The 57,671-nt window shown below is 42.4% G+C and carries 47 protein-coding genes, 1 other RNA gene and 2 pseudogenes (1 of these 50 only partly in view); 26 read left to right on the forward strand and 24 right to left on the reverse strand.

The window, feature by feature from the left end:
* From V7K15_RS04770 to V7K15_RS04785, 4 genes are all read right to left on the reverse strand, one after another.
* A protein-coding gene (locus tag V7K15_RS04770) for a bifunctional sterol desaturase/short chain dehydrogenase (RefSeq protein WP_334903471.1) crosses the window boundary here: on the reverse strand, positions 1–1,082 show its 5' portion. Its footprint begins 166 nt before the window's first position; only the first 1,082 of its 1,248 coding nucleotides appear in the window; its start codon is at positions 1,080–1,082; its stop codon lies beyond the left edge, outside the window.
* Between the two features lie 21 nt (positions 1,083–1,103).
* The gene (locus V7K15_RS04775; RefSeq protein ID WP_334903473.1) at positions 1,104–1,370 is read right to left on the reverse strand and encodes a hypothetical protein; all 267 of its coding nucleotides are present in this window, start codon (positions 1,368–1,370) and stop codon (positions 1,104–1,106) included.
* An 85-nt stretch (positions 1,371–1,455) separates the two neighbouring features.
* Positions 1,456–2,103: a Uma2 family endonuclease gene (locus V7K15_RS04780; RefSeq protein WP_334903475.1), complete on the reverse strand. Its 648-nt coding sequence runs from the start codon at positions 2,101–2,103 to the stop codon at positions 1,456–1,458.
* A gap of 154 nt (positions 2,104–2,257) precedes the next feature.
* Positions 2,258–9,391: an AAA family ATPase gene (locus tag V7K15_RS04785; protein WP_334903477.1), complete on the reverse strand. Its 7,134-nt coding sequence runs from the start codon at positions 9,389–9,391 to the stop codon at positions 2,258–2,260.
* A gap of 181 nt (positions 9,392–9,572) precedes the next feature.
* Here V7K15_RS04785 and V7K15_RS04790 point away from each other — a divergent pair, with 181 nt between their 5' ends.
* From V7K15_RS04790 to pstS, 3 genes are all read left to right on the forward strand, one after another.
* A complete protein-coding gene (locus tag V7K15_RS04790; protein ID WP_334903479.1) occupies positions 9,573–10,313 on the forward strand; it encodes a cytochrome c biogenesis protein CcdA in 741 nt (246 codons plus the stop codon).
* A gap of 29 nt (positions 10,314–10,342) precedes the next feature.
* Complete coding sequence (locus tag V7K15_RS04795; RefSeq protein WP_334903481.1) at positions 10,343–11,743, forward strand: cytochrome c biogenesis protein; 1,401 nt, start codon at positions 10,343–10,345, stop codon at positions 11,741–11,743.
* A gap of 245 nt (positions 11,744–11,988) precedes the next feature.
* Complete coding sequence (pstS, locus tag V7K15_RS04800) at positions 11,989–13,086, forward strand: phosphate ABC transporter substrate-binding protein PstS (RefSeq protein ID WP_334903483.1); 1,098 nt, start codon at positions 11,989–11,991, stop codon at positions 13,084–13,086.
* Positions 13,087–13,123: 37 nt separating this feature from the next.
* On the opposite strand, the gene queF is transcribed toward pstS, so the two are convergent.
* The 6 genes from queF to V7K15_RS04830 form a co-directional block, all read right to left on the reverse strand.
* Positions 13,124–13,537 carry a preQ(1) synthase gene (gene queF, locus V7K15_RS04805; RefSeq protein WP_334903485.1) on the reverse strand — a complete coding sequence of 138 codons (414 nt, stop codon included), beginning with the start codon at positions 13,535–13,537 and terminating at the stop codon, positions 13,124–13,126.
* A 90-nt stretch (positions 13,538–13,627) separates the two neighbouring features.
* Entirely contained in the window at positions 13,628–14,026 is a 399-nt protein-coding gene (locus V7K15_RS04810; protein WP_334903487.1) for a hypothetical protein, read from the reverse strand.
* 146 nt (positions 14,027–14,172) lie between these two features.
* Positions 14,173–14,556: a phasin family protein gene (locus V7K15_RS04815; protein WP_334903489.1), complete on the reverse strand. Its 384-nt coding sequence runs from the start codon at positions 14,554–14,556 to the stop codon at positions 14,173–14,175.
* A 25-nt stretch (positions 14,557–14,581) separates the two neighbouring features.
* Positions 14,582–14,678, reverse strand: an RNA gene (gene ffs / locus V7K15_RS04820) — signal recognition particle sRNA small type.
* A 37-nt stretch (positions 14,679–14,715) separates the two neighbouring features.
* Complete coding sequence (locus V7K15_RS04825; RefSeq protein ID WP_334903491.1) at positions 14,716–14,982, reverse strand: YciI family protein; 267 nt, start codon at positions 14,980–14,982, stop codon at positions 14,716–14,718.
* A gap of 150 nt (positions 14,983–15,132) precedes the next feature.
* Positions 15,133–15,327, reverse strand: coding sequence for a KGK domain-containing protein (locus tag V7K15_RS04830; protein WP_334903492.1), 195 nt, complete (start codon positions 15,325–15,327; stop codon positions 15,133–15,135).
* 180 nt (positions 15,328–15,507) lie between these two features.
* Between V7K15_RS04830 and V7K15_RS04835 the strand changes: the two genes are divergently transcribed.
* The 4 genes from V7K15_RS04835 to V7K15_RS04850 all read left to right on the forward strand — a co-directional run bounded on the left by V7K15_RS04835 (position 15,508) and on the right by V7K15_RS04850 (position 22,944).
* Positions 15,508–16,059, forward strand: a complete 552-nt coding sequence (locus V7K15_RS04835; protein WP_334903494.1) for a 2'-5' RNA ligase family protein — start codon at positions 15,508–15,510, stop codon at positions 16,057–16,059.
* A gap of 300 nt (positions 16,060–16,359) precedes the next feature.
* Positions 16,360–17,190: a peptidoglycan-binding domain-containing protein gene (locus V7K15_RS04840; protein ID WP_334903495.1), complete on the forward strand. Its 831-nt coding sequence runs from the start codon at positions 16,360–16,362 to the stop codon at positions 17,188–17,190.
* A 452-nt stretch (positions 17,191–17,642) separates the two neighbouring features.
* On the forward strand, positions 17,643–18,830 hold the full coding sequence (locus tag V7K15_RS04845; RefSeq protein ID WP_334903497.1) for a TRC40/GET3/ArsA family transport-energizing ATPase: 1,188 nt from the start codon (positions 17,643–17,645) through the stop codon (positions 18,828–18,830).
* Between the two features lie 256 nt (positions 18,831–19,086).
* Entirely contained in the window at positions 19,087–22,944 is a 3,858-nt protein-coding gene (locus V7K15_RS04850) for a GAF domain-containing protein (protein WP_334903499.1), read from the forward strand.
* Positions 22,945–23,192: 248 nt separating this feature from the next.
* On the opposite strand, the gene dnaN is transcribed toward V7K15_RS04850, so the two are convergent.
* The 3 genes from dnaN to V7K15_RS04865 form a co-directional block, all read right to left on the reverse strand.
* Positions 23,193–24,356, reverse strand: a complete 1,164-nt coding sequence (gene dnaN / locus V7K15_RS04855) for a DNA polymerase III subunit beta (protein ID WP_334903501.1) — start codon at positions 24,354–24,356, stop codon at positions 23,193–23,195.
* 138 nt (positions 24,357–24,494) lie between these two features.
* Positions 24,495–24,752, reverse strand: a complete 258-nt coding sequence (locus V7K15_RS04860) for a hypothetical protein (RefSeq protein ID WP_334903503.1) — start codon at positions 24,750–24,752, stop codon at positions 24,495–24,497.
* Positions 24,753–25,150: 398 nt separating this feature from the next.
* On the reverse strand, positions 25,151–25,882 hold the full coding sequence (locus V7K15_RS04865; protein ID WP_334903506.1) for a hypothetical protein: 732 nt from the start codon (positions 25,880–25,882) through the stop codon (positions 25,151–25,153).
* 198 nt (positions 25,883–26,080) lie between these two features.
* On the opposite strand from V7K15_RS04865, the gene V7K15_RS04870 reads away from it, so the two are divergent.
* From V7K15_RS04870 to ygfZ, 4 genes are all read left to right on the forward strand, one after another.
* Entirely contained in the window at positions 26,081–26,290 is a 210-nt protein-coding gene (locus tag V7K15_RS04870; RefSeq protein ID WP_334903508.1) for a hypothetical protein, read from the forward strand.
* Complete coding sequence (locus V7K15_RS04875; protein ID WP_334903509.1) at positions 26,287–26,430, forward strand: hypothetical protein; 144 nt, start codon at positions 26,287–26,289, stop codon at positions 26,428–26,430. Before V7K15_RS04870 ends, V7K15_RS04875 begins: the two co-directional genes overlap by 4 nt.
* Before the next feature lie 578 nt (positions 26,431–27,008).
* Positions 27,009–30,518 (forward strand): GAF domain-containing protein, encoded by a 3,510-nt coding sequence (locus V7K15_RS04880; RefSeq protein WP_334903511.1) that lies wholly within the window; start codon positions 27,009–27,011, stop codon positions 30,516–30,518.
* Positions 30,519–30,634: 116 nt separating this feature from the next.
* Positions 30,635–31,633 carry a CAF17-like 4Fe-4S cluster assembly/insertion protein YgfZ gene (ygfZ, locus tag V7K15_RS04885; RefSeq protein WP_334903513.1) on the forward strand — a complete coding sequence of 333 codons (999 nt, stop codon included), beginning with the start codon at positions 30,635–30,637 and terminating at the stop codon, positions 31,631–31,633.
* Positions 31,634–31,638: 5 nt separating this feature from the next.
* Here the strand turns inward: ygfZ and V7K15_RS04890 are convergent, their stop codons facing one another.
* The 6 genes and pseudogenes from V7K15_RS04890 to V7K15_RS04915 form a co-directional block, all read right to left on the reverse strand.
* On the reverse strand, positions 31,639–32,616 hold the full coding sequence (locus V7K15_RS04890; protein WP_334903515.1) for a DUF5331 domain-containing protein: 978 nt from the start codon (positions 32,614–32,616) through the stop codon (positions 31,639–31,641).
* Between the two features lie 181 nt (positions 32,617–32,797).
* On the reverse strand, positions 32,798–33,085 hold the full coding sequence (locus tag V7K15_RS04895) for a (2Fe-2S) ferredoxin domain-containing protein (protein ID WP_334903517.1): 288 nt from the start codon (positions 33,083–33,085) through the stop codon (positions 32,798–32,800).
* Between the two features lie 70 nt (positions 33,086–33,155).
* A complete protein-coding gene (locus V7K15_RS04900; RefSeq protein WP_334903519.1) occupies positions 33,156–34,130 on the reverse strand; it encodes a cysteine synthase A in 975 nt (324 codons plus the stop codon).
* A gap of 73 nt (positions 34,131–34,203) precedes the next feature.
* Positions 34,204–34,398: pseudogene (locus tag V7K15_RS04905) on the reverse strand (type II toxin-antitoxin system HicA family toxin); the annotation flags it as partial.
* Positions 34,399–34,411: 13 nt separating this feature from the next.
* Positions 34,412–34,642, reverse strand: coding sequence for a type II toxin-antitoxin system HicB family antitoxin (locus V7K15_RS04910; protein WP_334903521.1), 231 nt, complete (start codon positions 34,640–34,642; stop codon positions 34,412–34,414).
* A 6-nt stretch (positions 34,643–34,648) separates the two neighbouring features.
* Positions 34,649–35,215, reverse strand: coding sequence for a Uma2 family endonuclease (locus V7K15_RS04915; protein WP_442949646.1), 567 nt, complete (start codon positions 35,213–35,215; stop codon positions 34,649–34,651).
* 352 nt (positions 35,216–35,567) lie between these two features.
* Here V7K15_RS04915 and V7K15_RS04920 point away from each other — a divergent pair, with 352 nt between their 5' ends.
* The 5 genes and pseudogenes from V7K15_RS04920 to V7K15_RS04940 all read left to right on the forward strand — a co-directional run.
* A complete protein-coding gene (locus V7K15_RS04920) occupies positions 35,568–35,894 on the forward strand; it encodes a DUF3040 domain-containing protein (RefSeq protein WP_334903523.1) in 327 nt (108 codons plus the stop codon).
* A 16-nt stretch (positions 35,895–35,910) separates the two neighbouring features.
* Positions 35,911–37,992, forward strand: coding sequence for a dynamin family protein (locus V7K15_RS04925; protein WP_334903587.1), 2,082 nt, complete (start codon positions 35,911–35,913; stop codon positions 37,990–37,992).
* A 263-nt stretch (positions 37,993–38,255) separates the two neighbouring features.
* A complete protein-coding gene (locus V7K15_RS04930) occupies positions 38,256–40,502 on the forward strand; it encodes a dynamin family protein (RefSeq protein WP_334903524.1) in 2,247 nt (748 codons plus the stop codon).
* A 118-nt stretch (positions 40,503–40,620) separates the two neighbouring features.
* A complete protein-coding gene (locus V7K15_RS04935) occupies positions 40,621–41,316 on the forward strand; it encodes a DUF305 domain-containing protein (RefSeq protein ID WP_334903526.1) in 696 nt (231 codons plus the stop codon).
* Positions 41,317–41,483: 167 nt separating this feature from the next.
* Positions 41,484–41,705 (forward strand): annotated as a pseudogene (locus V7K15_RS04940) (efflux RND transporter periplasmic adaptor subunit); the annotation flags it as partial.
* A 331-nt stretch (positions 41,706–42,036) separates the two neighbouring features.
* On the opposite strand, the gene V7K15_RS04945 reads toward V7K15_RS04940, so the two are convergent.
* From V7K15_RS04945 to V7K15_RS04960, 4 genes are all read right to left on the reverse strand, one after another.
* Positions 42,037–42,234, reverse strand: a complete 198-nt coding sequence (locus V7K15_RS04945; protein WP_334903528.1) for a DUF3854 domain-containing protein — start codon at positions 42,232–42,234, stop codon at positions 42,037–42,039.
* A gap of 97 nt (positions 42,235–42,331) precedes the next feature.
* Entirely contained in the window at positions 42,332–42,490 is a 159-nt protein-coding gene (locus V7K15_RS04950; RefSeq protein ID WP_334903530.1) for a hypothetical protein, read from the reverse strand.
* Between the two features lie 162 nt (positions 42,491–42,652).
* Positions 42,653–43,294: a response regulator transcription factor gene (locus V7K15_RS04955; protein WP_334903532.1), complete on the reverse strand. Its 642-nt coding sequence runs from the start codon at positions 43,292–43,294 to the stop codon at positions 42,653–42,655.
* Positions 43,295–43,305: 11 nt separating this feature from the next.
* A complete protein-coding gene (locus V7K15_RS04960; protein WP_334903533.1) occupies positions 43,306–44,475 on the reverse strand; it encodes a sensor histidine kinase in 1,170 nt (389 codons plus the stop codon).
* Positions 44,476–45,176: 701 nt separating this feature from the next.
* On the opposite strand from V7K15_RS04960, the gene V7K15_RS04965 reads away from it, so the two are divergent.
* The 8 genes from V7K15_RS04965 to V7K15_RS05000 are packed head-to-tail and all read left to right on the forward strand — an operon-like array spanning position 45,177 to position 56,572.
* Complete coding sequence (locus V7K15_RS04965) at positions 45,177–46,832, forward strand: phage tail sheath family protein (RefSeq protein WP_334903535.1); 1,656 nt, start codon at positions 45,177–45,179, stop codon at positions 46,830–46,832.
* A gap of 10 nt (positions 46,833–46,842) precedes the next feature.
* The gene (locus V7K15_RS04970; protein ID WP_334903537.1) at positions 46,843–47,310 is read left to right on the forward strand and encodes a phage tail protein; all 468 of its coding nucleotides are present in this window, start codon (positions 46,843–46,845) and stop codon (positions 47,308–47,310) included.
* Between the two features lie 57 nt (positions 47,311–47,367).
* On the forward strand, positions 47,368–48,105 hold the full coding sequence (locus tag V7K15_RS04975) for a T4 family baseplate hub assembly chaperone (RefSeq protein WP_334903539.1): 738 nt from the start codon (positions 47,368–47,370) through the stop codon (positions 48,103–48,105).
* Positions 48,105–51,536: a hypothetical protein gene (locus V7K15_RS04980; RefSeq protein WP_334903540.1), complete on the forward strand. Its 3,432-nt coding sequence runs from the start codon at positions 48,105–48,107 to the stop codon at positions 51,534–51,536. Before V7K15_RS04975 ends, V7K15_RS04980 begins: the two co-directional genes overlap by 1 nt.
* Entirely contained in the window at positions 51,533–52,780 is a 1,248-nt protein-coding gene (locus tag V7K15_RS04985; protein ID WP_334903542.1) for a DUF4255 domain-containing protein, read from the forward strand. The genes V7K15_RS04980 and V7K15_RS04985 overlap by 4 nt, the downstream gene beginning before the upstream one ends.
* Positions 52,777–54,870, forward strand: coding sequence for an ATP-binding protein (locus V7K15_RS04990; RefSeq protein ID WP_334903543.1), 2,094 nt, complete (start codon positions 52,777–52,779; stop codon positions 54,868–54,870). Before V7K15_RS04985 ends, V7K15_RS04990 begins: the two co-directional genes overlap by 4 nt.
* Complete coding sequence (locus V7K15_RS04995) at positions 54,867–55,124, forward strand: hypothetical protein (protein ID WP_334903545.1); 258 nt, start codon at positions 54,867–54,869, stop codon at positions 55,122–55,124. Before V7K15_RS04990 ends, V7K15_RS04995 begins: the two co-directional genes overlap by 4 nt.
* Positions 55,121–56,572 carry an eCIS core domain-containing protein gene (locus V7K15_RS05000; RefSeq protein ID WP_334903547.1) on the forward strand — a complete coding sequence of 484 codons (1,452 nt, stop codon included), beginning with the start codon at positions 55,121–55,123 and terminating at the stop codon, positions 56,570–56,572. Before V7K15_RS04995 ends, V7K15_RS05000 begins: the two co-directional genes overlap by 4 nt.
* A 324-nt stretch (positions 56,573–56,896) precedes the next feature.
* Here V7K15_RS05000 and V7K15_RS05005 read toward each other — a convergent pair whose 3' ends face one another.
* Positions 56,897–57,040 (reverse strand): hypothetical protein, encoded by a 144-nt coding sequence (locus V7K15_RS05005; protein WP_334903549.1) that lies wholly within the window; start codon positions 57,038–57,040, stop codon positions 56,897–56,899.
* A 90-nt stretch (positions 57,041–57,130) separates the two neighbouring features.
* Here V7K15_RS05005 and V7K15_RS05010 point away from each other — a divergent pair, with 90 nt between their 5' ends.
* On the forward strand, positions 57,131–57,343 hold the full coding sequence (locus V7K15_RS05010; protein ID WP_334903551.1) for a type II toxin-antitoxin system HicB family antitoxin: 213 nt from the start codon (positions 57,131–57,133) through the stop codon (positions 57,341–57,343).
* Entirely contained in the window at positions 57,340–57,579 is a 240-nt protein-coding gene (locus V7K15_RS05015; protein WP_334903553.1) for a hypothetical protein, read from the forward strand. Before V7K15_RS05010 ends, V7K15_RS05015 begins: the two co-directional genes overlap by 4 nt.
* The last annotated feature ends 92 nt before the right edge of the window (positions 57,580–57,671 follow it).

Consider the following 57,671-nt stretch of genomic DNA (forward strand, 5'->3'; position numbering starts at 1 on the left):
CCATAGGGATTGAGTTGACTCTTAAAGGGGCCAAGAATTAACTTGCGAATTACACAATCCCCATCCAATCGCTTCAGGGTAACAATATCTCCTAGCGCTCGTTTGCTGAGTTCATAAAGCGGACTCAGCGCTGGAGAAACTTCCGCCTCAGAAGTATTTACCCAGATTTCCTTAGTTGCTTTTGCTTGTGGGCCGGTTACGGTTGTCAAAAATATATCCATCAACCGTAATGCTGAAAAGGTATTCACTTCATAGGAGGAGTTGATAGCTTCTGGTGTGCGGCTGGTGTAAACATTGACTCCGTGGTTGATAATTAAAATATCTACTTTCTCTAAACTATCCTTCAGATTAGCTTCATTACCTAGCTGCCAGGGAACCACCTTCACCCCAACTTGCTCGACTAATTTTTCTGGATTAGTGGTTAATGCCACGACTTTAGCATTATTCTTGACAAGTTCAGCCGCTAACGCTTGTCCCAACGCTCCTGATGCTCCAGTTAAAGCGACGGTTTTACCCTTGAGAGACAGTCCTGTACCAAGAATTTTATCCACCAGGGGAAAAACACCACTGTAGTAAGCGTTGACATCATCAAAATGATGTCGCCAATGATAAGACCGATTCACCCACCAAATGGATGGAATTGTCTCTAAAGGACCGGGTAGGTGGTTGTAGTCTGTATCAATTTTTCCCTGAAAATACCGCACAGACGCGCCATATAAGAAGGTGCAAGCATAAGCTACTCCCAACCATAACCCCATTTGCTGGACAATTAAGGCAATGACTACCAATACCAGCAGCAGTAGACTCGACTCTAAAATATCGTGATAGAGTTGGGATTCTTGATAAACTTTCAGGGAAACTATCGATAAATCGCGCCGATAGGCGCTATGGTGCTTGTTGTGCCATTTAGCAAGCCAATTGACTTGGTGACACAAAGCATGGTAGCTGTCTCTGAATATCTCAGCAAGTAAAAGTGAAATAAGTCCCCAAGTAGCAAACTGTAAGCTGGCATTTAGCCAAACCCAATTAATTTGTAATCTTGCTTCAATTCCCATCAAGTTTTCAGCTAGCATTTTTATCATGTTTGTCTATACTCGTTTTTCTTAATCATTAGACATAATTTTATGTAGGTTGGCGTGAACAGTTACGCGTGGATTTCCTTCTAAGGAACTTCCAACTAAATAAATTATCCAATCTTGTGGGGTGGGCAGCGTTCGACTGACTTGTACTGACTTGTACTGAGCGACGTCGAAGTAGCGTTGTCGTTGGCGCAGCCTAAGAAGAGAAGTAGCGCTCACGCCGTTCGCGTAGCGTCCCGCAGGGAAGTCTTGCCCGCCTTGGGCTACGGGTTCTCGTATCGCCCACCCCACAAGAAATTGTTGAGTATTTTTTTATTTGTCAGTCCCTAACTCCTGAATTCTGAATTCTGATGTAATTTTAATAGACAGCGTGAATCTAGCGGACCATACCAGCGCGAAAAATTTGTTCTGCGGTTAAATTCAATTCTGGGAAAGTTGGTGATTGGATACGGTCATTACCTCGGAATTTATTAATTAGATACTCACCTTCTTCCAAATAGCAAACCAAAATAGTAACTTGTTTTGGCTTACCAATGAATTCCCTACCGCCCAATGCGGCATAGTCCACAATCCAGTATTCAGGAATTCCCATTTGTACCCTTCGGGAAGGGCTTCGCCCAACATAGTCAGCGTATTTTTTGTGGTAATCATCACGCCAATTAGTACTCACTACCTCTACTACTAAAGGAATAGATGCAGCTTGGCTTACAGTAGATGCTTTTTTCCATAGAGGTTCGTTTACTAAATTAGGCTGATTTAGTATCAGGACATCTGGTGAATAAGCTGATTCATTTTCAAGTGGTTTAACGAATACTGTTTTTGGGATGAAATAAGGAAGATTTAAGCGACTATATTCTAAAGTGATTTTTGTAGCTAAAAATCCAACGACCTCTTCATGGTCGCCTACTGGTTGTGCCATCTCAACAATTACTCCATCATGTAGTTCATAACGTCGTTGTGGGTTGTCTGGGTATTGAGCAACAAATTCATCGAATGTAACTAGTTTGCGTAAGGCTTGAATCATGGCTTTATTCCTGAAAGCAAAACTGATATGAGAGTGAAGGAGGTAGGCGGGAGAAAAAAGACTTATTTTAAGCGTATTGCAATTCTGAGGCTTGTTGATCTTTTGAACTCAGTTAATGAGTCTTTGAAGTGGATTAATCCACTTTTGATCCTCGTCATAAGTCTAATAAGACGATCGCCTTGACTAATTCTTCTGGATCTACAGGCTTGGAAATATGCAGTTGAAATCCGACAGCGATCGCTTGCTGATGATCCATCTCGCCAGCATAGGCAGTTAAAGCGATCGCCGGAATTGTCCCGCCTTGTTCTGGTTCCAAACTCCTCACCTGTCGCATCAGCATATAACCATCCATTTCTGGCATCCCGATATCGCTAATGATCAGATTTGGCTGGGATTGACTCAGGGCAGTTAAAGCTTCAATGGCTGAGGCTGCAACGGTAACACTTGCACCATACTGTTCCAGCATGAAGGGCAAAAACTCTCGCATATCTGCATCATCATCGACTACGAGAATCTCTAAGCCAGACAAGGGCAAGAACTGAGTCGCCACAAGTGAGGAGTTATTTTTTTCATCCTTGATTCCTTTGCTTTCATCTTCTAAGCATGGAAGTTTGACGGTGAAAGTTGCTCCTTGTCCTTCGCCCAGGCTTTCTGCTTGAACAGTTCCCCCGTGAAGTTCTACAAGATGCCGCACGATCGCTAATCCTAAACCTAAACCGCCAAATTTTCGAGTTGTGGCACCATCTGCTTGACGGAAATAATCAAAGACATAAGGTAAGAACTCAGGTGCAATTCCCTTCCCTGTGTCAGTGACGCAGATTTGTACCTGTGAATCAACTTGCTCTAATTTAATTTTTACCTCTCCCCCGGTGGGAGTAAACTTAATCGCATTAGAAAGGATATTCCAAATGACTTGTTGCAATCGATTGGCATCGCCTAAAACTTCCCCAACACCAGATTTAAGAATTGTCTGAATCTGGATAGACTTGGCCTGTGCTGATAAACGCACAGTCTCGATCGCAGCTTCAATCACTGATACCAAATTAATCGGGTCGAAGTTAAGGTTAAGTTTACCCTGAAGGATGCGGGAAACATCAAGCAAATCTTCAATTAATTGGGTTTGTAACTTGGCGTTACGTTCAATGGTTTCTAGGGCGCGATCGCTTGTTGCTTGATCAAGTTTGCGGCTTCGCATCAGTTTTGCCCAACCCAGAATCGGGTTAAGCGGTGTTCTCAGTTCATGGGACAGCACAGCGAGAAATTCATCTTTGATGCGATTTGCGGATTCCGCCGCGTTTCGTGCCGTTCGTTCGGCTTCGTAGAGATGGGCGCGAGCGATCGCTTGGGCGCACTGTTGAGCAACAGCCAAGATAAACGCTTGATCTTCTCCACTAAGTTCTTGAAAGTGGGCAAATCCCAAACTTATAGCGCCAACTGCCCAACCTTCTACCATCAATGGAATAGAAATCCAGGCTTCAAAGTCATATTGGGCATACATTTGGGCTAAATGCGGGTAGCTCGCTACCCGCATTTCTGTTGGTTCAGCCCAAATAGGTTGCCCAGTCCGTACAACTTCTGCTAAGGGAAAGGGTGAATCTATGGGAAAATTACGCCAAGTATTCACCAAATCTTGGTTATAGCCAACCGCCCGCACAATTTCTAGTTCAGTTTTACTTTCATTCAGCAAGGCGACAAAGGCACAACTGGCTCCCAAGGCAGCCATGCTCTGCTCTACAATGACTTCAGATACTTGGGCTGGTGTCAGCAATTGTGAAAGAGCAGCCGTGATGGATTGGAGACGGGCAATACGCTCCAGGGCTATTTCTGCTGTTTTTTGTGCCTGCTGCGCTTCTTGATAAAGGCGGGCATTATCGATGGCGATCGCAGATCGATGGGCAACATCTTCTGCTAGTGACAAGTCAGCTGTGCTGTAACGACGTTCTGATTCAGCAGTCACAAAGGAAATAGCACCAAAGATCCGTCCGCGTGCCACCAAGGGCAATATTATACAAGACTTTAAACCAAGTTCACGCAGAATCCGCAGATATTCTGGATCTGCGATCGCTTCTGCTAGGGCTGCATCTGAAATTTCAGCTACCATTTCAGCAAGTCCTGTACGAATCACTTTCGGCACACCTTCAGGTGCATCCAACCTTCTAGGATAAAACTGATGAAGTTCCCAACCGAGTTTTACTTTCTCTGGATCTCGGTGAGCAACTGCTACCCGATTAATTGATTGGTTCTCTTGCAAAAGATCAACGCTGCACCAATCAGCGAAGTAAGGGACAACTAGGTTGGCCACGCTTGCTAGCGTACTTTCGTAATCTAGCGAAGAGGCGAGTGTTGCGCTGATTTTAACCAAAAACTCTGCTCGTTGCTGATCGGCTTCTGCTTCCTGTCGGGCAGTTTGCTCTTGAATTAGTTGGATACGTTCGGCTTCAGATTGTTTGCGAGCGGTGATATCCAGCACAATGCCACTCATGTGTGTGGCTTTCCCTGCTTCGTTGAAAAAGGCTTTTCCCCGGCAGGCTAAGTAACGGATAGTGCCGTCATCTCGAATAATTTGATATTCTAAATTATGCTCCACACCTTCGTTAATTGCTCGACTCAACGATTGAGCCAACAATCCTCGATCATCAGGATGCAGACGATTTAAAAGTGCTTCGGAAGTGCCGGCAAATGTTTGAGGTGTTAATCCAAATAGTTGATAAATCTGCTCATCCCAGTCGAAGTGATCATTGGGAATATCCCAACTCCAAACACCGATTTGAGCAGATTTTAACGCCAAGTTTAGTTGTGCTTGGCTGTCTTCTAGACCTTGATAAAGACGAGCATTTTCTAGCGAAATGGCAATTTGAACTGTCAAGATTTCCAGTACCGAAAGTTTGTCTTGTGTAAAGGCGCTGGAGATCAGATTGTTTTCTAAATATAAAATTCCAAGTAATTTAGACTGACGATTGATCGGCAAACAAAGTACAGATTTAGGTTGCTTTTGAATTACATACTCGTCTTTTGAAAACAGATTTTGCTCAGTGGCATTCTGCAAAATCACTGTTTCTTGAGTTCGCTGCACATAATTCAGCATTGATTGAGGAAGAACTTGTGAAATTTCACCCTTTGATCTTGGCCGAGAAACATTCAGCTTTTCTGCTTGGGGATTAACCTTAGCTTCTACTTCGATCACCAGATTTTCGTCGTGTTCAAGCAATAAATAACCGATTTCTGCTCCTGCTTGCTCAATGACAATTTGCATTAATGTTTTCAATAACCGTGAAAAAACAATTTCACGAGATATAGTTTGAGAGGCTTTAACTACTGACAAAAAGTCTAAATGCTCACCTGTAGTAATAAAGGTTCCATTAGAGATATGCTGTTGTTGTGGCAATAGCTGAGGATAACATTCTTCGAGGTGCTTGACTTTAGCGATCGCCTCCCAGCGCATATAGGCATTTTTCGCCGCTTGCAAGTAGGTTTTAGCAATTAATTCAAACTCCCGCTCTAAGTAAAACTTAGCGCCTAGCTCATTAGCCAAAGCTTCATATTGCACAAATCCCTGCTCACGGGCTGAAGCAATTGATTGCTCATACAGGCGCATTGCTTCCAAGTCTCTACCTTGAATCCGAGCTATTTCAGCAGCTACTAATTGAGACTTATGTAAAAAGTTTGCAGCGCAGTGGTTAGCCCAGTATTGCAATTGCTGCTGATGTAATTCTAAGGTTTGCAAAAACTGTTTTTGTTCTTGACAAGTTACTGTTGGATAAAGAGCCGTTAGAGTCAGTGAGTAATATAAAACATAATCTGTTTCAATTGGTAATGCCAGTGTTGTAACTGGAAAATTGGATAATTTTAAAGCAGAATTGAGTGCTTCTGTATACTGTCGATATGTAAAAAAGATAATTAATTTAATAATGTGATAAAAAATAATCCCACTGACAAAACCTGCATCTTTAATCACAGATAGTGCGTGTGATTCATCAAAATTATCATCACTTAGAGTCAGGTTTTGGTGAGTGAGTCCGCGCAGATTCATCAGTAGCATTTGCTGTAATCTGATTGTCTCATGTTTAGACTGGCGGGCGAATGCGGTGTATTTTTCTAGAGATTTGTATGTATCTGCAAGTGGAGAGCCTAACTGGATAATTTGCCAGGAAGCTTGATAGCCGTTGTAGTTTGCCATCGTCACATCGCCTGCTTCCACACAGCCAATAAATCCCCGCTCTAAAAAGGGAATATCGCTAGCAATATGGTTACGCCAAACGTTGATATGACTTCCATGAATGTGTAGAACAACTCCTCTAAGTTTCAAGTCATGCAACTTTTCATTTAATTGAATTGTCATCTCAGAAAATGCGTAGCCTGTAGGAATATCATGGAAGATGGAAACCAATAACATCGCGTACATACTGTAAGCAAAACAGGAATCTTCTGTATTCCCAAACTTCAGTGAGTAGTTAACTGCTTTGAGTACAACTAAGGGAAAGATATCAGGTTTACCGAGATAACTAGGTGGTCCCAAAGTCGTCAACAGACTAATTAGTGTCTTAATATTTGGATCTGGGATTACTGGAGCATTAATTAAATCAGAGACTTGTCTATCACCTAAATTTATTAATACTTGGTTTTTCTCAATAGCGATCAGCGCTTCGCTGCTGCGCTTCGCTATCGCACTTTGTACTTGCTCATTAGAATCAGGAAATGTTACCCCAAAAAGTTTTAAAGCTTCTAATCCCAATGTCAGCGCTTCTTCATACCTACCAGCAACTTGATAGAGTCTGATTTGCAGTATATAAATATTAGATTTGTCCACATGAGATTCTGCTTTTAGCAATAGTAGCTCAAATAATTCTTCCGCTTGCTCTAAATTTCCTGTTAAGAATTCGCACTCAGCCCGTTCTCTAAATAAAGTAAATGTTTGTTCATATTGTTCAATCCAGGCATTTTCAGCCAAAAGATTCATAGCAACGCTAAAAAACTTTTTAGCAGGAATGTAAGCGGTAGAAGCTTTTGCCTTCTTACCAGCGATTAAATTTAATCGTACCAATTCATCTTTTTCGATTTGTTCAATAATCAGATCCACCGCGAGATTAAGCTGATTAACTAAATCAAAAATTTGCTCATTCACTTGTTCCTGACTAGCATTATTCAGCAAAAGTCGCCCAATTTTCAGGTGAACAGCCGACTTTGATTCATCGGAAATTAAGGCATAAGCAGCTTGTTGAACTCGATCATGGTAGAAACGAAAACGATAGTTTTTCTGGGCAGTTTCATCTGACTCAATGGAGATAATTAATCCTCTTAAAATTGCTTCAAAAAGTGCATTTCTCGTTTCTTCAATAGATTGTTCCCCAACGAGCGCTAAAACTTCTAAATCAAAGCGATTCCCGATACACGAGGCTAATTTAAGCACCTGTTGAGTTGCCAGGGGCAGTTTTTGCATTCGCCCAATCATCAGACTGACAATATTATCTGTAATACCTTGGGCTTCAATCTCAGCTAGATTCCATTGCCAAACCCCTACCCTCCTCTGTCCCCCCTTAGTAAGGGGGGATTGAGGGGGGTAAAAATTCAGTAAATTTTCTTGATGCAGCGTTTTGAGAAATTCATTGATAAAAAAAGGATTACCGTCAGTTTTTTGGATAATTAATTGAGCAAGGGATTCTACTTGTTCTGCTGAACTATGTAAGGTATCAGCAATTAACTGATTTACATAGACAAGATTCAACGGCTTCAGAATAATTTCACTCGTTATTGCTCCAGACTGGCGAACCTTCTCTCTCATCAAATTGAAGGGATGTACAATATCTATTTCGTTATCTCGATACGCAAAAATAAAGCAGAGATACTTGATACTAGAGCCAGTAATTATAGTTTGAATTAAATTCAAAGTAGCGCTGTCTGCCCACTGCATATCGTCTAAAAAAACAGTGAGTGGATGCTCTTTTTGAGCAAAGACGTTGATAAAATTATGAAATACTAAATTAAATCGGTTTTGAGATTCAGCAGGCCCCAACTCTGGGATATAAGGCTGTTCTCCAACGATTAGTTCAACTTCTGGAATGACATCTGTGATTAGTCTACCATTGTTTCCTAATGCTGCTTGTATTCGCTTTTTCCAAGTAGCAAGTTGATCTTCAGGCTCAGTTAAAATTTGTCGCGCGAGTGTTTGAAAAGCTTGAACAATGGTGGAATAAGGAATATCTCGTTTATACTGATCAAACTTACCACAGATAAAAGCACCGCGTTCTCTAACAATGGGCTTGTGAATCTCCTTCACAATAGAAGATTTACCAACTCCAGCATAGCCAGAGACGAAAACTATTTCTGGTTTTCCTTGGCTAACAACTCGCTCAAATGCTTGGAGAAGCTTTGCAATCTCTTGTTCTCGCCCATACAATTTTTGAGGAATTTGAAAGCGATCTGAGATATCTTGTTCACCCAAAACAAAGGATTGAATTTGTCCGGTTGTCTGCAATTGCTTTAAACACCGTTCTAAATCAAATTGCAAACCTAAAGCGCTCTGATACCTATGTTCTGCCACCTTCGACAGCAATTTCATAATTATCTCACAGAGCATCTGGGGAATATCAGAGTTCAGCTTTCTAAGGGATAGCGGAGATTTGGCAATATGACAATGCACCCACTCTAAAGGGTCTTTGCCTTGAAATGGTAGCTGACCTGTGAGCATCTCATAAAAGGTGACTCCCAGAGAATATAAATCGCTGCGATGGTCAATTCCTCGATTCATCCGCCCGGTTTGCTCAGGTGACAAATAAGGTAAACTGCCTTCAATACGACTGGAACTGCTAACTATTTGCTGTTGGTATGGAATGAAGGCAGCAATTCCAAAATCGGCAATTTTAACCTGATTAGTTTCGAGGTTAACTAAGATATTTTGCGGCTTAATATCCTTGTGGACAATGTTATAAGCGTGGATTTGTGCGAGTTTACTGGTGATTTCAATGGCAATCTTTAGAAACGGAACAGGCTGTTGAAATTGGTCGAGCAAATGGTCGAGCGATCGCCCGCCAAAATCCTCCATAATTAAATAAGGGATTCCCTGGTACATCTCTAAGGCGTAAGCTTTGACTACTGCTGCGGTGTTCAACCTTTGAGCGATCGCATACTCATGTTTGAGTTGTTCAATATTATTCGGTGTACACTGTTCTGGACGTAGCCCTTTGATAATTACTGGACACTGATCTTTAACCTTAATTCCACGGTATATGACTGCTTTTACCCCTGCTTTTAACAAAGTGACAATTTCAAATCCGGGTAATGCAATCATCATGCCAAATACTCCAGGCGTGCTTCTTCAGGGATAATGTGAGATTAATTGTATTTTAGATACATTTCTTTGGACAGGTTAAATTTAGATGATATCAGGTTCAGATAATGAGTTCTACTGACTCTACAGCCAAAAATAAGCTACAATTCAAGCATAGTAAGCATTTCCCGCTCAGAAACTTTCCATGCTTGATAACCTGCAAACCCAAATTTACCAACTAGAACAATTTGCCAACAGCCTTGTTTCTAACCAACTGACACACTTGAGCGTGGCGAGTATTGGTATCATCTTTGCAGCTGGCTTGCTCACCAGTCTCACACCCTGTATGCTTTCTATGCTGCCAATTACCATTGGTTACATCGGTGGCTATGAAGCGAAAAGCCGCCTGCAAGCAGCTGCCCAATCAACTTGGTTTGCTTTCGGATTAGCAACTACATTGGCAGGGCTTGGTATTATAGCAGCTTTTGTGGGAAAAGTCTATGGTCAAATAGGAATTGGTTTGCCGATTATCGTCAGTATTATCGCCATTCTCATGGGGCTGAACTTATTAGAAGCACTACCTCTGCAATTTCCCTCCTTGGGTGAAACAAATTGGATTTCGCCAGATTTACCACCTGGATTGCGTTCCTATTTGCTGGGGCTGACTTTCGGCTTAGTTGCATCCCCTTGTAGCACACCTGTTTTAGCCAGCTTACTAGGTTGGATTGCTAATACACAAGACTTAATTTTAGGCGCTGTTTTGCTACTTTCTTACACAGCCGGTTATGTAGCACCCTTGATTTTGGCGGGTACATTTACAGCTTCAATTAAAAAGTTACTGGAATTGCGGCGCTGGTCTGGTTGGATTAACCCAGTTAGCGGGGCGCTGTTGGTAGGATTCGGTGTATTTTCCTTAATTTCTCGGATTCCTCTTGGCAGTTTTTAATATCAACACTTTTTTAGATTTTACACGTAATGACTTTAGAAGATTCAGCATCAAAAGAATTAAAATGGTGGGCGATACCTGGGCAGTTCTTACGACAAGAGCTTTTGCCTGTATTGACTAACTTACGACTAGCGATCGCACTACTGCTATTGATTGCAATCTTTAGCTCCACCGGTACTGTAATTGAACAAGGTCAGTCACCCGGATTCTACCAGGCTAACTACCCAGAACATCCAGCTTTATTTGGTTTCTTAACTTGGAAGGTAATTCAGGTAGTTGGGTTAGACCACGTATATCGTACTTGGTGGTTTCTGGCATTACTTATCTTATTTGGCACTAGCTTAACTGCTTGTTCATTTACCCGTCAGTTACCAGCCTTAAAAGCTGCCCAGCGCTGGAAATATTATGAAGAACCACGGCAATTTCAAAAGTTAGCTTTGAGTGCAGAACTAGATACTGGTTCTTTGAATTATCTCACTCAAATATTACAGAAACGCCGCTATAAAATTTTTCCAGATCAAGAAAAAGAAAATCTCCTCTACGCCCGCAAGGGAATAGTCGGACGCATCGGGCCAATTATCGTTCATATTGGCATCGTCGCTATTTTGCTAGGGGGAATTTGGGGGGCGATGACTGGATTTCTTGCTCAAGAAATGGTTGCCAGTGGTAATACATTTAAAGTGACAAATATTGTAGATGCAGGTCCCTTAGCAGCAGCCCAAGTCCCGAAAGATTGGTCTGTGCGAGTCAATCGTTTTTGGATTGACTATACTGCATCTGGAGGCATTGACCAATTTTATTCAGATTTATCTGTCTTAAATAATCAAGGAAAGGAAGTTGACCACAAAAAGATTTTTGTCAACGAGCCTTTGCGATATCATGGCGTAACTTTGTATCAAACTGATTGGGGAATTGCAGCTGTTCGCGTCCAATTTAACAACAGCCCAATTTTTCAGTTACCGATGGCAAAATTGAACACCAACGGTAACGGGCGCATTTGGGGAACCTGGGTTCCGACAAAACCGGATTTGAGTGAAGGTGTTTCCCTGTTAGCCAAAGACTTGCAAGGGATGGTATTAATTTATGATGCCACTGGCAAACTCGTTGATACTGTCCGCGCTGGGATGTTCACCGAAATCAATGGCGTGAAGCTGAAAATTATCGAAGTCATTGGCAGCACTGGCTTACAAATTAAAGCCGATCCAGGTATACCAATAGTTTACTCAGGGTTTGGTTTGCTAATGCTGGGTGTGGTGATGAGTTACTTCTCCCACTCACAAATATGGGCATTGCAAAAAGGCGATCGCTTGTATGTTGGTGGCAAAACTAATCGCGCCCAAGTTGCTTTTGAACAAGAGATTTTAGAGATTTTAGATCGCCTAAGTTCACAGCCAAAAGGTGAGCAAAAAGAAACAGCAATTAAAATTTAAACTCCATAGGAACGCATACCACTTCTCTACGAGACGCTCCGCGAACGTGGAAGCAAGCTACGCAAAGCGTCTCGCAGAGAAGTAATCCTCCGCGTTCCTCTGCGGTTTACTTTGCGCCCCTACCCTGCGGGAAGGCGTTCGCGTAGCGTCTCGTAGAGAAGCGCCTATGCGTTTAAAAGTTATTTACAATTAATCACACCCACACCGCTACAAATTTGAAAATCACAAGAGGTATTTATTAAACATTGGAACAAAAGATTTCTCTATCTGCTCAACTTCAATCCAAGCGACGCATTTACCTTCTACCCCTAATCGCTATCTTCTTAACTATCCTTTCTTGCACCGCCAATCAGAAAAACATAAAGCGTGTTTCCCTCATTGGTGCCGGGGCTAGTTTTCCCGCGCCTTTGTACGAGCGCTGGCTTTCAGATTACAACCACAAAAATCCCAATGTGGAAATTAACTATCAAGCAATAGGGAGCAGTGCAGGAGTGCAACAGCTCATCGAAGGTACTGTAGACTTTGCAGCTAGTGATGTGGGAATTACAAATGAACAAGCAGCCAAGATAAAACGCGGAGTCATTGCTTTACCCATAACTGCCGGTTCTATTGTGCTGGCTTATAACCTCACACCAGTTGTACACCAGTCGCCTCAAGTCAAAGTGCCAACTGCTCTCAGGCTACCACGCCAAGTTTACGTAGATATCTTCCTCGGAAAAATTACAAATTGGAATCATCCGAGAATAGCCGCAGCTAATCCAGGCGTAAGTTTGCCCGATTTACCGATTCAGCTTGTATACCGAACTGATGGTAGTGGAACTACGAGCGTGTTGACGCAACATTTAAGTGCTATAAGTCCACAATGGAAAAGCAAAGTTGGGGCTGGTAAATCTGTAGCATGGCAAGTGGGAATTGGTGGAAAGGGTAACGAAGGTGTTACCGCCCTGATTCAACAAATACCAGGAGCTATTGGCTATGTAGAGTATATTTACGCTAAACAAAATAAACTTCCTATGGCTGCTTTAGAAAATAAATCTGGTAATTATATTACGCCGACACCAGAATCTGTAGCTCAAACCTTAGAGGAAGTGAAATTACCCGCCGATAACTTGATTGCTTTTATCACCGATCCTAAAGGTGCCCAGTCTTATCCCATTGTCACTTACACCTGGCTTTTAACTTATCACCAATATCCAAAGCGAGTCAAGGCTAAAGTGCTGAAAAACTTTATTGATTGGGCTTTGATTGAGGGGCAAAAATCCAGTTTGGAACTTGGATATATTCCTTTATCTAAAAAAGTTGTAATTCAAGCGCAGACAGCTGCAAAGAAAATTGCTGAATAAAGCCGATTAATACCGTCTGCGCTGATTAGTGATGATATTACTTTTGGTGGCGCACTTCAACCACAGTATGCACATTGCCGCGAGGCGTGAAATCTGCTTTCACCGTGACTTCCAAGGGATCACAAGCAGCGACAAAATCATCCAAAATTTGATTAGCAGATTCTTCGTGAGAAATATAGCGATCGCGGTAACTATTAATATAAAGCTTAAGTGCCTTCAATTCTACTACCCGTTGATCAGGCACATAGGTAAGGTAAATTGTCGCAAAGTCAGGATAGCCGGAAAACGGACATTTACAAGTAAATTCTGGCAAACTAATGTTAATGTCATATCGCCTCCCCACACGCGGATTCGGAAAAGTAATTAGTTTACCTTCGGCAATGTCGCGTTCGCCATATTTCATTTCTGGGCTTTCCTGAGATCCGCTTTCAGGTAATTTATCAGTTGTCATTTGTCATTTGTCTTTTGTCTTTTGTTATTTTACTTGTCTTTACGTCCTTTTAGTAATTATTGTACAGACGCGATTAATCGCGTCTCCCCCTTAATACTCTTCCTTCTCCCAGTCTGGACAATTTTCATCTTCCCAACCGTGGGGATGCATGGCACAAACTAACAAATTACCACTATAAACTTGGCCGTGGTAGTGACTACAACCGATACAGGCGGGATTTTTTTCGGCTGTGGGTTCAACTGAATAAGGAAAACCCGGATCTACATCTGCTACAATCTCTTCTAGTTCCCAGTAAGCTTCCAACATTGGTTCAGCAAAATCCTGTAAATACTGATCAACTTCAGTGACAATGTTCGGGACTTGCTCGGTCATTTCTTCCGTTAGCTCAAAAAAAGCGTCTACCATTTCACTCATTCCGAGCAAGAAACGCTCTACTTCATCAGCTACTGTTTCGACCATTTCTACTAAATCTTTTTGCCACTGTTCCATAAACTTGACGCCCTTCCAGGCTATAAACAAGACGGTTTGTACTATCTGGCTTCAAGCACTAGAGTACATACTAGGCAATGTATCTTATCAAGTTTCTCTCTGAAGTGCCACTTATTACTGATATTTTGATCCAATAATGCTTTTTATTAATCGCGTTGCAATCGTTTTAACTCGTCTTGCAGCTTTAGCACTTCATCGCGTAATTTATCCACATTCTCATCAGCTGATTTCTCTTTCACCGTTGGTTCTTCATCTTCCTCTAAAATTTCAATGCGGCGAGGTTCAGAAGGGGGTGTTTTCTCAGAGGTTTCACCAGATGGTTGGGGCTGTTGGGCTTGCTTCATCATCTCGTCAACGAAGCGGCGGGCTTCTTCGGTGTTCATTTCGCCCTTTGCCACCATTTCATCTGCCAGTTTTTGGACTTGCGATCGCACTTCCGCTAATTTTCCCCCTGCTTTCTCACCTGCGTAAGAAGCTAATCCAACACCGAGGTAAAAAGCTTTTTGAACAATATCTCCAAAACCAGGCATGGTTGCTGAACGCTCCTAAAAATAGGGCGACCCGGAGACTACGCCTACCACAAGCCTCCCGTGTTGCTGCTACCTTCCGGTTCTGACAAGATTTGGGTGTTGCGATCGCATAGATCCAGGTCTTTTAAAAGCATAACATTAAAAGTCAGTAAGTGTAGATTATTCCATAACAATTCGCCATTCATAAAGCTGATAGTTGACGCAGCCGTGTTGCACCAAGGGGTCATCAGCTACAATCGCTTCTGCTTCATCCTTTGAAGCTGCCTCAAACAGCAACATCCCGCCTCTTTGCTGTGCCCAATACCCTGTTCGCGCTTTGTGTCCTTTAGCAATCAAGTCTTGAATGTAGGCTTTGTGGGCAGGTACATACTGGTCAAAGGTAGATTTATCGACTTTGCCTTCTTCAATCTTTACAAACCACGGCATTTGCTTCTTAACTCCAGTTACAACAGATATCCTGTTTAAGTTATTACTATTTTGAGTAGAGTTTGAGTAGCAATATACACGAACTACAGCGATTTCTTGATCATGGATATTTCGCCTACTGTCTGCGAGTCGGCAACGCATCTGTGACTATTAGATATCTAGGTGCGATCGCAGATCATCCAGTGGAGATGTCGAATTAGTAGGAATCAGTGGTTTTATTGGTGTCGGCTTGTCAGCAACAAATTCAAAGCGAATTCGGATTTTCCCTTTCTGCCAAGCGCCAACTCGATCCGCCTTCCCTAAGTTTTCCCAGCGATCGCTAATTACTAAGCAGGACTTACGCAAAATATCTCTGAAACTCTGATTTCTCCGTGTCCTCTGCGCCTCTGCGGTTAGTTATTCCGTAACTCACTTGTGCGTAAGTCCTATTTACTCTACGGGAAGCCTTCGTCTACATGAATTGCCCCTACCGCGCGTAGTTTTGCGTACTATTAGGGAATAAAAATAATTAATATAAATAGATAGATGAGCCGTTTTTTTGTCGCTCTTTTACCACCGCAAGACATTCAAGACTACGCCAACCAGATTAAGCAGGACTTTGCCGATCGCTATGCTAGTAGTGGGGCGCTAAAGTCTCCGCCTCATATTACCCTGCAACCGCCCTTTGAATGGGCAGATGATAACTTGCCACTGCTAGAGGCATCCTTGAAGGAGTTTGCTAGTAGACAACAGCCAGTAGCAATTACACTCAGGGGGTTTGATGCCTTTCTGCCTCGTGTCATATACATTAATGTCGTCATAAGTCAAGAGCTTTTAACTTTGCAAGCTGATTTAATGGCTTATATAGAAAGCAACTTGGGAATTGTTGACAAGGTTTCTAAAACCCGCCCTTTTGCGCCCCATATAACGGTTGCGTTTCGGGATTTAACAAAGCAAAACTTTAAAGCTGCTTGGCCAGAGTTTGAAAAGCGTCAGTTGGATTTTGAGTTTACTGCTGACAAATTAACGCTGCTGCTTCACGACGGTAATCGCTGGAATATTAAATCAGAGTTTGGTTTTTTGACTAGTGAGCAATGAGTTGGTGAAATAGTTAAAAGCGATGGCTCCAATTGTTCAGCAGAAGTCTGCGCTTGCTGATCGAGGTGGGCATTTTTCAGAGCGATCGCACAACTACGGAGAGCCGCTTCCAAGCTGGTGTAAAGTAAACATTGCGTAGTATCATCATCAATAGTTGAGAATAAGCGATCGCGATCGCCCACCAAGACTTAAAATCATCTTTCTTTTTCTCGGTGTGTAGTCGCTTACGCCGAAGGTCTCCTACAGAAGCAGCTTCTCGTCACACATCGCTTAACTTTTGAAACGCCTTATAAACAAGACATGTTAGATTTGTTTATTTCTACTTACTTAGTTTTTGTAAAACCAGATACATTAAATCGTAGTTTAGTTGCAAAGGAAGTAAAAAGCATGACCGTTTATAGCCCTGAAGTCATCCGTCATATACTGATCGGGCTGGGATATTTAGCTCCTGAGATAGATCCTAAGCCGGATCTCACTAAATTTGCTCCCTGGAAGCGGAATAACAACTCCTTAACAGATGATCCTACCGAAGAAGCGATTAAAAAGTTTCAGAAACAGTATTCACAAAAACTTCTAGTAGATGGTAACGCTAACTCTGAGACTCGAACTGTAATGGAAGATACAGTCCAAGGGCTTCAGAATAGATTGAAGTTTCACGGTTTTGCAACCAATGCCGAAATTCCTCCAGACAAGGCTTTTTATGGGCCAGCTACTTATTTAGCAGTCAAGAAATTTCAGAAATCTCAGGGTTTAACTGAAAATGGCATTGCCACTATTGAACAGCGTCAAATTCTACAGCAATCTAGTCTAACAAATAAGCCCCAGCCGCAGCCCCAGTCCCAACTCAAGCTGATAGATTTGTGGCTCCAATTCAAAAAGAATCCTCAAAATCCTTCTTACATCGCAGCCCTAAATAATTTACAACAAAATATACCCAAGGACGTTTTATACAAACTTACTAACAAATGGAGGGGGACAAATGATCAAAATCCTGAGATTGTCAAGTTGACGAATGTGTTCACTTATTATGATGACAACAATCAAAACAATCGTGATGCACTAACTTACTTACAAAGTCAGATGACTCCAGTCATCTCTCAAGCATTTTTAAGTCTCTGGAATAAAAAGTAAACTCATCTGACAATTCAGGTCATCTGGAAAACCTCTCTTCTTCATCTCTCTCCTAGAAGGCTACTGTGTAGACTCTACAACCCACAAATCAAAACCTCACCCTCGTTTTAAATCTTTCCCTCTCCTTAATAAGGAGAGGGACAGGTTTTGCGTAGCAGAACCAGGGTGAGGTTTTTCAAGATTTTTGGGTAATTCGATGACTTGTGTGTACACGGTAGCCTAGAAGGAGAGAGACTTTGAATTTTCACCCTTCCCGACACGGGAAGGGGGTTAGATTTTTCATGGGCTTTTCCAGATGACCTGAATTGTCAGGTAAACTCATTGGTGTCAACTTAACGGTTATATCAAGAATAGTCTTCACGCCTAAAAATGGTTAAACAGCATTTATTTTCCTTAAACAGTCGATAATGTAAATAAATGTAATAAAATCCTCAGGCAGGACAGAAGTATCTATGCGTGTAATTTTGATGACCGGGAAAGGCGGAGTGGGCAAAACTTCCGTTGCTGCTGCAACTGGACTGCGTTGTGCAGAACTAGGCTATCAGACATTAGTTTTAAGTACAGATCCCGCTCACTCCCTGGCAGACAGTTTTGACATCGAACTGGGACATGCACCCCAAAAAATTCGCCCAAATCTGTGGGGTGCAGAATTGGATGCGCTGCAAGAACTAGAGGGAAACTGGGGTGCTGTGAAACGTTACATTACCCAAGTTTTACAGGCAAGGGGTTTAGACGGCATACAGGCTCAAGAATTGGCAATTTTACCAGGCATGGATGAGATTTTTGGCTTGGTAAGGATGAAACGTCATTACGATGAAGGTGAGTTTGATGTTTTAATTATCGACTCAGCCCCCACCGGCACAGCACTCCGGTTGCTGAGTTTACCTGAAATCGGTGGCTGGTATATGCGCCGTTTTTACAAACCATTTCAAAACATCTCGGTAGCACTTCGGCCTCTGGTTGAACCTTTTTTTAGACCAATTGCTGGTTTTTCGCTACCTGATAAAGAAGTGATGGATGCACCTTATGAGTTTTATGAACAAATTGAAGCTCTGGAAAAAGTATTAACAGACAATACTAAAACCTCAGTGCGTCTGGTTACTAATCCCGAAAAGATGGTGATTAAAGAGTCTCTGCGTGCCCATGCTTATCTGAGTTTGTATAATGTTGCAACAGACTTAATAGTAGCTAATCGGATTATCCCTAGCGTTGTCCAAGATCCATTTTTCCAACGTTGGAAGGAAAGTCAGGAGCAATATCGCCAGGAAATTCATGATAATTTTCACCCTCTACCTGTAAAAGAAGTTCCCCTATTTTCTGAGGAAATGTGTGGATTGGCTGCATTAGAACGCCTGAAGGAAACCCTTTATAAAGATGAAGATCCGACTCAGGTTTATTACAAAGAAACGACTCTTAGAGTCGTGCAAGAGGGAAACCAATACAGCTTAGAACTTTACTTACCCGGTATTCCTAAAAACCAAGTTCAACTGAGTAAAACCGGAGACGAATTAAACATTACTATTGGCAACCACCGTCGTAACTTAGTTTTACCGCAAGCCTTAGCAGCACTACAACCAGCAGGGGCAAAGATGGAAGACGACTATCTGAAAATTAGCTTTGCTGAGAATACAAGAGTTTAAGTTTGTTGCTACGGCAATGTTTGACAAAAACTCAACACTAAAAAACCAGAATCTTTTATTGCAGCTAGTACAGACGCCATTCTTTTAGCGTCTGTTTTTGTGATATTTTGATGAAATTTGATAAAGGTTAAATAAATATTTTTATTAATGATTTGCCCGTAGTTTCACTGAAGACAAATTGAGGAAATAAATCTCAAAATGGCTTTAGATTTCATTATGCCATTTTGTTAATTATTAATTTATTTTGTTATCAGCAATGACCTCGAACCCAGAAGAAGATTTGCTCTTATGTCGCCATGAAGAAACTTTGCTACGCCGGATTACAAACCGGATTCGACGAAGCTTAGAGTTGGAAGAGATTATCACAGTCACAACAGCAGAGGTGCGATCGCTACTAAAAACTGACCGAGTGATGATCTACAAATTTCATGCCGATAGTAGTGGTGAAGTGATTGCTGAGTCAATTTACGAAAATCGTTTGCCGTCACTACTGGGGCTAAATTTCCCTGCTGATGATATTCCACTCACCGCCCGTGAACTATTTATTAAATCACGATTGCGTTCTGTTGTGAATGTTGATACTCAAGAGATTGGTCAAAGTCACCTCCATGACTTGGAAAATGGAGAAACTATATCAGAGGAGATGTGTTACCGCCCTGTAGACCCATGTCATGTTGAATATTTGACGGCAATGGGGGTAAAGTCCTCTGTGGTAGCGCCTATTCTCTATGAAGATCAACTTTGGGGACTACTGGTGTCTCATAATTCGGAAGCGCGTTTGATTTCAGAATATGAACTAGAAGCACTACAGATGGTAGTGGATCAACTGTCAGTAGCGATCGCTCAAAGTACCCTTCTGACTCAAGTCCGCAAAACAGCCGAACGGGAAGCGATTATTAACCGCGTTGCTACCCTACTACATTCATTACCGACAATTGTATTACAACCAGCCCTAGAAGCGGCTGTTGCTGCCTTTAATGGTGTTGGTGGCAGGCTTTGCATTAGAAATGCAGCTTTTGATTTCCACAATGGCAACGTCACTAGCTTAACAGAATGCTTAATACCAGGAAATAGTTGTATCAAGCTTTATATCTGTGGACAGCAACCTGTGATGCCAGAACAAACTATATATCCACTGATCGAGCAGTATAGTGTCTGGCAGGAACACTACAAGTCTGGTAACTACGATGTTTGGGCGATTTTAGATATATATAAAACTTCTAGCTTGCGAACTTTGCAAGTTGCTTTTCAACCAACTAAAATTCGCAGTATGTTGATTATCCCACTCCTGTATCATCAGCAGTTGCTGGGCTACTTAAGTATTTTCCGTGACGAAATAGATACAGAGACTCTCTGGGCGGGGCAGTATGACAGCGATCAAAGACAACTGTACCCCCGTTTGTCCTTTGAGGTTTGGCGCGAATCTAAAAAAGCACAAGCTCAAAAATGGACGGATGAAGAGATTGAACTGGCTAGAGACCTCGGTAAACACTTTGCTTCAGCAGTTCAGCAATATGAACTATACCAACAGGTACAAGTCTTCAATGAAAATTTAGAAAAACAAGTTAAAAGACGCACAATTGAGTTACAACGGACATCTGAACAACAACAGGCTGTGTTTAAAGTTATTGCCGAGATTCGGGAATCTTTGGAGACAGATACCATTTTTCAAACCACAACTAAAGAGGTTTGTCAATTAATCAAAGCCGATCGCGTTTCTGTTTATCGTTTTGATTCTGATTGGGGTGGGGCATTTGTCGGGGATTTCGAGGCTGCTAGTCCATACTGGTCGAATCAGTCCGAACTAGGTATTAATACAGTTTGGAATGACACCTACTTACAAAATACACAGGGAGGACGCTACCGCAACAATGAAACATTTGCAGTCGATGACATCTACAAGATGGGGTTTGCTCAGTGTCATATCGACAATCTAGAGCAGTTTCAAATTTATGCTTTTGTGCTTGCTCCGATTTTTGTTGGGCAAAAACTTTGGGGTTTGCTGGCAACTTATCAACACACTGCCCCTCGGCAATGGAAAGCTTCTGAAGTTAACTTTCTCAGTCAGATTGCTGCCCAAATGGGGGTAGCAGTCCAGCAAGCTGATTTACTAACTCAGACACGACAGCAAGCGTTAGATTTGGAACAAGCAGCAGAACAACAACAGGTATTGTTTGAAGTTGTTGCCAAAATTCGGGAATCTCTTGATCTAAAGACAATTTTTGCCGCAACTGTGTGTGAAGTCCGTCGCTCTTTGAATGCTGACAGAGTGATAGTATATCGCTTTGACCGGAATTCCGAACTCGATGAAGGTGAAATTGTTTCAGAGGATCTTTTGCCAGAGTTTACTTCTGCTTTAACATTAAAAATTCAAGACAATTGTTTTAAGAAGAAGTATGATGCCCTCTATCGTCAAGGACGTGTCCATGCGATCGCTGATATCCACAACTCTGGATTAAATGTTTGTTATGTCCAAATGCTAGAGCAACTGCAAGTTAAAGCCAATTTAGTTTTGCCACTGGCTAAAAGCAATGAACTCTGGGGTTTGTTGTGCATTCACCAGTGTTACCAACCACGTGAATGGCAATCCTCAGAAATCCAGTTCGCTACCCAAGTCGCTGCACAGCTTTCTGTAGCACTGGAACAAGCTGATTTACTTGAACAAACCAAGCATCAGGCTGTTGATTTGGAACAAGCAGCAGAACAACAACGGGTATTGTTTGAAGTTGTTGCCAAAGTTAGGGAATCTCTTAACCTAGATGCGATTTTTCAGACAACCACCCAAGAAATCTGTAAATCACTACAAGTCGATCGAGTTGCAGTCTACCGATTCCAGGCTGATTGGAGTGGTGAATATATCGCCGAATTTGTAGGTGAGAACTGGGTAAAGCTAGTCGGTTCGGATATTGAGACAGTTTGGGAAGATAGTTATTTGCAGCAAAACCAAGGTGGGCGATATCGTCACAATGAAACCTTTGTAGTCGATGACATCTATCAAGCTGGCCACGCTCAATGCCACGTTATGGCTCTAGAGCAAATTCAAGCAAGGGCTTATGCGATCGCACCCATATTTATTGGGCAACAGCTATGGGGCTTACTAGCAGTTTACCAGAATTCTGCACCCCGCCATTGGGAAGCCTCGGAAATTAAGTTCATCACTCAAATTGCCAATCAGCTAGGGGTTGCACTGCAACAAGCCCAATTGCATAATCAGGCCAAGGAGCAGACAGAAAAGTTAGCTCTAGCTCTGGATGATTTAAAGCAAACTCAAACCCAACTGATCCAAACTGAGAAAATGTCCTCACTCGGTCAATTGGTAGCTGGTGTTGCCCACGAAATTAATAACCCGGTAAACTTCATTTATGGCAACATCAATCATGTCAACGATTACGCCCAAGATTTACTCAGTATACTACACCTCTATTTGCAAAATACTCCCAACCCCAGCCCTGAAATTAGCGATCGCGCATTCGAGATCGACTTAGAATTTCTCATGGAAGATTTGCCTAAAACTTTATCTTCGATGAAAGTTGGGGTTGATCGCATCCGTCAGATTGTCTTGAGTTTACGGAATTTCTCTCGCCTAGACGAGGCGGAAATAAAGCTAGTTGATATTCACGAAGGTATTGATAGCACTTTGTTAATTTTGCAGCATCGCTTGAAAGCAAAACGGGAAAGTCTGGATATTAAATTAGTCAAAGAGTACGGCGACCTTCCCTTGGTAGAGTGCTATGCTGGTCCACTGAATCAGGTCTTTATGAATGTTTTAAGCAATGCGATCGATGCTCTAGAAGATTATACAGAATCTCAATCAAATCCTCATAGCAATCAAATCAGCATCCGTACTGCTCTTGGAGAGCTTGAAGGCAATGTTAAAAGCGTAATAATTCGCATTGCAGACAATGGCCCAGGAATACCGGAGCCTCTGAAGTCAAAAATCTGCGACCCATTTTTCACTACTAAGGCAGTGGGAAAAGGCACTGGCTTGGGGTTGTCAATTAGTTATCAGATTGTCGTAGATAAACACGGTGGTCTGTTTAAATATGATTCTCAGCCAGGGTTAGGTACAGAATTTTGGATTGAAATTCCGGTCAGCCAAATCACCAAATCTTAAATAATTCGTAATTCGTAATGACGCTCGTTCGCTCTTAGCGTCTCCCCTTGGGAGATGACTCGCTAACGTAATTCGTAATTAAAGACATTTACATAAGGGGATTTAAACCCCGACTGAAACTGATCCCAGGCGGAGTGGCTCCGACTCCGCGCTACGTGTAATAGTTGGGGTCTTAAACCCTTTTATTTACGATAAAAACGAAAAAAGAAACTTGTGTAACGACTGTCTTAAAAGTCGCTACATTTTTTTTAACTTCTAAGTTGCACGGGCATAGCTAAATAGGTCATTTTCAAACCGCCCAGTGGCGTAAAAATTACTGGAGTTAGGCTTTGATTTAAATGCATTTGAATTTCGGAAGATGGTAATTCTTTCAAGCCTTCCATCAAATATTTAATGTTAAAGGCAATCTCTATGTTTTCCCCAGAAATCTGTGCCGGCATTGACTCTCTACCACTGCCCACATCTTGAGCTTCACAAGATAAGGTAATTTCTTGGGCTTCACTGTCAATACTGACCTTGACAATATTATTTTTTTGATCGGCTAGCACAGCAATCCGTTCCAAAGTGCTGACAAATTGTCGCCGTTCAATTGTGACTTGTCGCTCAAATTGGCGCGGGATTAGTTGTCGATAAGCAGGATATTGCCCTTCTAATGTGCGACTAGTCAAGCGTTGATTTTGCCATGCAAACACAACTTGACCTTGATCAAAATATAAAGCTACAGGTTCATCTGATGAGGCGCTATGAGCTAGCATTCGTTGTAGTTCGCGTAATGCTCTAGCTGGTACTGTCACTTCTAGCTGACTAGTTCCGCCTAGAGGACGCTCGTTGCTAGTTTCTACTACTGCTAGGCGATGTCCGTCGGTAGCTGCAAATTCTAGGGTATCTTGTTTAACTGTTAAATGCACTCCGGTAAGTACTTGCTTGGTTTCATCACTACTCGTAGCAAATAATGAACCGCGTAAGCCCTCAATTAATGAGGCGGTGGTGAGATGGATTACTTCGGTATTTTCAATTACAGGTAGTTCGGGAAATTCTTCAGGCCCCATTGCTCGTACTTGGTAATGTCCACTCTTGGGTGTGAGTGTGACAATTAAACCTTCGCCAGTAGATGTTGCACCTGTGAGGGCTGATTCATCGTCTAAAGTGATTTCACCCTCTGGAAGACGAGAGGTGATGTCTACAAGTAATTTAGCAGGAAGTGCGATCGCGCCTCCTTGCCATACCTCTGCGTTAAAGCTGGTGCGGATTCCCAAGCTGAGATCAAAGGCTGTTAAGCTGACTTGGTTAGTTTCAGCATCCGCTTGTAGCAGCACATTGGCAAGTACTGGATGAGTTGGTCGTGAAGGTACTGCACGACTGACGAGTGAGAGATTTGTACTGAGATCGCTTTGGGAGCAAACTAATTTCATAAGTCAGATTCAGCTGGTGAAAGATATCGTAACATCCTTATTGTTGATAGGCGATCGCTGTTTTCTGGTTAGTGCTCCGGTGTAGCCCACCGTAGGCATCGCTGACGAAGGTATCTACCAAAATCGTAGGATAATAGGTCATGATTTCTGTTGGTGGCTCTGCTGTATCCGCGATGCAATAACTGCTCTGCGAACGTCTCGGTCTGACAAATTACCAACACAGAGCAAATGCTGGGGAATTCCTCCCATGCGATCTAGAATGCTTTTCTCACCATGAGATGTGGAATTTTTCTGATCCTGTCTACCTTTTATAAATAGCAAGAAGTCCAACACTTCTTCCACTAGAGAATCTGAAACCTGCTCAATTTCCTGAATAAGTTGCTCTCTGGCTGTCATAAATTATCTGCCTTAATACCAACAGGACTTCATTTATCACGTTAACAGGCTTGGAGGGGCATACAGTTCGCTTCAGTTTAGACTTACGCACAAGTCTACGAAATAACGTAGACGCTTCGGCTTGCCGCAGGCTACCACAGAGGCGCAGAGAAGCCAGTGCGTTGCGGGGGTTCCAAGAGTTGTAGCAACTGGCGCGACACACAAGAGAAGTCGGAGCGGCGGCTTGGGCCGTTAGCGTCACGCTTTCTCGTGTCCCTTGAGCGTCTCTGAACTTCTCCCAACGCGAAGGAGCGTCTCCAAGAGTTGGGGAGACGCTGCGCGAACGCTAACGGCGAACTACAAGATTTTATCGCTCTGTGTCCAGATGCGCGTGAGGTTAGGAAAGCGTAGACTTAATATTAGTTTTTAGATATATAGATTTTCAGTTGAATGCTTTCTTTCAAGCTGCTAAGGTAAGCTAGCAGCGCATAAATAAAAATCACAATTCCGACCATTTCCAAAAACTCTTCAAAAAATATGCCAATTAAGGTTATTAGGGTACGTCGCCCAAAATCTACTCTCAAAAGTCCACCCACCATTTCCATACCTAAGCCTCCACCCACATAAACAACTGCGGCAATCAGAAATAAATAGCGAGTCTTTGGAGGGAGATGGAGCAAAAATTTTAGATATTTAAATGCAAAAACTACCACTAAAACAGCACCAGGGATAACCCAGGTTTGGAAAAATACAGGATTGAGATGAAGCGATTGTCGCACTGACGGAACGATCAAAATCTCGTGAAAACTAAATGCTTCATCCAAACTCAAATAGAAAAATATCAAATATAGAGTTTTCCAGTAAACAAAATAGCGGTCTTTCGTCTTAATAGCGCTAATTACTTTAAGTAATCCCGAACAAAATAATAGAGAGAATGAAGAATACCAGGCAGGAATATTCAATTCTCCATCTAGGCTAAATAGTTCGTAAAACCATTTGGTAGCTGGGAAGGGAAATTTCGAGAGCCAGAAATAGCCACTTAGAACGCCTGCTAAGGTGAGGCACATAACTGTAACACTTAAACGTCGAGCAATTGTTTTAGCACTGAGATGGATTGGGAACTCCACACTATGGATTGATAGTTGCTGCATACAAATATTAAGCTAATTTTCTCTATTTATATCTAACTCACTTTTAGTATCATGCATATTGATTGTAGCATTTTTGAGTAGTATCTAGCCCTCTTTTACCCTTTGTGATTTTCTTCTGATTGTAGTGCTTGGATATTATATAGAAGATTAAATAAGACGAGTGGTAGTATTAGGTAAAACGGAGCTATTGAAGGATATATGCCAGAAATGAACTTAGATGAAATTAAACTTAAAGAACTGTTGAAAACAGCAATTTTTGAAGTCCTTCAAGAGCAGAAAGAAGTACTTGAACATTTATTCGCACAAATTATGGAAGATATCGCCTTAGAAAGGGCTATTAAAGAAGGTGAAAATACTGAAACTGTCAGCCGCGAAGTTATTTTCCAAATTTTGGACAGTAAAGGATGAATATAGAGTTCAGAAAAAGCTTTGAGAAAGATTTAAATAATATTCGGAACGAAGCTTTACTTCAAAAGATTAAGGCGGTTATTGAAGAAGTAGAAAACGCCGAAAATCTAGCAAATATAAGTAATATTAAAAAACTCTAAGCAGATGGTAAGCTGTTCTACATTTAACTTGGATAATTAAGGCGGGCAAGATGCCCACCCCACAAGAGTTTGATTTAATTCGATTCTGTAGTTTAGATGTTTTATTAGCTTAACTATTATCGCATGAAAATTGGAGGCTACAGAGTTGGAATTGCACTATCAGAGGGGGCAGTGCTTTTTGTAAGAGTATTACACAGGAAAGATGTTTACAGGTACTTTCGGTAATGTAAGCGATCGCCTAAAGCATAACTCTTTTCACTGCCGATACGGTTAGGCTTGCTCAAAATGGTTTTATTTCCTTCTTTTTAAGGGGGAGCTTTAAGGACTATGCACCTTAACCAAATCGGATTCGGCTAACTTGTTCTAAAATTTGCTCCGGCGTAGCCAAACTTAGGCATCGCCCGGTTTTTTCGATACTTTCCAGGTTCAGAACTTAAGTGCATTAGTAAAAGTAAGAAAAGAATATGCGGAGGAGCTTTGTTTTTGGCTGCGATATATCCCCGTATTTTTACTACTACTCTATACAGTAATTAATTACCAGAATAGAAAGTATACAAATCATAAAAATACTCAAAGATATGGGATCGTTGACAAAGCAAGAGCAAGTAAGTCAAACTCAAGAAATTTTATTACATCGCATTGCGAGTCGTATTCGGCAATCTTTAGAACTGCAAGAAATTTTATCGGCGACGGTTGTAGAAGTACGCTCCTTTCTAGACACTGATCGCGTCAAAATTTATCAGTTTCAACCCGATGGTCATGGATTAGTCATTGCTGAATCGATTCAGCCAGGTCGGTTGCCACCTCTTGTGGGGTTAAATTTCCCCGCAGATGACATCCCACCCTATGCGCGTGAACTATTTGTCCGAGCCCGCCAGCGAAGTATTGTTGATTTGATAACACACGAAATTGGGATCAGTCCTCTCAATTGCTCAGAAACAGGCAAACTCTTAGACCAGCAAGATATTCGCTATCGTCCCGTCGATCCCTGCCATATAGAATATTTAACAGCAATGGGCGTAAAGTCTTCAGTAGTAGTACCAATTGTTTTAAAAAGCAAGGAAACAGGGAAAGATTCATTACCTTCTCTGGAGCAATCATCTCAATTATGGGGACTATTGGTATCTCACCATTCAGAAGCGCGAGTGGTGACTGAACAGGAATTGTTATTAATTCAGTTGGTTGTCGATCAGCTGGCGATCGCCATATCGCAATCGATTTTACTCAGTCAAGTGCGAGAGCAAGCCCGTCAAGAAGCAATTATTAATCAAGTTACTGAGCAACTGCATACTACGCCTATTGTCCAACTGCAAGCTGCCCTTGAAGAAACAGTAGCTGCTTTTCAAGGCTCTGGAGGACGAGTCTACTTGCTGCCAGACGGCGAACAAACAACAGAAATCTATACTTGTGGGATACAGCCTAATCAACTTGATATCGGACAAGATAGACCGATTGAGGAGCATCGATTGTGGCAGAAATATCTCCATTCCGCCACTATCTCATCCCCCGATTATCCAGAAAAGCAAAAGAACAAAACATGGTCAGTGAATTGGATAAGAGCAGTTTACGCTTTAACTCCTCCACCTAACGAACTCAGTTGTGACTTAAATTTGTGGGCAATTGGCGATCTTTATAAAGAACCCTTATTGCGATCGCTCGCCCCCAGTTTCCAAACAACCCAAATCCGGGCTTTGTTGATTATACCGCTACAGCATGGTGCCACCGTCGTTGGCTGTTTAACCATCTTCCGAGATGAGGTGGATATTGAAACTATTTGGGCAGGCTGTGCTGATACCGATTCTCGCCAACTGATGCCGCGTCAGTCCTTTGCAGCATGGCGCGAACTCAAAACCGGACAAACCCAGCAGTGGGCAGAATCGGAAGTGAAGTTGGCGCAAGCATTAGGCGAACGCTTTGCAACGGCAGTAAAGCAGTATCGACTTTACCAACAAGTGCAAGCCTTGAATACAAACCTAGAGCAACAAGTGCGCGATCGCACCGCCGAACTGCAACAAACTAATACCGATTTGCAATGCTCGACTATTGAGCTACAGCGCTCGATGGAACGGCAGCAAGCTCTGGCTCGGATCATTGCTAAGATGCGACAGTCGCTAGACGTTACTACTATTTTCCGAACCACGACTGAGGAAGTTTGCCAATTACTGAAGAGCGATCGCTTAAGTGTCTATCGTTTTAATGCCAACTGGGGAGGTGAATTTGTCAGTGATTATGAATCTACAAATCCCCAATGGCAGAGAAATGGTAAGCTGGGAGTAGGTGTCGTGTGGGATGACACATACTTACAGGAAACCCAAGGTGGACGCTACCGCAATAATGAAACTTCTGTAGTTGATGATATCTATAGCGTCGGATTTACCCAGTGCCACCTTGAGATACTTGAACAATTTCATGTTAAAGCCTTCATGATTGCGCCGATTTTTGTGGGGCAAGAACTATGGGGTTTATTGGGAGCCTATCAACATTCAAGCTCCCGGCATTGGGAAGCTTTAGAAGTCGAGTTTTTCACGCAAATAGCAACTCAGCTGGGAGTGGCGTTGCAACAAGCTGAGTATTTAGAACAAGTGCGATCGCAAACCAGACAATTGGCGCTTGTGGCAGAGCAACAGCAAACTTTAGCTAGTGTGATTACCAAACTTCGGGAATCACTGGACTTGAACGCGATTTTTGAAACCACGACTCAAGAACTTCGACGAGTACTCAATGCCGATCGGGTTGTGGTCTTTCGCTTGTATTCTGAATCTAACCATAACGGCGGCGAAGTTATTGCAGAAGATGTTGCATCGCGTTTCCCATCGATCTTAACGGCGAAGGTGTACGATCACTGCTTAGGTGAGCAGTATACTAAGAAATTCTCCCAAGGCCACATTCATGCAACCACCGATATTTATAACAGCGAGTTAGACGATTGTTATATTTCAATGCTGTCTCGCTTCCAAGTCAGGGCAAACTTAGTAATTCCCATGATCAAGCAAGGGCAGCTATGGGGTTTACTGTGTATTCATCAATGCCAAAAACCCCGTGAGTGGCAAGAGTCTGAAATTGAATTTGTGAGCCAAATTGCCTCTCAGTTAGGAGTTGCTTTACAACACGCAGTACTGCTCAACCACACACAGCAGCAAGCCAGCCAACTTTCCGAAGCACTTGAACATTTGCAACAAACTCAAGCTCATCTACTTCAGACTGAAAAGATGTCGAGTCTGGGATTACTAGTAGCAGGGGTTGCCCATGAAATTAATAATCCAGTCACTTTTATCTCCGGCAATCTCATTCATCTTCATGAATATACGCAAAACTTGATTGAGATGCTTAATGTTTATCAACAGGTATATCCTGAACCTAATCTGGAAATTCAACGACAAGCAAAATTAGCAGATTTGGAATTCATCGCTGAAGATTTGCCTAAACTGTTTTCTTCGCTGACACTAGGTGCTGAACGAATTAGTGAAATTGTTCTTTCCTTGCGAAATTTTTCTCGTCTCGACCAAGCCGAGGTAAAACCTGTTGATATTCGTGAGGGACTCGATAACACTCTATTAATATTGCAGCATCGTCTTAAGGGTAATTCATTACATTCAGGCGTTGAGATTGTCAAACAGTACGGCGATTTACCGCTTGTAGAGTGTTTTGCTGGACAACTTAACCAAGTGTTTATGAACCTGTTAGCAAATGCAATCGATGCGCTGGAGGATTTATGCGGTCAGTCTGCGAAATCAGGTGCAAATAAACACCATCCTCTGATCACTATAAAAACACAGCTTATAGCAGATGATTGGGTGCAAATCTCCATTAAGGATAATGGAGTCGGAATGACAAAAGAGGTACAGGCTAGGCTATTCGATCCATTTTTCACAACAAAGCCTGTCGGTCAAGGTACAGGTTTAGGACTCTCAATTAGTTACCAAATTGTAGAAAAGCACGGAGGCAAATTAGAGTGTCTGTCCCAACCTGGTGAGGGGGCTGAGTTTGTAATTGAAATTCCAATTAAACAATCTGAGGTCAAAGTAGTAAACCTCCGAGGCGATACAGAAGGAATCTACAAAGCTGATTGGTACGTCAGTTCTAATTAAATATATCAGAGTTGATTATACGCTAGAAGAAAACCGGAGGTGCATTGAAGCCACAAACGCTTATTTGTTAAGATTTCCAGTGCGACAACATTGAAACAGGGCAACTTCTGATCACCATGCCAACATCATCTACACTTGACGATAAAGACACAGCAGCTATCCAAGCCGCCAGAGTTGGGGTTGCTATATGCGATCGCACCGCCTGGGGACGCATCAAAGTTTCTGGCGACGATCGCCTCAATTTCTTGCACAACCAAAGTACTAACAATTTCCAAATACTCAAGCCAGGACAAGGTTGTGATACAGTTTTTGTCACTTCCACAGCCAGAACAATTGATTTAGCAACCGCCTACATTAAAGAAGATGCAGTAATCTTGCTAGTTTCACCCAACCGCCGCCAGTTTCTCATGGAATGGCTGGATAAATATATTTTCTTTGCTGACAAGGTGGAATTATCTGATATCACAGAAGACACCAACACCTTCAGCCTCATGGGCCCAGGAAGCGACGCTGTTTTAGAAAAGTTGGGTATTGGCGAACTGATCGGCCAACCTTATGGTAGTCACAAAGTATACACGATTCCTCCCGCCGAGGGAGTGCAAATTGCTGTGGGTAGTGGGTTAGCTGCTCCCGGATACACCTTAACTTTCCCCTACACTGATAAAGCAACAGTGTGGAACAAATTGTTAGAAGCTGGGGCGGTAGAGATGAGCGATCGCGCTTGGGATGCCTTGCGAATCTTACAAGGCCGCCCCGCCCCAGATGCTGAACTTACAGATGATTACAATCCTCTGGAGGTCGGTTTGTGGCAAACAATTTCTTTTAATAAAGGTTGCTATATTGGGCAAGAAACCATTGCTCGGTTAAATACATATAAAGGTGTAAAACAACACCTTTTGGGTATACGGCTCAGTGCCCCTGCGTCAGTTGGCAGTGCGATCGCAGTTGGAGATGAAAAGGTTGGCAAACTTACCAGTTACACAGAAACCTCTGATGGTTATTTTGGACTAGGTTACATTCGCAGCAAAGCTGGTGGCGTGGGCTTAAAAGTTCAAGTGGGAGAAACCGAAGGTGAAGTAGTAGAAATCCCCTTTGTTTCTCACGAGTACCCATAAGCAATTCAAAGAAAAATATTTTCCTTTTTATCCCTAGCGCCATAACAAAATTCATCTACCCAAGAAGCTAGACTACGGGCATTAGTGGTTGGTAAATTCACTTTGCTTTTAACCTCTTGTGGTTGGATATTCGGATGTTTGCTGTTATTCTTAACCTCGGTAGTAATTGCTAGCGATCGCACTGGTTTGCCGTTACTAGAAATCTCAGTGGTAATTGCCACTAATGCGCCCACAGGCATTCGGACAGATGGCGATGTCTCACGAGAAGCTGCAAAGCCGCTACGCACTGTTTTGCTATTGCTAGAAATCTTGGTAGCTAATGCCACAGATGGCATAGTTTTGGCTTTGCTGTTAGCCTCAGTGGTCATTGTCAGCAATGTTCCTGAAGGGAGTTGTTGAAGAGACGATGATTGTGGTGGTTGATATTCACTTACAAAACCGGAAGATGGCGTTTCTACAGGAGTATCTGGAGCAATTTTAGTGTCAAATAGAACTACCCACTCCGGTTCGCGTGTGCAAACTACTTCAGCAATATCTGTAAATGATCGCACAAGTTCATCAGCGCGTGGCAAGTTGGAGTCTAGAGTCTTAGCAGGAGAATAAGGCGCAATCTTGCAGCCAGCTACAACCGAGGACATATCTTTATTCTCAGAATGGTTTTGATATGGCGACTCGCTTTCAACTTGGCTTGTAGGCATAGAATGTGCTGATTTTATTAAACGTAACTCTTCATCAGGATTGAAATTAAGACCTAAAGCGGCGACTATTTTATCTGGATCATTATTCAGATCCAGCATAAAAGAAAGTATTTCATCAAACTGAGGTTCTAAAACAGCCAGTGTTGCCAAAATAAAACCGGACAAAGGACGCCGCAGACCATCGTAAGTACTCCAAATTCGCATTTTGACCAGCCAGGGAATATTTTGCTGGTAGTAAATCAGCCAGTTTTGTTTTAAAGATTGACGCAGATGCTGGATATTCATTGGATGCCTCATTTCAGTCAACAAGATTGTAGACCTATATATTGTTAACTAATTAGACATCTGGTGAAATTAAATATGCGTTATCCAGAACCCTTGTAGAGACGTAGCACTGTTACGTCTCTACATTCATTTTCACTCCTAGTCTATTTGATTTCTGAGGATGAAACCGATAATAAAGCATCTATTTGACACCGAGCAAATACTCTTCTACTAGTAAAGATACCTGATCGGGTTGAACGCGGCTATACCAGACCATATCGGGTAATATCAGCACCATCGGTCCATTCCCACATTCTCCTAAACAGCTGCTAGCCGTTACTGTTACATCAGGGATTGACAAAGCTGCAAAAGCTGCTATTATCTTGAGCGCACCTTGCTTTTTGCAAGTACGATTTTGACAAACCCGCACACATCTAGGAGAAGGTTGGTCTATTACCCTGAAGTTTGATGGTTGAGTTATATTGGTCATCTGTCCTTTATCCTTTGTTCTTTATCATTTGTCAAAAGTCAGAAGCTTGCTAATGACCAAGGACTAATGTCTAATCTATTGAAAGTCCTTTTGAGGCTAGCCATTCCGGGTTGAATATCCGCGACTGATACCGGGAACCACTATCACACAAGATGGTGACAATGGTATGTCCTGGGCCTAACTGCTTCGCTAGAGTCACAGCTGCGCCAACATTAATACCCGTTGAACCGCCCATTAACAGCCCATCTTTCCTCAATAGTTGGTAAACTACCCGTAAAGCTTCTTTGTCATCGATTTGGATAGCATCATCAGCAGGTGCGCCTTCCATATTGGCTGTGACACGACCGTTACCGATGCCTTCGGTGATGGAATTTCCTTCTATCTTGATTTCGCCGGTTTTGACATAGCTATAAAGTCCACTACCCAGTGGATCGGCAACAACGCATTTAATCGCCGGATTTTGTTCTTTTAAGTACAAGGACACACCAGCAAAAGTACCACCAGTACCAGTTGCAGCTGTCCATGCATCTATTTTACCATCCGTCTGCGTCCAAATTTCCCGCCCTGTGGTTTCGTAGTGGGCGCGGCGGTTGGCTAAGTTATCAAACTGATTTGCCCAAATGGCATTTTCTAACTCAGCAGCGACTCTGCCAGATAGCTTGACGTAGTTATTCGGGTCTTTGTAAGGTAAAGCGGGGACAGGACGGACTTCTGCTCCTAGTGCTATCAGTGCGTCTATTTTTTCTTGTGACTGGGTATCGGGAATAATAATTAGGCATTTGTAGCCTTTGGCGTTGCAAATATGCGCCAGTCCAATGCCAGTATTACCAGCAGTTCCTTCGACAACGGTGCCACCGGGTTTGAGTAGACCTTTCTCTTCGGCGTCTTCGATGATGTAAAGTGCGGCGCGGTCTTTGACGGAACCACCAGGATTGAGAAATTCTGCTTTACCAAGGATTTCACACCCTGTTTCTTCGCTAAAGCTGTTTAAGCGAATCAAGGGAGTGTTGCCAACAGCGCCGACGAAGCCATTTTTAATATCCATTTTGACTGTACCTGTGTGAGTATCTATAAAAATTTTGGCTTATAGCGGTGGGATGATTTACAGCATTTGAAATTTAAGCTTTCCATTCAAACTCTGGGATGTCTGCTCCGATCATGATGTTGCGTAGCGTTCCTATGGGTAAATCACGACTTTTGTGATCTGGCACAATTACCTGAAGCTGTCGTTCAATATTTCGCCATTTGCGATGACTACCTTTTTGAGAGACTAGCTCAAACCCGTAACGTTGCAAAATTCTCTCAACTTCATCCGTCGGTTACGGCTCATCCCACAGTAACCTCGCGTGTAAGCGCACCAGGTGCTAGGTCGATTGCGTCAGGCTCAAGGTAAAGTGCGTAGACGCAAAGCGGCTTGTCGTTAGACATCGCTTCACGAATATTTTCTAAGGCTTCTTGCTCTGTTTCTCCTGCTGAGACACAACCTGGTAACTCTGGGCACCAAACAGCCCAGTCACCTGTTTCTGAATCTGGTTCAATAATTACACGCCATTTCATTTGTTGTTACCACACTTTATTCAAATTCAGCACAAACCCAGATAATACCGATTCACCGCTAACAGTGGCGGGATTTTCCAGACATTCCTCTAATACACCAGGACGATAAATATAGACTCGGCGATGCTTGCGGTCAATTAACAAGCCTAGCTGTACTCCTGGCTCTCTCATATATTCCTCCATTTTCTCCTTCAAGGGTTTGAGGTTATCAGAAGGCGACCTTAGTTCAACTACAAAATCTGGGCAAATGGGGGCAAACCTTTGCTGTTGTTCTGGCGAGAGAGCATTCCACCGTTCCAGTTTAATCCAGCAAGCATCAGGCGTAGACACGCAGTGGCTTGTCGTCAGACATCGCTCTGCACCTGTTGATAGCTTAAATCCTGTGCTGGAGTCAAAACAAATACCCGTCCCATCTTTTTCTGTCCAAACATACAATTGACCAGCTAGGTTGAAATTACGATTACCTGTCTCTGAACCAGTGGGCGGCATAATTGATATTTCTCCAAATTGATTCCGCTCAATGCGTAAGTCACGATTCACCTGACAAAAGTCAAAAAACTGCTCGTCTGTCATTTGCATTGAGGGAGGAATTTGCACTTTGCACAACTAAAGGGGATGAAAGCATGATGATTTCCTCTAGGTTTTGCTGTCTACCCGACTCGCTTTATTTCTTATTCTCACGCAATTCATTAACTAAATAGCTGCTGGGATTCAAGCTTAATAGCGGTAATAGTCGTTTTCGCTACAAATTTCCGAAAAGCTGCTGCATTTTATGGTAGTTAACTTCCAGCTTAAATTTAGCAGATAATAAAAATTAAAATAGTAATTTTACTGGGGTTAACAAATATTCGTGTAAGTTAGGATACTGCATGATTGACCTGTGGATGCTGACATCTTTTTATTATGTTAGATGGGGTGGACACCGATGACATCTGAAAGCGACCGCCAAATAGAACTCGAACACCGGGAACGTATACTACGAGAACGAGAAGTTGAATTGCGTCTCCGCGAAATGGAAATTAACATCCATGCTACCGATGCGGCTTTTCATCAAACTGTGAAGCATCAGCCAGAAGATTCCCCGAAGCCTTGGATGAAAAAAGTTATCCTCGGTGGAAAGCTGTTTGCTCTTGGTGTGGTAGCCCTGGTTGCAGTGAGAATAGCCTCAGTGCTGGCTGGGTTTATTATCGTTGGTGCACTGGGATGGATGTCTTACAAATTATTTTTGGAATCTAAAAAACCCAATCTTTAATAAAGGTGTAATTATGATGAGCGATCAGGTAGTAACTGACAGATTTATCCAAGATTTAGAGCGTGTTGCTCAAGTGCGATCGCAGATTTCGGTGTGTTTGAGCAAAATTGCTGAAACAATTGATAAAGCTGAATTGGCTGGAGACTTTTCATCAGGGAAACTCAGTTTAGAACGAGATATTGAAGATATTACTCTAGCTAGTAAAAACCTCCGTGAAGGTGTATTTCGCCTTTTGGTCTTGGGCGATATGAAACGGGGAAAAAGCACGTTTCTCAACGCCTTAATTGGTGAAAACTTATTACCGAGCGATGTTAACCCTTGTACCGCAGTCTTAACAGTTTTACGTTATGGTCCAGAAAAGAAAGTTACGATTCATTTTAATGATGGTAAAAGTCCACAACAGCTAGATTTTCAGAACTTTAAACATAAATATACCATTTATCCGGGTGAAGCTAAAAAACTAGAGCAGGAGAAAAAACAAGCTTTTCCTGATGTTGATTATGCAGTAGTTGAGTATCCTTTAACGCTACTAGAAAAGGGAATTGAAATTGTCGATAGTCCAGGATTAAATGATACAGAAGCGCGAAACGAATTATCTTTGGGTTATGTAAATAATTGCCATGCAATTCTGTTTGTGATGAGAGCTTCTCAACCTTGTACCTTGGGTGAGCGTCGCTACCTAGAAAATTATATTAAAGGTCGAGGATTGACGGTTTTTTTCTTAGTTAATGCTTGGGATCAGGTGCGGGAATCATTGATTGATCCTGATGATGTGGAAGAATTAAAAGGATCTGAGGAGAGATTACGGCAAGTATTTAATGCGAATTTAGCAGAATATTGTTCTGTAGAAGGTCAGAATATTTATGACGAACGCGTGTTTGAGCTTTCGTCAATTCAAGCACTCAGACGACGGTTGAAAAATCCTCAAGCTGATTTAGAGGGGACTGGCTTTCCGAAGTTTATGAGTTCGCTTAATACTTTTCTTACCAGAGAACGTGCGATCGCAGAACTCCGTCAAGTCAGAACCTTAGCAAGACTTGCCTGCAATCATATCGGCGAAGCAGTTGCTAGACGTATACCATTACTTGACCAGGATGTAAATGAATTAAAAAAACGAATTGATTCAGTGGAACCAGAGTTTAAGAAACTCACAGGTATTCGGAATGAATTTCAAAAAGAAATTATCAATACAAGAGACACTCAAGCAAGAACGATTTCTGAATCTTTTCGCAGCTACGTTTTAAACTTAGGTAATACCTTTGAAAACGATTTCTTACGCTATCAGCCGGAATTAAATCTATTTGATTTCCTTAGTAGCGGTAAACGAGAAGCATTTAACACCGCACTGCAAAAAGCCTTTGAGCAATACATCACCGACAAATCTGCTGCTTGGACATTAACTGCTGAAAAAGATATCAATGCAGCTTTTAAAGAACTTTCTCGCAGTGCTGCACAATATGGCGCGTCTTACAGTCAAGTCACAGACCAAATAACAGAAAAACTGACTGGACAAAACGTTAAAGTAAATACCACTACCACTGCTGAAGAAGATAACTCTCCCGGCTGGGCAAAATGGGCAATGGGATTGTTATCACTGTCCAAGGGAAATCTTGCTGGTTTCGCACTAGCTGGTGCTGGATTTGATTGGAAAAATATCTTGTTAAACTACTTCACTGTAATTGGTGTTGGCGGGATAATTACAGCAGTGACAGGTATTTTTCTTGGGCCAATTGGGTTTGCGCTGCTAGGTTTGGGAGTAGGATTTTTGCAAGCAGATCAAGCCCGTAAAGAGTTAGTTAAAACTGCTGAAAAAGAGTTAGTTAAACACCTACCTCAAGTAGCACATGAGCAATCTCAGGTTGTATACAATGCCGTGAAAGAGTGTTTTGACTCTTACGAAAGAGAAGTGAGTAAGCGGATTAACGATGATATTGTATCTCGTAAATCTGAATTAGATAATCTGCTAAAGCAGAAAGAAACCCGCGAAATTAATCGGGAGAGTGAGTTCAAACGTTTAAAAACCTTACAGGAAGATGTAATAGCTCAGTTGCAAAAAATTGAGGCGCCGTATAGCAACTTATTAGCTTACTATAGCTGATATTTCTCATTACTCTCATTCCCAGTCTCCGACTGGGAATGCCTACTGCGAGGCTGCGTCTCCCATAACCATAAGTAGCTAAACGTAAATAAGTTAAAGTTTGTAGTAAGGACTTTAGTCCTGATAAACTTTGCTATGAGCGATGAATCGCTCACTACGAACTAGGATTTTATTGTATGTTTAATTATACCTACCTCCTTAACAATGTGAGGCGATCGCCTCAATGATCTGCATTACTAGGCGGAGCAACGAAATGAGGAACTATGCAGCAACAGTATGAAGGTTATAAGGATTTAGCAGATTGTCTTAAATCTGCATCTGCGTTACTGGATTTAGAACCCAAATCGCAACTGCATCAAGGTATAATTACCATTTGCAATCATCTGGTTAATCCTAGCTTTCGCATTGCGGTATTTGGCCCCTTTAATCATGGCAAGTCTACCCTATTGAATGCCATACTGGGGAATCGCACCTTACCAATTGATTTAATTCCTACCACAGGTGCGTCAATTACTGTCAAGTACGGCTCTGATGTGCGAACTCGCATCATGTTGGTAGATGGTACAGAAATCTCTCGCAGTGGCACAGAAGTTTTACAGCAATTTGCAATTCTTGATGGCAATAGACAGATGCGAAAAGATGTAGCATCTGTGGAAGTTTTTTGTCCGCATCCGTTCTTAGAAACAGGTGTAGAATTACTCGACTTACCGGGAACAAATGATCGAGAGGAACAAGATAATTTAGTCAGAGAACAACTTTTAAGTGCAGATTTAGTCATCCAATTATTAGATGTACGCAAGTTAATGACTTTGAGTGAGCGGGAAAACTTACGAGATTGGCTACTAGATCGCGGCATTAAAACAGTTATATTTGTTGCCAATTTTATGAACTTACTCGAACCCGACGAGCAAAAACAAGTTCAAAATCGCCTGCGGTTTGTTGCAGAAAGCTTTCGATCAGAATTGCCTCCAGGTTTTAGTAATTTATATCGCGTTGATGCTTTACCTGCCTTAAGAGCCAGATTAAAAGGCGATGTTGCTGCTGCTAATAGTAGCGGGTTAGCGGCTTTTGAAACAGCTTTGCAAAATATTGTAGGGATTTTGCAACCAAATCGTGGTAGTGTGCGTTTGCCAAGAGTGGAAGCGATCGCTTCTCAAATCCAACTCTTATTAAAAGCTAAAATTGACCCGATTGCTATTGAAATAAAATCCTTTGATGATAAAGAAAATAGCAAAATTGAAATTAAACAAAAAGCAGCCAACTTAATTTATAAAGGTTTTACTACTAGCATGGGAGAGTTACGCGATTGGCTAGCATTACCTAAGCTACTCACAAAATATCAAGCTGATGCAGCAGTTGCATTGGCAGAAAACAAGTTTAAAGCTTGGCAAACAAATACTCTTAAAAAAGACCTGACTCAGTTACAATTTGCTGTGGTAAAATGGCTTTATCAAGCTTACGAATTTTTCCAAGAAGAACGACCGCAAGATTTATTAATTCCCTTTCCTAGCGAACCACAAGTAATACTACCCTCAAAGCCAAGCAATACTGATGATTTGAGTGAACCTAGTTCCATCGCTGTTGGTAGTGGTATTGGTTGGTTATTGGGCGGTCCGGTGGGTGCTGCTGTCGTCGGAAGTATTTCTTATTTGTTAAACAAGAATATCCAGACACAAGACGAACAATTAGCAAAGGAATCTTATCATCAAGAAGTAGCTAAACTTTGTATAACTGCAATTGAAGATTATTTATCTTGCTTCAGCAGTCAAGGGTTATCCATTTTGAATGAATATGAACAGAAAGCCGAAAAAGTAATTTGCTTTGAATTGAGTCAAGAACCACTAGAAATTACTAATAAACGGGAAAATTTGCAGCAGTTACAAAACGGTTTCAATCAGTTGCTGCAAGAGTTAGAAAAAGTCAAAATACTCTCAAATCATCAATCTTATAAAGAAATACCCAAATACAGCAACATCAATAGAAAATATTCACTACAACCAAAGAGAGTTCAAACTTCCCCTAAAAAAGATACTGGTGTTAAGCAAGAACAGGAAAATCCTGTTAAGAATACTGGGACACGGGTAGAATATGTTTCTCCACCACCACAGCCAAAAGCTTCTCCCTCTTCGCGTCCAGAAGAGGTGGAGGCGAAATTTCGTGATTGGGAACTCAATGAGGAAATAGCGCGAATGAAAGCAGAGATGCGTAGCCCTAAGGCTTGTCGTCAGACATCGCCTAGTTTTAAAACTGGCAAACAACAAAATGCAACTCAAAGCAATAAAGCACCCAACCAACCAAAAAACCAGACGGAAAAAGATAAAATTACTCGCGCCTACAGTATTTTAGGATTGCAAGCAAATGCTTCTTTGGCTGAGGTAAAGCTGGCTTATCGAACTTTAGTAAAAAAGTGGCATCCAGATTTGTTTGTGAATCAGCCACAACTGCTAAAACAAGCACAAGAGAAAATGCACTTACTTAATGAAGCTTACACAATTTTGAGTGATAAATGAAAAACAAGATACCTGAGTTCTCAAAAAAGTCAGGTATCTTTAAATTTCATCCTAATTTCATTTCTGGCTGCAAAGCTAAGAAGTAAATATAGAATTAGGAAACTGTTAGGTGATACTTATGCAACTGCTATTTTTGAGGAATGCCTTTTTGGCGTTAACCTTTAGTGCGATCGCCTCTGGCGGTGGATTAATCACAGCCTGTACCAATACTGCTTCCCAGAAGGAAAGCCAAGTTCCAAACGCAACTGCTACCAATGCTACCGACAAGCAACAGATGAACCAAGGTAGTGGCATGAATCACAGCATGGGAATGGATTTAGGCCCAGCCGATGCTAATTTTGATTTACGGTTTCTCGATGCGATGATACCTCACCATCAAGGGGCTGTAGAAATGGCTAAAGAAGCGCAGCAAAAATCAAAACGTCCTGAAATCAAAAAGCTAGCAGACACTATTATCAAATCGCAAAACCAAGAAATCACTCAGATGAAGCAGTGGCGACAAGCTTGGTATCCCAAGGCGGGAAATAAACCAATGGCTTATAACAGTCAAATGGGGCACATGATGGAGATGTCATCTGACCAAATGAAAACTATGATGATGAGTCAGAACTTAGGTGCAGCTAATGCTGAATTTGATCTGCGCTTTATCAATGCGATGATTCCTCACCATGAAGGGGCTGTAACAATGGCGCAAGATACCTTAAGTAAGTCTAAGCGCCCTGAAATTAAGCAATTAGCCCAAGAAATTATCAAAGCACAAAATACAGAGATTAAGCAAATGCAGCAGTGGCGAAAAGCCTGGTACAATCAATAATTCGTAATTCATAATACGGTTTTTGCGTAAATCGGCAAGTAAGCAATATACATTTGCGGTTGGGAATTTCAGCTAGATGTTTGGTTATTTCAGGAGCGATGTCTACGACGGGGATTGGTGTCAACTTAGAGCCAGGGCGAATAGAATTCGCGGCTATACAAACAAATATATCCAGTCCTGATCTGGTGGAACTGCGGGTTAACTCGCAGGAAAAACTTGCCCAAGGTCAGGCTGATTTACAGCAAGCGCAGGCGGACTTAAAGCTAGCTCAATAAAACCGCGTAGGCGTAGCTCGTCGTAGACATCGCTATCAACAAATAGCCGCAGCTGAAATCGCTCAAGCACAGAGCCAAGTGGCATTTTCTCAAGAAAAGTTTAACAAAGATCAGCTGTCTCAAAATACTAGTGTTCTTCTCTGTGCGAATCTTATATACTGGAAGTACTGCTATGAATGATTTTCAGGCTATCTTGCCCCTGGTGACAGCTTCGCTATATCTACGCCAAAATTGTTCATGTGAACCCATTGGTGACCATTTAAAACAGAATTACTTTTGTCAATTCGTAATTATCCTTGAACCTGATGGACAATAAGGTATTAAATTCACTTCCATACTGACTTATCAGCACAAAAACATCATGATGAGTTTAAATGCTAGCGATCGCCGAGCTAAAAATTATGTTTTTTATTCCAGATTTTGGCAATATTTTAAGTATGATTGCTTATTGACAAATGAACCGTAACTTTAAGTTGTCACGAATAATATTAACCTGTCTAGAGTCTGTTGCGAAATGTTTCAAGTCGGGAATGAGGGATGGTTTACCAATGGCAGTACCGTATTCATCTTGGGGTGTGCGGTATCCAGCGTTGACTAAGCGCGGGTAGCCCCAGTGTTGGGGAATTGATATTGTGGGTTGCATTGTGATTTATGATTTTTGAGGATGGTTTAGGGTGATCGCCCCGTTTTTTCATGTGGAGCGTAGGCGTAGCCCGTCGCAGACATCGCCGTTGTGAGAATTAGGCTGTTACTAATTGCCGTAACTGTCCCCATTCATCATTCGTCAGCATTTCAAACGGTCGATCTAGCAATTCTTCGCAGTCAGCCGGTTCAGTAGTGGGTAACGTGTCAACCATCGATAGCCACCACACAGCATCCAGAGCCGAGTCACAGGGCATTTGTTGAAAGCTATCGTCAGCTGAATTTTGAATTCGGAGCGTACTCCTACGGAGAAGCGAGCTACGCGCAACGTCTCGTTAGAGAAGCGACGTGACTCATCCGAACACGAGCATTTTTTGACTTTACCAACAGCATCGGTTTTTCATTTCAGTCCGTAATACTCAATTAATCCTAAAAACCGAATTAGCAATGATCGCTAACTGGGCGCGGTTCCTGCAATCGAGGCGACTTAGCAAATGCGTTACATGAGTTTTCACAGTGCCTTCAGTGACCACTAAATGCTCAGCGATTTCTCGATTTGTGGCTCCACTGGCAATCAACTGCAAGACCTGCTGCTCTCGCTTCGTCAGCATATCCAATTCTGGCGAAGCGGTTGGTTTAGCTATGCCCAAAGGATTTTTCACCAGTTTTTCTAACAGCCCTGGAGCCAATTGAGCATAGCCCTGGCACGATAGCCGAATTGCTTGCACTAACTCGTCTGCGGGCATATCTTTGAGCAGATAGCCTTTCGCACCTGCCCGGATCGACTCGACAATGTACTGGTCATCGTCAAACGTGCTGAGTACCAGCACTTTTACATTGGGAAATCGTTTGCAGATCGCTCGTGTGGCAGCTCTCCCATCCATCAATGGCATTCGTACATCCATTAGCACTAAATCAGGCTGGAGGGCTGCGACCTGCTCTATCGCCATCTCGCCATTACTGGCAATCCCCACTACCTGCAAATCTGGTTGCAACTCTAGTATTATTTTCAGCCCTTGGCAAATCAGGCTTTGATCATCCACTAGTAACACACGAATCATAAATCAACTAGCTAGCTAGACGACACTTCTGTCACTATAGTGGAGAAAGGTACTTCCACCTCAATTCGACAGCCCTTTCCTAGTTCTGTCTCCAAGGTAAATGTACCCCCCAGTACAGCGATTCGCTCCTGCATCCCTTGCAGTCCAAATCTTGTGCCAATAGAGCTACCCCTATCAAACCCACGTCCATTATCTACCACAATCAGCCGCACAATTTCGGTCGTTATCTCAATTTCTACCTTTACTATTGTTGCCTGAGCGTACTTGGAAATATTGGTTAGCGCCTCCTGAACAATTCGGTATAATGCATTCACGATCGCAGTGGACACCGAAGCATTACCTATTCCTGCTGTTTGCCCTCTGATCTGCATTTGCGTTTCAATGCCAGTTCCCTGCCGAAAATCATCAACCACAGCCGCGATCGTCTCAGTCAAAGACTGCTCTGCTCGATTTTCTTCGCGCAATGCCTGCACCGATTTTCGCACTTCTTGCATGGCAGTCACGCCCAACCGTCGAGCCTGCTGCAAAAACGGTTCTGCCCGGTCTGGCTCTTGTTGCCAGAGCAACAAAGCCGTTTGTAGCTGCACATTTAACGCTGTCAGCGCATGTCCTAAAGAATCATGAATATCACGAGCAATCCGATTCCGCTCCTGGACAGTTGCTAACTCTTCTGACTGGAAGGTATGCTGCCGAAGTTGCTGATGCGCTCTCGCAAGATCCTCCTGGAACTGACGTTCAGACAAGAGTGTATTGACCAGCATTAGCACCAAGAACAGCCCCAACCCAAACATCAGTGTTTCTGCAACCAGATGCATCCAAAACTGCTCCTCTAATTGGGGCATAACCTTTGTCATATTCTGCACGTACATGGTTTGATGCTCCAAAAACAGCACGACCGATAGCCCGCCAATTACCCAACGTCCGATCGTACTAAACAAAAAGCAACTGCGAATAAACACAATCAGGTATAGTGTTGGTAAAATCTGAAGATATCCCAGCGTTGTTCCGTAAAAAATTAAGCCAATTTCAACAAATGTGTAGAGGATTTTGACAAGTAATTTGTCCGTTGGCAGCACCCACCCCATGAGGCAAAGCAACAGCAAAACGGAAATATGCTGGAGAGGCAACCGCCGCCCAGCGATCGCTTCTAATACGGCTAATAACCCGCAGCTTGCAAGCATGACCCACTCGGTATACACCAGGAAGGGGAATGGATAGGGCTGAAATTTGAAAAAAGATAGCATAAGATAGTCGCCACACAATAATTTTCTTCAAAAATACTATCAGTAGTGGCAAACCATCATGCCCTTATCGTTACATTCTGGGAAGGATATCAACGAAAGTCGTAGCCCAACTACGACTTTCGTTGACCCAAAATACAAGACGTTCTTCAGATGTTTTCAGCGAGGATGAATGGTATGGTACATGAAGCTATTAACTTGATTAAAGCAATTTAATACAGGTTCAGTAGACCGAAAAGTTTTCCAGAAGCCTTGCCAGTAGTTGATTTTTACTTAGGAACACCATCCTCAGAAATGAGCTTCTAATTTACCTTTAAAATACCTCTCTTCTGGATGAACTTAAAAGCGATCGCTTGTGATCGTGATCCAAAATCCCAATAGCTCCGCCTGAAACCCTCATTATTTCGTCAAATTCCACAACTTTTCGATCTACTGAGGTTTATTTAAACATTAAATAACAAGCTTAAAATGCAGCTTGCCAAACAGTGTTAATAAGCAGCTATTAATGCGAATATTTATGAATTTATTAATCATAAGATTTTCTTATTGAGGTTCAATTTGTAAACTATTCTTAATTTTTTATTTAAAAATTGACAAATAGTCAATTTTTAACTTCCAAATACTTAACTAGAGAATGAACAATGCCCATACAACCAACTTATCCAGGCGTTTACATAAAAGAAATTCCTAGTGGGGTACGCACGATTACAGGCGTATCTACCTCTATTAGTGCTTTTATTGGTCGTGCCTTACGAGGCCCTGTAAATGAGCCGATTACTATCAATAGTTATGGCGACTTTGAACGCATTTTTGGAGGATTGTGGCTCAATAGTACACTTGGCTATGCTATACGAGACTTTTATCTCAACGGTGGTAGCCAAGCAATCATCGTCCGACTAATTCACTCCGAGCCGAAGCCGGCAGAAGGTGAAGCTCCAGCACAACCTGAAGCCACAGCTAAGAAGGCACAACTAAATGTTCGTGGTCTCAACTTAGAAGCAGCAAATGAAGGCAGTTGGGGGAATGCTTTAAGAGTGCGGATTGATAAAGTAGAGACTAGTATAATAAGTGACGCGGATACAAGAAAATTATTCAACATTACAGTCCTGGATAATAATACAGGTCAACTGGAAATATTTCGCAATGTATCGGTGCTTCAGAATGATCTAAGACAAGTAGATAAAGTGTTGTTGAATGAGTCTAATTTAGTTCGATTTAGGGATGAACCTTTGCCAACAGACAGACCATCTCCTCATCCTCAACCAACATCAAATAAAAAATGGTGGGATGATAACGATAATGACGATAAGGATAAGGATGCAAGCACTAAAGCGGAAGGAAATAAAGAAAATAGCGGTGCAGATGGTGGTGATCTAGATGTAAACGACTTCACAGGGTCAAATAAGGAAGCAAATAAAGAGGGTCTTTATGCTTTAAACAAAGCCGACCTCTTTAATATCCTTTGTATTCCGCCTTATAAAGAAAATCACAATATAGATTATGACTCTTTAGTGGATTCAGCAGCAGAATTTTGCCAAACCCGACGAGCGTTTTTCATCATCGACCCGCCTATTGAGTGGACTGATAAGGATAAGGCCAAGGATGGTATTCAGAGCAAGAATGGTGTTCAGAGCATTGGTGAACCGACTAGTTATGCTGCTGTTTTCTATCCTAGAATCAAGCAGCCAAATCCTTTACTGAAAAATCAAATAGAAGAATTTGTTCCTTGTGGTGCGATCGCAGGTGTATTTGCTCGTACTGATGTTCAACGTGGTGTGTGGAAAGCTCCAGCAGGTACAGAAGCAACATTGACCGGTGTACCACAATTGAGTGTACCTCTAACAGATCCAGAAAATGGGGAATTGAATCCTCTGGGGATCAATTGTTTGCGAACTCTGCCAGCTTTTGGTCGTGTGATTTGGGGATCGCGGACGCGCAAGGGAGATGACCGTCTTACCGATGAATGGAAGTATATTCCAGTTCGGCGTTTCGCGCTTTTCTTGGAAGAAAGTCTTTATCGCGGTACGCAATGGGTTGTCTTTGAGCCAAACGATGAGCCGTTGTGGGCGCAAATTCGCTTGAATCTTGGGGCTTTTATGCATACTCTCTTCCTTCAAGGAGCTTTTCAAGGTACTAAGGCGGAAGATGCTTACTTTGTGAAGTGCGATAAAGAAACAACAATCCAAAATGATATTAACTTAGGAATTGTCAATATCATTGTTGGTTTTGCTCCTCTCAAACCTGCTGAATTTGTCATTCTCAAGATTCAGCAAATAGCCGGACAAATAGCAGTTTAAGGAGAAATATATGCCTTCTATTTCAGGTAAGCGTTTAGACATCTACAAAAACTTTAAATTTGTTGTGAAATTCGCTGGTAAAGACGTGGCTGGGGTAAGTAAAGTCAGTGGTCTTAAGCGAACCACTGAGGTCATAGAACACCGTACAGGTGGCGACCCTAGCACTGTCTATAAGTCTCCCGGACAAAGCAAGTACGATCCCATTACCTTAGAACGAGGTGTTAGCAAAGATCCTGATTTTGAACAATGGGCAAATAAAGTCTGGGCGCTTGGTGGTAGTCCAGAAGTGTCTCTGACAGAGTTCCGTAAAGATATCACTATTGAGGTTCGTGATGAAGCTGGTAAGAAAGCGACTTCATATAACGTTTTTGGTTGCTGGGTTTCGGAATATCAAGCTTTACCAGACCTTGATGCTAGTGCTAATGCTGTCGCTATCGAGTACATCAAGATAGAAAACGAAGGTTGGGAACGTGCTTGATGATTAACTAATCCAAGTTAATCATCATTTAATTGTTCAACCAGCAGGAAATTAACTATGCGATCGCTATCAGCCTCAGAACTGTTAAATATCTGGGAATGGGGACGTAATCAGCCATCTTGTTCTAGAGCAATCAAGCTACTAGCTAGTGCTTGTTCTGAAACCTCTACTGATATACTGACTCAACTCAGTATCGGTCAGCGTGATGCCATGCTGATGACATTGCGAGAGTGGACATTTGGTTCGCAACTGGTTAGTCAAGTGACCTGTCCAAGCTGTGGCGAAGTCTTGGAACTGAATTTTGATGTTGCAGATATGCGTGTAGCATCACTGTCACTTGAACCAGTAGAGAAATATTGTCTTGAGCTTGCTAATTATCAGGTGAGTTTTCGTCTACCAAACAGTTTAGATATGATAGCGATCGCTGATCACAAACAGCCAGAGATTGCCCAAGAGGTTTTATTAGAGCGATGTATTTTGGGAGCAGTTTGTAACAATGAATATCTACCGTTTCAGCAATTGCCATCTTATGTAATCAATGCAATTATTGCCCAGATGGCTCTGGTTGATCCGCAAGCAAATGTGCCAATCGATATCTCTTGTTCGGCTTGCAACCACCAATGGCAATCATTGTTTGACATCATGTCATTCTTCTGGACTGAGATTAACGCTTGGGCATTTCGAGTTTTGCGAGAGGTGCATACTTTGGCTGTTGCTTACGGTTGGCGTGAAGCTGATATTTTGGCGATGAGTCCCAGACGACGGCAATTGTATTTAGAGATGGTGGCGGGCTAATGAGCAATTATCTCTACCAGTTAATAGCTAAAAACTTTAACCTGATTAATACAATTCAACCTCTTGTGTTATCAGCATTTGAACCGTTACCAGAGTCTATTCCTAACTGGGAGCCATCGACTCTGACGACAGAAGAAACTGAGTTACCAAAATCAACTCCTAATTTGCCAGAGGAGCCTAACTTTAAATTATCTCTCGGTGGCTTTTTTCCAGAGTCAGTACTGAGTCAAAGCACTCCTGGTAATCTGCTGCTGACTCCAAACACAGACGAAGAAATAAACCCTACCCCACCAATTACTGATCCGACTCGATTATTACAGAAACAACTAACTGAAATTGATTCGGTTGTTTATTTTGGTCAATCTCCAGAGGTAGGAAGTGGTGAACAATTACCAACTCAACCTATTTCAGAATCAGAAATGATTTCACCCGCTATAAATCAAATAGCATCTCCTCCAAGCTCAGAGCCGTTTAAGCCTGCACCTGTATCACAAACAAAGCCTTCTTTATCGAGTCGTGTTGTTTCTGTACTGGCCACCGAATCAAATACTTCTCTATCAAACCCAATCGATGGGCAGAGTCAGCCGAAAACTAAATCTTTTCCTCAACAACTAATTGAAATTAATCGTCTAGCTTTATCTTTGCAATCACCTTTTAAGCCAGACTGGCAAATATATTTTCACGAAAATCAAACAGAAACAGTAGTATTTTCATTCGCTTCACAAGAGAACACCTTTTCGCAGCCAAGCTTAAATCCTACAATTTTCAGGACTGCGATCGCGAATAAAAACAATGCTCCTATGTCAAGGTTAACTGTTGAAAAATTGGGAGAGCTTACAACTCAATTATTAAATAACCAATCAATTGGAATTAATCAAGCAGTTTATCTTCATACCTCACCACAGATACTGCATCTCAAACAATCTCCCACTCAAGTGCAAGCAGAAAACAGCACTATTCTGCCAATCCTTAACATTCTACAACCTGACAATTCAAGTTATCTGGGAAACCTCTCTCTAAATCTCTCTCCTAAAAGGAGAGAGACTTTGAATTTTCTCCCTGATAGCGTCGGTACCGGAGTTAGGGATTTAGGTTTTTCATATCATGTGAAAAGTCAGGCTATTGATCAGGTTTTGCCCATTGGGGATCAAAAACCTTTAACATCTGTGCTAAGGATGGAAACTAGCACTTCTACCTTAAATCCTGTAATTCAACCACAGGAAAAACTTGTGAGTGAATTACTACAAAAGCAACCACTACAAATAACTGGGAATATTTCATCTCCTCAAGTGCCAAAGGTTGAAAGTTCAAAAATCTTCTCCAGTCAGATTTTAAAAGAACCAACAGCGATGCCTAGGACGGGCAATTCTTGGAGAGGCGATGCTAACGCCTACACACCTGCTGTTGATTCTGACAATTCAAGTTATCTAGAAAACCTCTCTCTAAATCTCTCTCCTAAAAGAAAAGAGACTTTGAATTTTCTCCCTGATAGCGTCGCTACGGGAGTTAGGGATTTAGGTTTTTCGGGAGGTTTTTCATATCATGTGAAAAGTCAGGCTATTGATCAGGTTTTGCCCATTGGGGATCAAAAGCCTTTAACATCTGTGCTAAGGGTGGAAACTAGCACTTCTACCTTAAATCCTGTAATTCAACCACAGGAAAAACTTGTGAGTGAATTACTACAAAAGCAACCACTACAAATAACTGGGAATATTTCATCTTCTCAAGTGCCAAAGGTTGAAAGTTCAGAAATATTCTCCAGTCAGATTTTAAAAGAACCGACAGCGATGTCTAGGACGGGCAATTCTTGTATAGGCGATGCTAACGCCTATACACCTGCTGTTGATTCTGACAATTCAAGTTATCTAGAAAACCTCTCTCTAAATCTCTCTCCTAAAAGGAAAGAGACTTTGAATTATCCCCCTGATAGCGTCGGTACCGGAGTTAGGGATTTAGGTTTTTCATATCATGTGAAAAGTCAGGCTATTGATCAGGTTTTGGCCATTGGGGATCAAAAGCCTTTAACATCTGTGCTAAGGATGGAAACTAGCACTTCTACCTTAAATCCTGTAATTAAACCACAGGAAAAACTTGTGAGTGAATTACTACAAAAGCAACCACTACAAATAACTGGGAATATTTCATCTTCTCAAGTGCCAAAGGTTGAAAGTTCAGAAATATTCTCCAGTCAGATTTTAAAAGAACCGACAGCGATGTCTAGGACGGGCAATTCTTGTATAGGCGATGCTAACGCCTATACACCTGCTGTTGATTCTGACAATTCAAGTTATCTAGAAAACCTCTCTCTAAATCTCTCTCCTAAAAGGAAAGAGACTTTGGATTTTCTCCCTGATAGCGTCGCTACGGGAGTTAGGGATTTAGGTTTTTCATATCATGTGAAAAGTCAGGCTATTGATCAGGTTTTGGCCATTGGGGATCAAAAGCGTTTAACATCTGTGCTAAGGATGGAAACTAGTACTTCTACCTTAAATCCTGTAATTCAACCACAGGTTGAACCTATAGCGATGTCTACGACGGGCTTTGCCAACGCACAGAGTCGAAATTTCCCTATTGAATCGAGTTCACACAAACAGACCTTAACACCTGCAATTGCAAGAGAAACAAGCTTTACACTACCACATTCTATTGCTGAACAACATTCTAAACTTGCCTCTGATGTGTCAGAAGTTCCGCAGAGGTTTGTCCACAAAAATGTTTCATCAATCCAGCCACGGCTAGCAGATGCATCTCCCAAACTATCTTCGCTTCAGACAAACAGTTATACAGCATTATTCGGAGATAATCTCTCATTATCTGTTACTTCACAACCAGTAACTCAGCTAACTGCCATTCATTCAGACATAATACCAACTCCTGCTTTACACCCTTCAACCGCAGGAACCGACAGACAACCGCAAATCAGCTTTTCTGACTCTCACTTGTCTGATTTCCGTGGAAATGAAACTTCTACTCAGGAAGTCGGCTCACAAAACCATAATAGGAATTATCACAAATATATTGATATCCAGAAAATTAATCCCAATGAAGGTATAGTTACTAACCCAGTTGAAAAATTAATATTGCCCCAGAACTCGTCCTCTAACTTCTCTATGTCTGCGGATAGAGGCAAAGAGGGGGTGCAGTCTTCGTACTTTAGGCAATTAGAGGAATCTGATCTAAAACCGCTTTCTGTGCCAATGAATGACGTAACTGTGAAAAGTTTGTCAGTTCTTGCAGCTAGTAGCAAAGAAGACCGAAAGCGAATTTCAGGGCATTTGGAAACACCACCTGTTATTCAAGTCTCAATTGGTCGGTTGGAAGTTCGCAATGCAGCCCCAGCTCCTCCTTTGCCTCGACCAAAAGCCCGTCCAGCACCATCTGTGATGAGTTTGAATGACTACTTGCGCCGACGTGCGGGAGGTAAGCGATGAGCAACGCCTTAGCTATAGCTGCTGTCACGATCACATTGCGTCACCTTTTACAGCAAAGGTTTGACGCTGAGAGTTCTGGCGGTATCACTGTGACGACACGACCATTGGATAAAGTAGGAGATAATACTGTTAGTAGTGGCGATCAAGTTAATCTGTTTCTCTACGATACCCAGATCAACGCGACTTGGCGGAATATGGATATTCCTTCTCAAGTAAAACCTGGTGAAACAGGACAGCAGCTTTTGCCGTTGAACCTTTACTATCTACTGAGTGCTTACGCGCAGAATGATGACTTTCCAGAACCTACGAGTCATCGGCTGTTAGGTGTGGCTATGAGTGTTTTTAATGACCATCCTATAATTACTTCTGCCGATATTAGAGCAGCCTTACCTACCACCGATCCCCCAGAGTACGACCTTGACCAACAGGAGGAACAGTTGCGAATTGTTTATCAACCGCTATCTGTGGAAGAGGCTTTTAATCTCTGGTCAACGTTTCAAGCTCCCTATCGGATTTCCGCAGCTTATGAGGTGTCAGTGGTGCTGATTGAGAGCAGGTTGCCTACAAAAACTCCGCTACCAATTATCAAACGTCAATCTGACGATCGCGGGCCAATTCTGCAATCAAATCTATTATCTCCCTTGCCCACACTAGTTTCTGTTCAATTACCTAACCAGCAAGCTAGCGCCAGATTGGGCGATATTATAATTATTAGTGGTTTTCACTTAGATGGTGAAAATGTAGTTATATATTTTACAAATATCCGTTTAGAAATTTCTCTGGAACTGCCACCAATAGCAGAAAGAACGGCAACAGATATTAGAGTCCAATTACCTGATGAGCCTGTAAACTGGGCGGCGGGTTTTTATACCGTGGTGGTTGGAGTAACGCAGACTGGCAAACCAAGTCGGACTACCAATGAATTATCTTTTGCCTTAGCACCAAAAATCTTAGATATTATACCACGACAGGCAACACCAGACGCTAATGGCGAGGTAACACTCACTCTGATTTTAAGCCCCCAAGTGCGACCAAGACAGCGCGTTGCGTTATTGTTCGGCGATCGCGAAATTTTGGCTCAACCCCATCCAACTCAAACAGACAGGCTGGAGTTTCGGATTGCAGATGTTACACCGGGTGAGTATTTTGTGCGATCGCGGATTGATGGAGTAGATAGCTTGCTGGTGGATCGCACAGTGACACCGCCTGTTTTCGACCAGAACCAGAAGGTGGTGATTTTATGAACAACCTCGATTCTTGGATGGCAAACAATGAAGAATATCTAGCGAATGCACTGGCTTGGTTGCGCTGGCGTTTGTATCAGTTTGCCCAGTTACCAGCTACTGAGATAGCTGAGGTAACAGAAAAGCCAATAACTGAGGGGATGAATCCACCCCCGGCGCTGATTCTGTTGAGCCAGAAGTTAGGTCTGTCTGATTTTGAACAAGAGATTTTGCTGTTATGCGTCGCAATGGAATTAGATCCAGGCATGGCGCGTCTTTGCGCCAAAGCACAGGATAATTGTCACCAGTCTTACCCTACTTTTGCCTTGGCTTTATCCTTATTCGAGCAACCTGCTTGGGGTGCGCTTTCTTGGGAACGACCTTTGCGTTACTGGCGATTAATTGAAATTCACCAGTCAGGAGTTCAACCGCTTACTAGTAGTGGTTTACGGGTAGATGAGCGAATATTAAATTATATCAAAGGATTAAATTCTCTAGACGATCGCCTAGTATCATTACTGATATCCTTGGAAACAGAAGAATGGGATGTAAAATTACCGCCATCCCAAAAAGCTGTTATCGAAACAATTATTCACCAACTGCGCCAAACGCACAGAGGACAACGTTTACCAATTATTCAGTTAGTTGGGGCAGATTCCCTCAGCAAGCAACTAATAGTCCAAGAAGTAGCAGCCCAACTAGATAAGTATGTCTATCGTTTGTCAGTGGAATTATTGCCCACCCAGGCGGGAGAATTAGAGACAATTGCTCGTTTGTGGCATCGGGAAAGCTTGCTATTGCCGCTTGCGCTGTATTTAGATGCCCAAGAGGTTGACGGTAAAGCGACTACAGAAGGACAAGCACTTCCCTTGCATCGGTTTCTTACCCGCAGTGGTGGTCTGCTTTTCCTTAGCACTCGTGAAGTTAGGCAGAATTTGGGTCTGCCGACAATTGTCGTAGATGTTGAAAAGCCAACACCCACGGAACAAAAAGCAACTTGGACTGAGGCATTGGAAGGAGTGGCAGATAGTAATCCGCAACTTCTGGCGAGTCAGTTTAACCTCAATTTAGTCACGATTGAGCAGATTGCCCAGCAAGTGGTGGCGGAAATGCTCTCGCCGGATGAAGACCTAACCCCCCCAGCCCCCGACGCGGGAAGGGGGGAGAATGGGAACCTTTGTCGGGAAGGAGAGGGGCTGGGGGAGAGGAAGAAAGAAGACTGTAGGGGAAAGGCTGTGAGAGACAGGTTGTGGTCAGCTTGTCTTGCTAGTACTCGTCCGCAGTTGGATAGTTTAGCTCAACGTCTCGACTTGAAAGCAACTTGGGATGATATCGTTCTTCCAGGAGAAGAGATAAACTTACTGCATCAAATTGCTGACCAAATCCGACAGCGCAGCATAGTTTATCAAGATTGGGGTTTTCATCACCGGATGAATCGGGGTATGGGGATCAGTACCTTGTTTGCCGGGGAAAGCGGCACAGGGAAGACGATGGCGGCGGAAGTGATAGCTAATGATTTGCAGCTAAATCTTTACCGAATTGACCTTTCATCTGTGGTCAACAAATATATAGGAGAAACGGAGAAAAACTTGCGGCGTTTGTTTGATGCGGCGGAAGACGGGGGGGCGATTCTATTTTTTGATGAAGCAGATGCTTTATTTGGCAGACGTTCTGAGGTGAAAGATAGCCATGACCGCTACGCCAATATTGAGGTGAATTATTTGTTGCAACGTTTGGAATCTTATCGCGGTTTGGCGATTTTGGCAACTAATCTCAAGAGTTCGTTAGATCATGCCTTTATGCGCCGCTTGCGCTTTATTGTGAATTTTCCTTTTCCGGGTGTGGCTGAACGTCAGGTGATGTGGCAAAAGGTGTTTCCAGTAGAGATGCCAAGACAGGATTTAGATTTTAACCGTTTGGCACGTTTGAATTTGACGGGGGGCAGTATTCATAATATTGCTTTGAATGCGGCGTTTCTGGCTGCTGGGGCTGGTACGTCGGTGACGATGCAGTTGGTGTTAACGGCGGCGCGGACTGAGTTTCGCAAGTTGGATAGACCGGTGAATGAGGCGGATTTTCAGGTTTTAGTAACTATAGGGGTAAGAGGATGAATATCAATATTGATATAGAGAAGCTGATTTTAGAAGGAGTGGCAATTTCTCCTCGTCAAGGACGGTTGTTGCAAGGGTTGGTTGAGGCTGAATTGGCGCGATTGTTGAGTGTTGAAGGTTTACCAGATAACTGGCAAGCTGGTGAGATAGTACCTCATGTGCCGAGTGGTGCTATTGAATTAGAGCTTGGAAATAACCCTACCCAAATGGGGCAACAAATTGCACAAGGAATATATCGAGGAATGAAACCATGATTAATAAAAGAATTGCCCAAACTAATCAGCAGCAAAAAAGTGAGACATCCCAGGCGAGTGGCATTTTACAGCGAACTGCTGTGCGATCGGTTTCGGATGCAGGGGTGCAATCAACAGATGATCTAGAAGGACTGGCTTTAAGTAATTCGGCTTTTTCCAAAGACTTTAGCCGAGTGCCTATCAGCACGACTCAACCACAGCCAATACAGGCGAAGTTGAGGATTGGGGCTGTGGGGGATAAATACGAACAGGAAGCGGATCGCGTGGCATCCCAGGTGGTACAACAGATAAATACACCATCTGCGGCACAGTCAACTCAACGAAAGTCGCTACAGCGTCAGGATGCAAAGGAAGAGGAAATCCAGACAAAACCGAGTATTTCTATTCTACAGAGGTCGCCCTTACCAACCCAGGTACAGCTAGAAGCCGTGCCGGAAGATGAGAAACTACAAGCTAAGTCAATTATACAGGGTCGAGATGCCAGAGGAGCCGGGGAAGTTTCAAAGGATGTCGAATCTGCCATCAATAGTGCCAGGGGAAGTGGACAGGCTTTAGATGCAGGTCTGCAACGGTCAATAGGGTGGGCGATGGGGGCGGATTTTAGTGGCGTGAAGGTACATACAGATTCTCAGGCAGACCAGTTAAATCAATCGATACAGGCGAAGGCGTTTACGACAGGGCAGGATGTGTTCTTTCGGCAGGGGGAATATAACCCTGGGAGTCGTGGCGGACAGGAGTTGATTGCCCATGAGTTGACTCATGTGGTGCAGCAGCACGGGGGGGCTGTGCAGCGAAAGATGAAAGCACAAAACGAACAAACCCAGGTTGATCACCTGGCGATTAGGCACAAAAATATCACACCCTCTGCGCCAACCCTGTTCAAAATGCAGACGCCTATGATCAGCCCTCAAGACAAAGCGAAAAGTAAGCTACACAACTTCGCTAGACCAATAACACTATATAATAATATACCCGAGAACATATCCGACGACGAGAAAGTAGACCAATTGCTTGCCAACTTCCGGGCACGGACAGATTTTCAATACACAGGTGAGCGCAAAGGAGGGTTTGGTGCGACCGGGGATTGCGGCACCCTAGTGAGTGAGTTCCTAATCATCGCCAAGGCGATTTTAAAGAAACCAGATGCTATAAAAGGCAAGGAAGAGACCAGGGAACCGTTCTTCATCAAGGATGGGGGAAATATCATCGGGGATTTAAGGACAGGAAATGTGGATGGCGGAAGACATTGGATCTTCGATGAACACGTATGGGTTATCTATAACGGTCAAGTGATCGACGTACTTTTTGGAAGGATGGGACAACGATGGATAAGAGGTACTAAAAAGGGAAAGGAGTATAAATTTGAGGGACGAAATTACTACAAATCCGAATTGCTAGGTCAAACAACGTGGTCTATGTGGGAGCATCCACTTTTGGAAGAAACATAATTATTTAGTGCCAGAAACCTCACTATATGGGTTGTCTAAAAAAGGCTATCTGCCAAAACCGGATGCTCCCGTCTATGTTGACAGACAATCCTGGAGGAGAGGAACAAAATCCCATAAATTAGTGTGATCGCCTGATATTGTAGTGCGATCGTCCCATCTTCCAAACTCTTGTAGGGAGACTATAAAAAGGTAATGCGAAGGAGGTTTGATAAGCGTGCGATCGCTCTTGTAGGGAACCCAAGTAATAGCTTAACGTACCGCCACTATCATAATTAACAGTTACGGCAATTGAAGAGTGCGATCACTACTGATATAGAGACTGTCTTAAAAGTCAAGCGAGCGCTCAGGTAGGAGGTTTGATAAGCGTGCGATCGCCTCATCTTTCAAGCTCTTGTAGGGACTGTATAAAAAGGTAATGCGATCGCTCATTTTGGATGGTTGAGCAAGTGCGATTTTCTCATCTGACAAGCTCTTGTAGGGACAGTGTTAAAAGGAATGCGATCACTCTGGTTTGGCGATATAATTATATTTAACTTAATCCTACATGGGTTGAATAGTATGAATCAAACAGTTGTTTTTGACGTTTCTCAAGAAGAAGATGGAGGGTTTGTTGCAGAATGTTTAACTGAGGACATTTTTACCGAAGGTGATAATTGGGAGCAGTTGAAAGCCAATGTTATTGAAGCTGTTAAAGGATACTATTTTGATCAACAAATTGTTCCCAATATTAAATTACATCTCGTTAAAACTGAACTTTTGATGATGTCATGAAAATACCCAGAAATCTTAAAGGTTCGCATTTAGCAGATGTTCTTTGTCGTTCATGGAATTATATGATTATTCATCAGCAAGGTAGCCACATTATTCTGGAAACTCAAATTCCTAAACATCAGAGAATTAGCATTCTGAATCATAATCCTTTGCGAGTAGGAACACTTAATAATATTTTACGAGCTATTTCCCTTCATAAACAGGTAAGTAAACAAGATATTTTGGATACTTTATAAGTGCGATGCCTGCGGTGTTCTCGTTGCCATCGCTGATCTTGTAAAGTCTGTTAGTGGAAGGGTAGACCAGGGGCGATCGCTACTAATTCATT

Source organism: Nostoc sp., assembly GCF_036919815.1.
In the GTDB taxonomy this organism is placed as follows: domain Bacteria; phylum Cyanobacteriota; class Cyanobacteriia; order Cyanobacteriales; family Nostocaceae; genus Nostoc.

What these genes read in the sequence shown, in the direction of transcription:
- V7K15_RS04900 (WP_334903519.1), bottom strand. Translation starts at nt 34,130, where the DNA reads ATGGATATTAAAAATGGCTTCGTCGGCGCTGTTGGCAACACTCCCTTG.
- V7K15_RS04835 (WP_334903494.1), top strand. Translation starts at nt 15,508, where the DNA reads ATGAGCCGTTTTTTTGTCGCTCTTTTACCACCGCAAGACATTCAAGAC.
- V7K15_RS04810 (WP_334903487.1), bottom strand. Translation starts at nt 14,026, where the DNA reads ATGGAACAGTGGCAAAAAGATTTAGTAGAAATGGTCGAAACAGTAGCT.
- V7K15_RS04890 (WP_334903515.1), bottom strand. Translation starts at nt 32,616, where the DNA reads ATGAATATCCAGCATCTGCGTCAATCTTTAAAACAAAACTGGCTGATT.
- dnaN (WP_334903501.1), bottom strand. Translation starts at nt 24,356, where the DNA reads ATGAAATTAGTTTGCTCCCAAAGCGATCTCAGTACAAATCTCTCACTC.
- V7K15_RS04870 (WP_334903508.1), top strand. Translation starts at nt 26,081, where the DNA reads ATGCCAGAAATGAACTTAGATGAAATTAAACTTAAAGAACTGTTGAAA.
- V7K15_RS04815 (WP_334903489.1), bottom strand. Translation starts at nt 14,556, where the DNA reads ATGCCTGGTTTTGGAGATATTGTTCAAAAAGCTTTTTACCTCGGTGTT.
- V7K15_RS04880 (WP_334903511.1), top strand. Translation starts at nt 27,009, where the DNA reads ATGGGATCGTTGACAAAGCAAGAGCAAGTAAGTCAAACTCAAGAAATT.
- V7K15_RS04975 (WP_334903539.1), top strand. Translation starts at nt 47,368, where the DNA reads ATGCGATCGCTATCAGCCTCAGAACTGTTAAATATCTGGGAATGGGGA.
- V7K15_RS04780 (WP_334903475.1), bottom strand. Translation starts at nt 2,103, where the DNA reads ATGATTCAAGCCTTACGCAAACTAGTTACATTCGATGAATTTGTTGCT.
- V7K15_RS04925 (WP_334903587.1), top strand. Translation starts at nt 35,911, where the DNA reads ATGAGCGATCAGGTAGTAACTGACAGATTTATCCAAGATTTAGAGCGT.
- V7K15_RS04910 (WP_334903521.1), bottom strand. Translation starts at nt 34,642, where the DNA reads ATGAAATGGCGTGTAATTATTGAACCAGATTCAGAAACAGGTGACTGG.
- V7K15_RS04950 (WP_334903530.1), bottom strand. Translation starts at nt 42,490, where the DNA reads ATGCCCTGTGACTCGGCTCTGGATGCTGTGTGGTGGCTATCGATGGTT.
- V7K15_RS04825 (WP_334903491.1), bottom strand. Translation starts at nt 14,982, where the DNA reads ATGCCGTGGTTTGTAAAGATTGAAGAAGGCAAAGTCGATAAATCTACC.
- V7K15_RS04895 (WP_334903517.1), bottom strand. Translation starts at nt 33,085, where the DNA reads ATGACCAATATAACTCAACCATCAAACTTCAGGGTAATAGACCAACCT.
- V7K15_RS04850 (WP_334903499.1), top strand. Translation starts at nt 19,087, where the DNA reads ATGACCTCGAACCCAGAAGAAGATTTGCTCTTATGTCGCCATGAAGAA.
- V7K15_RS04960 (WP_334903533.1), bottom strand. Translation starts at nt 44,475, where the DNA reads ATGCTTGCAAGCTGCGGGTTATTAGCCGTATTAGAAGCGATCGCTGGG.
- V7K15_RS05000 (WP_334903547.1), top strand. Translation starts at nt 55,121, where the DNA reads ATGATTAATAAAAGAATTGCCCAAACTAATCAGCAGCAAAAAAGTGAG.
- queF (WP_334903485.1), bottom strand. Translation starts at nt 13,537, where the DNA reads ATGACAACTGATAAATTACCTGAAAGCGGATCTCAGGAAAGCCCAGAA.
- V7K15_RS04995 (WP_334903545.1), top strand. Translation starts at nt 54,867, where the DNA reads ATGAATATCAATATTGATATAGAGAAGCTGATTTTAGAAGGAGTGGCA.
- V7K15_RS04915 (WP_442949646.1), bottom strand. Translation starts at nt 35,215, where the DNA reads ATGACAGACGAGCAGTTTTTTGACTTTTGTCAGGTGAATCGTGACTTA.
- V7K15_RS04990 (WP_334903543.1), top strand. Translation starts at nt 52,777, where the DNA reads ATGAACAACCTCGATTCTTGGATGGCAAACAATGAAGAATATCTAGCG.
- V7K15_RS05010 (WP_334903551.1), top strand. Translation starts at nt 57,131, where the DNA reads ATGAATCAAACAGTTGTTTTTGACGTTTCTCAAGAAGAAGATGGAGGG.
- V7K15_RS04790 (WP_334903479.1), top strand. Translation starts at nt 9,573, where the DNA reads ATGCTTGATAACCTGCAAACCCAAATTTACCAACTAGAACAATTTGCC.
- V7K15_RS04980 (WP_334903540.1), top strand. Translation starts at nt 48,105, where the DNA reads ATGAGCAATTATCTCTACCAGTTAATAGCTAAAAACTTTAACCTGATT.
- V7K15_RS04935 (WP_334903526.1), top strand. Translation starts at nt 40,621, where the DNA reads ATGCAACTGCTATTTTTGAGGAATGCCTTTTTGGCGTTAACCTTTAGT.
- ygfZ (WP_334903513.1), top strand. Translation starts at nt 30,635, where the DNA reads ATGCCAACATCATCTACACTTGACGATAAAGACACAGCAGCTATCCAA.
- V7K15_RS04945 (WP_334903528.1), bottom strand. Translation starts at nt 42,234, where the DNA reads ATGCAACCCACAATATCAATTCCCCAACACTGGGGCTACCCGCGCTTA.
- V7K15_RS04840 (WP_334903495.1), top strand. Translation starts at nt 16,360, where the DNA reads ATGTTAGATTTGTTTATTTCTACTTACTTAGTTTTTGTAAAACCAGAT.
- V7K15_RS04860 (WP_334903503.1), bottom strand. Translation starts at nt 24,752, where the DNA reads ATGACAGCCAGAGAGCAACTTATTCAGGAAATTGAGCAGGTTTCAGAT.
- V7K15_RS04920 (WP_334903523.1), top strand. Translation starts at nt 35,568, where the DNA reads ATGACATCTGAAAGCGACCGCCAAATAGAACTCGAACACCGGGAACGT.
- V7K15_RS04785 (WP_334903477.1), bottom strand. Translation starts at nt 9,391, where the DNA reads ATGATGATTGCATTACCCGGATTTGAAATTGTCACTTTGTTAAAAGCA.
- V7K15_RS04955 (WP_334903532.1), bottom strand. Translation starts at nt 43,294, where the DNA reads ATGATTCGTGTGTTACTAGTGGATGATCAAAGCCTGATTTGCCAAGGG.
- V7K15_RS04845 (WP_334903497.1), top strand. Translation starts at nt 17,643, where the DNA reads ATGCGTGTAATTTTGATGACCGGGAAAGGCGGAGTGGGCAAAACTTCC.
- V7K15_RS04875 (WP_334903509.1), top strand. Translation starts at nt 26,287, where the DNA reads ATGAATATAGAGTTCAGAAAAAGCTTTGAGAAAGATTTAAATAATATT.
- V7K15_RS04965 (WP_334903535.1), top strand. Translation starts at nt 45,177, where the DNA reads ATGCCCATACAACCAACTTATCCAGGCGTTTACATAAAAGAAATTCCT.
- V7K15_RS04865 (WP_334903506.1), bottom strand. Translation starts at nt 25,882, where the DNA reads ATGCAGCAACTATCAATCCATAGTGTGGAGTTCCCAATCCATCTCAGT.
- V7K15_RS05015 (WP_334903553.1), top strand. Translation starts at nt 57,340, where the DNA reads ATGAAAATACCCAGAAATCTTAAAGGTTCGCATTTAGCAGATGTTCTT.
- V7K15_RS04985 (WP_334903542.1), top strand. Translation starts at nt 51,533, where the DNA reads ATGAGCAACGCCTTAGCTATAGCTGCTGTCACGATCACATTGCGTCAC.
- V7K15_RS04970 (WP_334903537.1), top strand. Translation starts at nt 46,843, where the DNA reads ATGCCTTCTATTTCAGGTAAGCGTTTAGACATCTACAAAAACTTTAAA.
- V7K15_RS04930 (WP_334903524.1), top strand. Translation starts at nt 38,256, where the DNA reads ATGCAGCAACAGTATGAAGGTTATAAGGATTTAGCAGATTGTCTTAAA.
- V7K15_RS04795 (WP_334903481.1), top strand. Translation starts at nt 10,343, where the DNA reads ATGACTTTAGAAGATTCAGCATCAAAAGAATTAAAATGGTGGGCGATA.